General features: G+C 70.7%; 76 protein-coding genes. 11 read left to right on the top strand and 65 right to left on the bottom strand.

The window, feature by feature from the left end; all coding sequences use genetic code 11:
• Position 1: 1 nt before the first annotated feature.
• The 53 genes from Psi01_RS29580 to Psi01_RS29325 all read right to left on the bottom strand — a co-directional run bounded on the left by Psi01_RS29580 (position 2) and on the right by Psi01_RS29325 (position 31,438).
• A complete protein-coding gene (locus Psi01_RS29580) occupies positions 2-235 on the bottom strand; it encodes a hypothetical protein (protein ID WP_204067423.1) in 234 nt (77 codons plus the stop codon).
• Positions 236-277: 42 nt separating this feature from the next.
• The gene (locus Psi01_RS29575) at positions 278-457 is read right to left on the bottom strand and encodes a hypothetical protein (protein ID WP_204067422.1); all 180 of its coding nucleotides are present in this window, start codon (positions 455-457) and stop codon (positions 278-280) included.
• Positions 438-770: a hypothetical protein gene (locus Psi01_RS29570; protein WP_204067421.1), complete on the bottom strand. Its 333-nt coding sequence runs from the start codon at positions 768-770 to the stop codon at positions 438-440. Before Psi01_RS29570 ends, Psi01_RS29575 begins: the two co-directional genes overlap by 20 nt.
• On the bottom strand, positions 770-1,084 hold the full coding sequence (locus Psi01_RS29565) for a hypothetical protein (RefSeq protein WP_204067420.1): 315 nt from the start codon (positions 1,082-1,084) through the stop codon (positions 770-772). Before Psi01_RS29565 ends, Psi01_RS29570 begins: the two co-directional genes overlap by 1 nt.
• 60 nt (positions 1,085-1,144) lie before the next feature.
• Positions 1,145-1,915, bottom strand: a complete 771-nt coding sequence (locus Psi01_RS29560; RefSeq protein WP_204067419.1) for a helix-turn-helix domain-containing protein — start codon at positions 1,913-1,915, stop codon at positions 1,145-1,147.
• Complete coding sequence (locus tag Psi01_RS29555) at positions 1,912-2,187, bottom strand: hypothetical protein (protein WP_204067418.1); 276 nt, start codon at positions 2,185-2,187, stop codon at positions 1,912-1,914. The genes Psi01_RS29560 and Psi01_RS29555 overlap by 4 nt, the downstream gene beginning before the upstream one ends.
• A 120-nt stretch (positions 2,188-2,307) precedes the next feature.
• Positions 2,308-2,601 (bottom strand): hypothetical protein, encoded by a 294-nt coding sequence (locus tag Psi01_RS29550; protein WP_204067417.1) that lies wholly within the window; start codon positions 2,599-2,601, stop codon positions 2,308-2,310.
• 348 nt (positions 2,602-2,949) lie between these two features.
• Positions 2,950-3,276, bottom strand: coding sequence for a hypothetical protein (locus tag Psi01_RS29545; RefSeq protein WP_204067416.1), 327 nt, complete (start codon positions 3,274-3,276; stop codon positions 2,950-2,952).
• 335 nt (positions 3,277-3,611) lie between these two features.
• Positions 3,612-3,995: a hypothetical protein gene (locus tag Psi01_RS29540; RefSeq protein WP_204067415.1), complete on the bottom strand. Its 384-nt coding sequence runs from the start codon at positions 3,993-3,995 to the stop codon at positions 3,612-3,614.
• A 114-nt stretch (positions 3,996-4,109) separates the two neighbouring features.
• Positions 4,110-4,406, bottom strand: a complete 297-nt coding sequence (locus Psi01_RS29535) for a hypothetical protein (protein ID WP_204067414.1) — start codon at positions 4,404-4,406, stop codon at positions 4,110-4,112.
• Positions 4,396-4,965, bottom strand: a complete 570-nt coding sequence (locus Psi01_RS29530; protein WP_204067413.1) for a hypothetical protein — start codon at positions 4,963-4,965, stop codon at positions 4,396-4,398. The genes Psi01_RS29535 and Psi01_RS29530 overlap by 11 nt, the downstream gene beginning before the upstream one ends.
• Positions 4,966-5,024: 59 nt before the next feature.
• A complete protein-coding gene (locus Psi01_RS29525) occupies positions 5,025-5,381 on the bottom strand; it encodes an HIT family protein (RefSeq protein ID WP_239128127.1) in 357 nt (118 codons plus the stop codon).
• An 18-nt stretch (positions 5,382-5,399) separates the two neighbouring features.
• On the bottom strand, positions 5,400-6,398 hold the full coding sequence (locus Psi01_RS29520; RefSeq protein WP_204067412.1) for a phosphoadenosine phosphosulfate reductase domain-containing protein: 999 nt from the start codon (positions 6,396-6,398) through the stop codon (positions 5,400-5,402).
• Between the two features lie 88 nt (positions 6,399-6,486).
• Positions 6,487-6,810 carry a hypothetical protein gene (locus Psi01_RS29515; RefSeq protein WP_204067411.1) on the bottom strand — a complete coding sequence of 108 codons (324 nt, stop codon included), beginning with the start codon at positions 6,808-6,810 and terminating at the stop codon, positions 6,487-6,489.
• 119 nt (positions 6,811-6,929) lie between these two features.
• Positions 6,930-7,199: a hypothetical protein gene (locus Psi01_RS29510; RefSeq protein ID WP_204067410.1), complete on the bottom strand. Its 270-nt coding sequence runs from the start codon at positions 7,197-7,199 to the stop codon at positions 6,930-6,932.
• 86 nt (positions 7,200-7,285) lie between these two features.
• Positions 7,286-7,417, bottom strand: coding sequence for a hypothetical protein (locus tag Psi01_RS44195; RefSeq protein ID WP_275424609.1), 132 nt, complete (start codon positions 7,415-7,417; stop codon positions 7,286-7,288).
• 39 nt (positions 7,418-7,456) lie between these two features.
• Entirely contained in the window at positions 7,457-7,885 is a 429-nt protein-coding gene (locus tag Psi01_RS29505) for an SsgA family sporulation/cell division regulator (protein ID WP_204067409.1), read from the bottom strand.
• A gap of 136 nt (positions 7,886-8,021) precedes the next feature.
• Positions 8,022-8,447: a hypothetical protein gene (locus tag Psi01_RS29500; protein WP_204067408.1), complete on the bottom strand. Its 426-nt coding sequence runs from the start codon at positions 8,445-8,447 to the stop codon at positions 8,022-8,024.
• Positions 8,448-8,586: 139 nt separating this feature from the next.
• A complete protein-coding gene (locus Psi01_RS29495; RefSeq protein ID WP_204067407.1) occupies positions 8,587-8,763 on the bottom strand; it encodes a hypothetical protein in 177 nt (58 codons plus the stop codon).
• Positions 8,760-9,143, bottom strand: coding sequence for a hypothetical protein (locus tag Psi01_RS29490; RefSeq protein ID WP_204067406.1), 384 nt, complete (start codon positions 9,141-9,143; stop codon positions 8,760-8,762). Before Psi01_RS29490 ends, Psi01_RS29495 begins: the two co-directional genes overlap by 4 nt.
• Positions 9,144-9,210: 67 nt before the next feature.
• Positions 9,211-9,480, bottom strand: a complete 270-nt coding sequence (locus Psi01_RS29485) for a hypothetical protein (protein ID WP_204067405.1) — start codon at positions 9,478-9,480, stop codon at positions 9,211-9,213.
• Between the two features lie 128 nt (positions 9,481-9,608).
• Positions 9,609-9,839 (bottom strand): hypothetical protein, encoded by a 231-nt coding sequence (locus Psi01_RS29480; protein ID WP_204067404.1) that lies wholly within the window; start codon positions 9,837-9,839, stop codon positions 9,609-9,611.
• An 82-nt stretch (positions 9,840-9,921) separates the two neighbouring features.
• On the bottom strand, positions 9,922-10,332 hold the full coding sequence (locus Psi01_RS29475) for a hypothetical protein (protein ID WP_204067403.1): 411 nt from the start codon (positions 10,330-10,332) through the stop codon (positions 9,922-9,924).
• Between the two features lie 107 nt (positions 10,333-10,439).
• Positions 10,440-10,682 (bottom strand): hypothetical protein, encoded by a 243-nt coding sequence (locus tag Psi01_RS29470; protein WP_204067402.1) that lies wholly within the window; start codon positions 10,680-10,682, stop codon positions 10,440-10,442.
• Positions 10,683-10,720: 38 nt separating this feature from the next.
• Positions 10,721-11,002, bottom strand: coding sequence for a hypothetical protein (locus tag Psi01_RS29465; RefSeq protein ID WP_204067401.1), 282 nt, complete (start codon positions 11,000-11,002; stop codon positions 10,721-10,723).
• A gap of 155 nt (positions 11,003-11,157) precedes the next feature.
• Positions 11,158-12,627, bottom strand: coding sequence for a hypothetical protein (locus Psi01_RS29460; RefSeq protein ID WP_204067400.1), 1,470 nt, complete (start codon positions 12,625-12,627; stop codon positions 11,158-11,160).
• A gap of 380 nt (positions 12,628-13,007) precedes the next feature.
• The gene (locus tag Psi01_RS29455) at positions 13,008-13,646 is read right to left on the bottom strand and encodes a hypothetical protein (protein ID WP_204067399.1); all 639 of its coding nucleotides are present in this window, start codon (positions 13,644-13,646) and stop codon (positions 13,008-13,010) included.
• Positions 13,643-14,155: a hypothetical protein gene (locus tag Psi01_RS29450; RefSeq protein ID WP_204067398.1), complete on the bottom strand. Its 513-nt coding sequence runs from the start codon at positions 14,153-14,155 to the stop codon at positions 13,643-13,645. Before Psi01_RS29450 ends, Psi01_RS29455 begins: the two co-directional genes overlap by 4 nt.
• A 10-nt stretch (positions 14,156-14,165) precedes the next feature.
• Positions 14,166-15,920: a hypothetical protein gene (locus Psi01_RS29445; RefSeq protein ID WP_204067397.1), complete on the bottom strand. Its 1,755-nt coding sequence runs from the start codon at positions 15,918-15,920 to the stop codon at positions 14,166-14,168.
• An 84-nt stretch (positions 15,921-16,004) separates the two neighbouring features.
• Positions 16,005-16,178, bottom strand: a complete 174-nt coding sequence (locus Psi01_RS29440) for a hypothetical protein (protein WP_204067396.1) — start codon at positions 16,176-16,178, stop codon at positions 16,005-16,007.
• Positions 16,179-16,275: 97 nt separating this feature from the next.
• Complete coding sequence (locus Psi01_RS29435; protein ID WP_204067395.1) at positions 16,276-17,046, bottom strand: hypothetical protein; 771 nt, start codon at positions 17,044-17,046, stop codon at positions 16,276-16,278.
• A 90-nt stretch (positions 17,047-17,136) separates the two neighbouring features.
• Complete coding sequence (locus tag Psi01_RS29430; protein ID WP_204067394.1) at positions 17,137-17,496, bottom strand: hypothetical protein; 360 nt, start codon at positions 17,494-17,496, stop codon at positions 17,137-17,139.
• Positions 17,497-17,527: 31 nt separating this feature from the next.
• A complete protein-coding gene (locus Psi01_RS29425) occupies positions 17,528-18,019 on the bottom strand; it encodes a hypothetical protein (protein ID WP_204067393.1) in 492 nt (163 codons plus the stop codon).
• Positions 18,016-18,408 (bottom strand): DUF3307 domain-containing protein, encoded by a 393-nt coding sequence (locus Psi01_RS29420; protein WP_204067392.1) that lies wholly within the window; start codon positions 18,406-18,408, stop codon positions 18,016-18,018. Before Psi01_RS29420 ends, Psi01_RS29425 begins: the two co-directional genes overlap by 4 nt.
• A complete protein-coding gene (locus tag Psi01_RS29415; RefSeq protein ID WP_204067391.1) occupies positions 18,405-19,121 on the bottom strand; it encodes a hypothetical protein in 717 nt (238 codons plus the stop codon). Before Psi01_RS29415 ends, Psi01_RS29420 begins: the two co-directional genes overlap by 4 nt.
• A gap of 85 nt (positions 19,122-19,206) precedes the next feature.
• Positions 19,207-20,115 (bottom strand): hypothetical protein, encoded by a 909-nt coding sequence (locus Psi01_RS29410; RefSeq protein WP_204067390.1) that lies wholly within the window; start codon positions 20,113-20,115, stop codon positions 19,207-19,209.
• Positions 20,116-20,137: 22 nt separating this feature from the next.
• The gene (locus tag Psi01_RS29405) at positions 20,138-20,401 is read right to left on the bottom strand and encodes a hypothetical protein (protein ID WP_204067389.1); all 264 of its coding nucleotides are present in this window, start codon (positions 20,399-20,401) and stop codon (positions 20,138-20,140) included.
• 45 nt (positions 20,402-20,446) lie between these two features.
• Positions 20,447-21,025 (bottom strand): hypothetical protein, encoded by a 579-nt coding sequence (locus Psi01_RS29400; protein WP_204067388.1) that lies wholly within the window; start codon positions 21,023-21,025, stop codon positions 20,447-20,449.
• Positions 21,019-21,339 carry a hypothetical protein gene (locus Psi01_RS29395; RefSeq protein ID WP_204067387.1) on the bottom strand — a complete coding sequence of 107 codons (321 nt, stop codon included), beginning with the start codon at positions 21,337-21,339 and terminating at the stop codon, positions 21,019-21,021. Before Psi01_RS29395 ends, Psi01_RS29400 begins: the two co-directional genes overlap by 7 nt.
• Before the next feature lie 134 nt (positions 21,340-21,473).
• Positions 21,474-22,925, bottom strand: a complete 1,452-nt coding sequence (locus Psi01_RS29390; protein ID WP_204067386.1) for a hypothetical protein — start codon at positions 22,923-22,925, stop codon at positions 21,474-21,476.
• Positions 22,926-23,239: 314 nt separating this feature from the next.
• A complete protein-coding gene (locus Psi01_RS29385) occupies positions 23,240-23,791 on the bottom strand; it encodes a hypothetical protein (protein ID WP_204067385.1) in 552 nt (183 codons plus the stop codon).
• Positions 23,792-23,886: 95 nt separating this feature from the next.
• Complete coding sequence (locus Psi01_RS29380) at positions 23,887-24,186, bottom strand: hypothetical protein (protein WP_204067384.1); 300 nt, start codon at positions 24,184-24,186, stop codon at positions 23,887-23,889.
• Between the two features lie 29 nt (positions 24,187-24,215).
• On the bottom strand, positions 24,216-24,551 hold the full coding sequence (locus Psi01_RS29375) for a hypothetical protein (RefSeq protein ID WP_204067383.1): 336 nt from the start codon (positions 24,549-24,551) through the stop codon (positions 24,216-24,218).
• Positions 24,552-24,557: 6 nt separating this feature from the next.
• Positions 24,558-25,133, bottom strand: coding sequence for a DUF262 domain-containing protein (locus tag Psi01_RS29370; RefSeq protein WP_204067382.1), 576 nt, complete (start codon positions 25,131-25,133; stop codon positions 24,558-24,560).
• A 139-nt stretch (positions 25,134-25,272) separates the two neighbouring features.
• On the bottom strand, positions 25,273-25,563 hold the full coding sequence (locus tag Psi01_RS29365; RefSeq protein ID WP_204067381.1) for a hypothetical protein: 291 nt from the start codon (positions 25,561-25,563) through the stop codon (positions 25,273-25,275).
• A 36-nt stretch (positions 25,564-25,599) separates the two neighbouring features.
• Entirely contained in the window at positions 25,600-25,761 is a 162-nt protein-coding gene (locus tag Psi01_RS29360) for a hypothetical protein (RefSeq protein ID WP_204067380.1), read from the bottom strand.
• 83 nt (positions 25,762-25,844) lie between these two features.
• Entirely contained in the window at positions 25,845-26,381 is a 537-nt protein-coding gene (locus Psi01_RS29355) for a hypothetical protein (protein WP_204067379.1), read from the bottom strand.
• Positions 26,382-26,455: 74 nt separating this feature from the next.
• Entirely contained in the window at positions 26,456-27,337 is an 882-nt protein-coding gene (locus Psi01_RS29350; RefSeq protein WP_204067378.1) for a metal-dependent hydrolase, read from the bottom strand.
• A 137-nt stretch (positions 27,338-27,474) separates the two neighbouring features.
• Positions 27,475-28,914: a DUF2637 domain-containing protein gene (locus Psi01_RS44190; RefSeq protein ID WP_204067377.1), complete on the bottom strand. Its 1,440-nt coding sequence runs from the start codon at positions 28,912-28,914 to the stop codon at positions 27,475-27,477.
• Positions 28,915-28,930: 16 nt separating this feature from the next.
• Positions 28,931-29,173, bottom strand: coding sequence for a hypothetical protein (locus Psi01_RS29340; RefSeq protein WP_204067376.1), 243 nt, complete (start codon positions 29,171-29,173; stop codon positions 28,931-28,933).
• Between the two features lie 120 nt (positions 29,174-29,293).
• The gene (locus tag Psi01_RS29335) at positions 29,294-29,641 is read right to left on the bottom strand and encodes an HU family DNA-binding protein (RefSeq protein ID WP_204067375.1); all 348 of its coding nucleotides are present in this window, start codon (positions 29,639-29,641) and stop codon (positions 29,294-29,296) included.
• Positions 29,642-29,750: 109 nt separating this feature from the next.
• A complete protein-coding gene (locus Psi01_RS29330; protein WP_204067374.1) occupies positions 29,751-30,569 on the bottom strand; it encodes a hypothetical protein in 819 nt (272 codons plus the stop codon).
• A gap of 65 nt (positions 30,570-30,634) precedes the next feature.
• The gene (locus tag Psi01_RS29325; RefSeq protein WP_204067373.1) at positions 30,635-31,438 is read right to left on the bottom strand and encodes a hypothetical protein; all 804 of its coding nucleotides are present in this window, start codon (positions 31,436-31,438) and stop codon (positions 30,635-30,637) included.
• A 133-nt stretch (positions 31,439-31,571) separates the two neighbouring features.
• Between Psi01_RS29325 and Psi01_RS29320 the strand changes: the two genes are divergently transcribed.
• Positions 31,572-32,231 (top strand): hypothetical protein, encoded by a 660-nt coding sequence (locus Psi01_RS29320; RefSeq protein WP_204067372.1) that lies wholly within the window; start codon positions 31,572-31,574, stop codon positions 32,229-32,231.
• Positions 32,232-32,302: 71 nt separating this feature from the next.
• Here the strand turns inward: Psi01_RS29320 and Psi01_RS29315 are convergent, their stop codons facing one another.
• Complete coding sequence (locus Psi01_RS29315; protein ID WP_204067371.1) at positions 32,303-32,902, bottom strand: GNAT family N-acetyltransferase; 600 nt, start codon at positions 32,900-32,902, stop codon at positions 32,303-32,305.
• Positions 32,899-33,690, bottom strand: a complete 792-nt coding sequence (locus tag Psi01_RS29310) for a GntR family transcriptional regulator (RefSeq protein ID WP_204067370.1) — start codon at positions 33,688-33,690, stop codon at positions 32,899-32,901. Before Psi01_RS29310 ends, Psi01_RS29315 begins: the two co-directional genes overlap by 4 nt.
• Before the next feature lie 167 nt (positions 33,691-33,857).
• Here Psi01_RS29310 and Psi01_RS29305 point away from each other — a divergent pair, with 167 nt between their 5' ends.
• The 10 genes from Psi01_RS29305 to Psi01_RS29260 all read left to right on the top strand — a co-directional run bounded on the left by Psi01_RS29305 (position 33,858) and on the right by Psi01_RS29260 (position 43,493).
• Complete coding sequence (locus tag Psi01_RS29305) at positions 33,858-34,181, top strand: hypothetical protein (protein ID WP_204067369.1); 324 nt, start codon at positions 33,858-33,860, stop codon at positions 34,179-34,181.
• A complete protein-coding gene (locus tag Psi01_RS29300; RefSeq protein ID WP_204067368.1) occupies positions 34,174-34,581 on the top strand; it encodes a hypothetical protein in 408 nt (135 codons plus the stop codon). Before Psi01_RS29305 ends, Psi01_RS29300 begins: the two co-directional genes overlap by 8 nt.
• A gap of 26 nt (positions 34,582-34,607) precedes the next feature.
• On the top strand, positions 34,608-37,139 hold the full coding sequence (locus Psi01_RS29295) for a hypothetical protein (RefSeq protein ID WP_204067367.1): 2,532 nt from the start codon (positions 34,608-34,610) through the stop codon (positions 37,137-37,139).
• A 216-nt stretch (positions 37,140-37,355) separates the two neighbouring features.
• Entirely contained in the window at positions 37,356-38,585 is a 1,230-nt protein-coding gene (locus Psi01_RS29290) for a hypothetical protein (protein ID WP_204067366.1), read from the top strand.
• Positions 38,586-38,915: 330 nt separating this feature from the next.
• Positions 38,916-39,629: a hypothetical protein gene (locus tag Psi01_RS29285; protein WP_204067365.1), complete on the top strand. Its 714-nt coding sequence runs from the start codon at positions 38,916-38,918 to the stop codon at positions 39,627-39,629.
• A 14-nt stretch (positions 39,630-39,643) separates the two neighbouring features.
• Positions 39,644-40,411 carry a hypothetical protein gene (locus Psi01_RS29280; protein ID WP_204067364.1) on the top strand — a complete coding sequence of 256 codons (768 nt, stop codon included), beginning with the start codon at positions 39,644-39,646 and terminating at the stop codon, positions 40,409-40,411.
• A complete protein-coding gene (locus Psi01_RS29275) occupies positions 40,408-41,130 on the top strand; it encodes a hypothetical protein (protein WP_204067363.1) in 723 nt (240 codons plus the stop codon). The genes Psi01_RS29280 and Psi01_RS29275 overlap by 4 nt, the downstream gene beginning before the upstream one ends.
• A gap of 95 nt (positions 41,131-41,225) precedes the next feature.
• Positions 41,226-42,116 (top strand): P-loop NTPase family protein, encoded by an 891-nt coding sequence (locus tag Psi01_RS29270; protein WP_204067362.1) that lies wholly within the window; start codon positions 41,226-41,228, stop codon positions 42,114-42,116.
• Entirely contained in the window at positions 42,113-42,412 is a 300-nt protein-coding gene (locus tag Psi01_RS29265) for a hypothetical protein (RefSeq protein ID WP_204067361.1), read from the top strand. The genes Psi01_RS29270 and Psi01_RS29265 overlap by 4 nt, the downstream gene beginning before the upstream one ends.
• A gap of 484 nt (positions 42,413-42,896) precedes the next feature.
• The gene (locus Psi01_RS29260; RefSeq protein WP_204067360.1) at positions 42,897-43,493 is read left to right on the top strand and encodes a DUF6245 family protein; all 597 of its coding nucleotides are present in this window, start codon (positions 42,897-42,899) and stop codon (positions 43,491-43,493) included.
• A gap of 3 nt (positions 43,494-43,496) precedes the next feature.
• Here the strand turns inward: Psi01_RS29260 and Psi01_RS29255 are convergent, their stop codons facing one another.
• The 10 genes from Psi01_RS29255 to Psi01_RS29210 all read right to left on the bottom strand — a co-directional run.
• The gene (locus tag Psi01_RS29255; protein WP_204067359.1) at positions 43,497-43,850 is read right to left on the bottom strand and encodes a DUF6221 family protein; all 354 of its coding nucleotides are present in this window, start codon (positions 43,848-43,850) and stop codon (positions 43,497-43,499) included.
• Positions 43,847-45,190: a hypothetical protein gene (locus Psi01_RS29250; protein ID WP_204067358.1), complete on the bottom strand. Its 1,344-nt coding sequence runs from the start codon at positions 45,188-45,190 to the stop codon at positions 43,847-43,849. Before Psi01_RS29250 ends, Psi01_RS29255 begins: the two co-directional genes overlap by 4 nt.
• 38 nt (positions 45,191-45,228) lie before the next feature.
• Entirely contained in the window at positions 45,229-45,468 is a 240-nt protein-coding gene (locus tag Psi01_RS44185) for a type II toxin-antitoxin system RelE family toxin (RefSeq protein WP_204067357.1), read from the bottom strand.
• Positions 45,465-45,758, bottom strand: coding sequence for a type II toxin-antitoxin system Phd/YefM family antitoxin (locus Psi01_RS29240; RefSeq protein WP_204067356.1), 294 nt, complete (start codon positions 45,756-45,758; stop codon positions 45,465-45,467). Before Psi01_RS29240 ends, Psi01_RS44185 begins: the two co-directional genes overlap by 4 nt.
• Positions 45,759-45,836: 78 nt before the next feature.
• Complete coding sequence (locus Psi01_RS29235) at positions 45,837-46,577, bottom strand: hypothetical protein (protein WP_204067355.1); 741 nt, start codon at positions 46,575-46,577, stop codon at positions 45,837-45,839.
• Positions 46,578-46,637: 60 nt separating this feature from the next.
• On the bottom strand, positions 46,638-47,468 hold the full coding sequence (locus tag Psi01_RS29230; RefSeq protein WP_204067354.1) for a DUF6197 family protein: 831 nt from the start codon (positions 47,466-47,468) through the stop codon (positions 46,638-46,640).
• Between the two features lie 128 nt (positions 47,469-47,596).
• The gene (locus Psi01_RS29225) at positions 47,597-48,463 is read right to left on the bottom strand and encodes an ATP-binding protein (protein ID WP_204067353.1); all 867 of its coding nucleotides are present in this window, start codon (positions 48,461-48,463) and stop codon (positions 47,597-47,599) included.
• A complete protein-coding gene (locus Psi01_RS29220; protein WP_204067352.1) occupies positions 48,453-49,871 on the bottom strand; it encodes a DnaT-like ssDNA-binding domain-containing protein in 1,419 nt (472 codons plus the stop codon). Before Psi01_RS29220 ends, Psi01_RS29225 begins: the two co-directional genes overlap by 11 nt.
• A gap of 482 nt (positions 49,872-50,353) precedes the next feature.
• On the bottom strand, positions 50,354-50,782 hold the full coding sequence (locus tag Psi01_RS29215; RefSeq protein WP_204067351.1) for a hypothetical protein: 429 nt from the start codon (positions 50,780-50,782) through the stop codon (positions 50,354-50,356).
• A partial coding sequence (locus tag Psi01_RS29210; protein ID WP_204067350.1) for a hypothetical protein occupies positions 50,779-51,013 on the bottom strand: 235 nt, incomplete at its 5' end. The genes Psi01_RS29210 and Psi01_RS29215, both read right to left, overlap by 4 nt.

Here is a 51,013-nt window from a genome sequence, read left to right as displayed (position 1 = left end):
ATCACGCTGCTTTCGGGTTCTGTCCTGGCGGGACGGTGTAGGTGCTGCCGTCGGCGTAGTGCTCCACCCAGCCGAATGCGCCGCGCCGCGCCGGAAAGTGGGCGCCCCGGCGCCGTACGGTGCGCCCGCAGGTGGCGCAGGTACGGCCCGGGGCGACGTCGGCCGCGCAGGGGACCTGGGTGACGGTGATGGGGGTGTGGGTCTTCTGGTAGCGGGTGCGGTACATGGCGGCCATGCTGGCCAGGCGCGGGCGCTTACAGCACGCCCTAGGAGCGGTTCAGGCGGTCCGCACCAGCTGGGCGGACTTCTGGTAGGCCTCCCGCGTGACGACCTGCGGGGGCTGGCCGCAGGAGGGGCGGGTGCTGCCGGAGGCGGCGTGCCTCCAGCCCTTCTCCCCCCACGGGTAGACGGCCAGGCCGCACTGGTCGCACACGTGCTCACTGCGCCGGCGCGGCATCGTCGCCGTCCTCCTCTTCGCCGTCCTCCTCTTCGGGGGCGGCGTACAGCTCCAGCAGCTGCGACAGCCGCACCCAGGTGGAGACGCGGTCGCCGCTGGTGCCGCCGTGGACGAAGCCGTAGTCGAAGCGCAGGTAGCCGGTGTCGGGGTCGACGCGGTAGTGGGCTTCGATCAGCTGGCCGTGACCGGTGAAGTCGACCATCACGGCGTTGTCGATGTCGCGGGTGTCGCTTTCCCAGGTGGCATATCCCAGGGCGTCGCCGTAGGCGATGGCCCGGTCGATGCTGGTGCGGAGGTCACGTGCCTGCGGCATCAGGCTGCCGCCGATCCGCACGCCTTGCAGGAGTCGCAGTCGTCGCAGAAGTCGGTCTGGCCGGTGTCGTCGTCGGCTGCGATGCATTCGTCCCGGCTGCACACGGCGCGGTAGGTGTAGGTGGGATCTCCGCAGGACTGGCCGCACCAGGTGCGGCCGTCGCCGCCTTCCTCTACAACCTCATCGTCCTCATCGTCCAGGACGGCGTTGGGGTTGTCCGGGTTCTGGCACCAGTTCTGGTGGCCGGTGCCCTTCTCAGCTCCGCAGTCGGAGCAGCCGTACTTGCCGGGCTCGTATTCGGTGTACTCAGCCATGATCCGTTCTCTCCTATCGGTGCCGGGTCGCTCCCCCGACACCATTTATAGTACAGGTACTTAGCGAAGAAGCAAGTCGGATCGGCGAAGGTACGCAGCCCGCGCGGCGGCGGCGTCACGGGCCTGGCGCATATTGCAGACGTACCAGGCGGTGTGCAGGGAGCAACCGATGCGCTCCCCGATCTCCCTGTAGGTCAGCCCCCAGGACCGCATGCGCAGGATCGCCAGCTCTTTCTCTGCGGGCGTCAGGACCGGCGGCGCTTCTCCCCGCTCCGCCCGCTCCACGGCGATCTCATCGATGTCCAGTTCCCTTCGCCGGCAGGTGTGGCAGTACAGCCGCCCTCTGTCGCTGACGGTCACGTTGTGGCCGGCGTGCAGGACGTTGTATGCGGCCCGCGGGTCCGCCGGCTTCTTCGCCACCGGCTTCGGCGTGCAGGTCCGGCAGAGTCGGTGGCCGTCCCGCCTCACGACCACGTCGTGGCCGGCGTGCAGGGCGTCATATTTGGCCCGCCAGGCAGCGGCCTGCCGTTCAGCGATGGCCGCCAGGGTGGCTTCCTGGCACGCGCGGCACCGCCAGCCGCCGTTGTCGATGCGGATCAGGTTGTCCCCGATCAGGACATGCAGGCCGTTGCGGCACCGCTCCGGGATCGGCTTCGGCTTGTATTCACGGGCGGGGAGGTTTTCGTACGGGGCGGGTGGGCCTTCGGCGGGGCGGCCCCGGGCGACCCAGCGGGCGTAGCAGGTGACGCACCAGCCGTAGCCGCGGTTCTCCCCGGGCTGATCACAGCACTTACATATGATCTTTCGGCGTTTGGCGCGGTCGGCACTCATGCACCCTCCCGCTGGTTGCCCTCCTGGGTGAGCCGCTGAGCGGCAGCCCGGCCGGCGGGGGTCAGACAGGCGCCCAGGTAGGCGTCGTACACGGTGGTAGTGCGGCCGTAGATGCCGGTGTAGCGGGCGGGGCGCTCAGCGATGCCGATGTGGGCGTCGGCCAGGCCGCGGCGGATCAGGGCCCGTTCGGTGGCGCGGGTGGCCTCCCGGATGGTGCCGCACGGGGCGGCGCCGGTCAGGGCGCGGCGCATGGCGTCAGACAGGCGGTCCATGGTTCTCCTCCTGGGCGGGGCCACTGTCCCTGGCCCGGCCCGTCGTGCCGGTACGTAGCCCGTCAATACAGAATTGACGGCTGCCGCCCGGGCGGGTGCCCGGGGCGCGGGGTGCCGGGGTCAGTCGGTCAGCAGGTAGCGGGAGCGCCAGTCGGCGACGGCGGCCTGGATGTGGGGCATGCCGTCGATGTGGCGGTCGAGCTCCGGGTTGCGGGCGACCAGGGCGCCCAGGCACTTCTCCAGGATGTGCGGCGCGTCGGCGGCCATCCTGGTGATCATGTAGGTGTAGGCCCGGTCGAACGCGGCCTCCTGCGTCAGGCCGCGGCGCATGCCCTCCAGGGTCAGTTCGGCGATGACGCCGACGACGATCGTGGCGGCGTCTTCGGGGGCCTCAGCGGCGATGCGGGCGGTCATGATCTTCTCTCCTCTCCTGCGGGGGTCGCTCTCCCCCACACCTCAGAATGTACAGGTACTTAGCAGAGATGTCGAGTGGGTGCGGGATCCCGCACGCCGTTTCACGACCAGGATCGCACGGGCTGCCACCCGGCCGACCGCGGCGCCGGCCCGGGTGCGCACACGGGCGTGAACGCTGCTGCGCACGGGCGTGAACGGCCATCACCGCTGGTCGAAGGCGTGCACGCGCCGCACGGGGCGGCGTGCGCTCCCCCGTGCGGTGCGTGCGTGCACGCCCGTGCACGAAGCGGGCGCGCACACGTGAACGCCCCCGCCCGCACGGTGCGGGCGGGGGCGTTCACGGGCGCCTCAGGCGGCGTCGGCGGCGAACGGCGGGAACCGGTAGGCCGGGCCGTCGATGGGCCGGGAGCGGTCACCCCGCGACCAGGCGGCCCAGGCGTACGGCGTGGCCAGCCGGACCTCAAAGCCGCCCTGCGGGTAGGCGGCGGGGTTTTCGAAGTAGCGCAGCCAGGCGGCGTCGCGGGCGTCCTCAGGGCTGGCGAAGCCGCCCTGGCCGAGGCGCAGGACCAGTCCGGCGCCATGGTCGGCGTAGATGTGCAGCACGTAGAAGGACCCGGCCGGGGCGGGGTGGGCGGCGGTCCAGGCGGCCAGGGCGGTGTCGGTGCTGCGGGTCATGATTCCTCCTGATCTCCGGGGCGGGTCGCTCTCCCGCTCACACCTCCAATGTACAGGTACTTAGCGAACGGGTCGAGGGGTTGCCGGGAAACGCTCCGGCCCGGCCCGCCCCCGGGCCGGACCTTGCGTCGCTTGGGTCGCTTCAGTCGCGGGCCGCGGCAACAGCCGCCCGCCGCGCCGCACCACGGGTGCGCCGGCGGCGGATGCCGCGGGCGTGGCGCCCGGCGGCGTTGCTGGTGCGCAGGCCCGTCAGGCGGGCGCCTGCGGTGCCAGCGGGGCGTTTGCGGGCCATCGCACAGGCCTCCAATCATGATGCGACGGGGCGGCGCGCCCCGTCAGGCCGACAGCTCCAGCAGCGGCTTGACGATCTGGACGAAGGCGCGGTGGCCGTCGTGCTCCGCCATCGCCACTTCGTTGCCGATGTGCTGGCTGGAGACGGGGATGCTGTACTCCATCAGGTGCTTCATCGACACATCCAGGGCAGCGCGGGCGGCCTGGATCAGGCTCATCCCGTTGGTCTGGCAGTCCTTGACGCGGTGCCAGGGCGCGGCGGCGCCGTCGAAACGGATGACATGGCGCATCCAGGAGTGCACGGTGTGGCCCTGGTCGTCACCCAGGTGCTCCACCAGCGCGGTGCGGGCGTCGCGCTGGTGGTCGAAGGCGCAGGCCATGTGGAAGATCAAAGTCTGGTGCAGGTCGGCGGTGCCGGTGATGGCCATCGGAGTTCCTCCTGGGGTTTCGGGTCGCTCTCCCGACACCGAACAATGTACAGGTACTTAGCGATGGTGTCGAGGTGGGCCGCAGGAACACCGCTCTCCCGCCGGTGACGATGTCTAAGATTCCCGTTTCATCCGCTCCAGGATCTCCGCGATCTCCACATCCACCACGGCGTACCGCGCCTCCAGCTCCGCAGCGCTCAGCCCGTCGTCACGGCGCATCGCCCGCCAGAGACGCCAGCCCTGGAGGTAGTCCTCCACTGTGGCGTAGGCGTACCGGTGCGGGCAGTCCGGCCGTATCGCCAACTCCTCCACGCTGTACGGCCGCGCGCTGTCGGTGTGCGCCGGATCCCACCCCCACGGCACCCGGCAGCGCGGACCGTGCAGCCGGCACCCCGGCCCGCTACTCCTCATCGTCGACCACCACTTCCACCTCCACCACGTCGCCGTCGTCGCCGCCGGTCAGCTCCGCGTGCAGGCGTTCGGCCAGCTCCGCGATCGTGGCGTGCTGGATGTGGATGGGGCCGCCGTCGGCGCCGGTCACCTCCACCCGCTCCCGGGCCCAGCCGCGGTCGCGGAAGCGCCGCCCCAGGATCTCCAGCCCCACCCGGCCGTCCGGCGGGGCATAGCGCACCTTCTCCTCCACCGTCCCGTCCGGCCGGTGGATCGTCGTGCGCTCCAGCTCAAACCCGCCCAACGCGGCCTTCATCACGCTGCCCGCGGCCACCCGCACTTCCACCTCATCGCGTGCGCGCGTGATGTCCTGACGAAACTGACGTTTCCACGCGGGGGCACCGGGTTGTTCGGCTTCGCGCAGCCATCGGTACAGAGTGCCTTCAGGGATTCCGGCGGCCCCGGCGGCGCCTTCGTAGGTCGCGCCGGCGCGGACTGCATCGATGATCCGCTTATGGGTTTCGGGCGTGAGTTTGCCGCGTCGGCCGCCGCGGGATCGGGGTTGGGGTGTGGTGGTCATGGTGGGCACACGGTAGATGCCCCGGGCCGGTTAGGTCGCGGGGCATCTGTGAGGGGGTGTCAGGGGTTGTGCTGCTGCTGCTGGGGTGTCCAGGGCAGGGGGAGGCCGTCGTCGGGGTGGCGGGGGAGGAGGTGGAGGTGGAGGTGGGTGATGGTCTGGGTGGCTGCGGCGCCTTTGGAGGTGATGATGTTGGCGGCGTCCAGGTGGGCCGCCAGCTGGGCGGCGTGGGCCATGGTGGCGGCGGAGACGGCGGGGTTTTCGCCGACGTCGGCGACGTGGGTGGTCGGGATGATGAGGGTGTGGCCGGGGGTGACCGGGTTCAGGGGGCGGATGGCGATGGCGTCGGGCCAGGTGTGCAGGACGTCGGCGGGGGCGGTGCCGTCGACGATGGAGCAGAACACGCACGGGGTTGGCATGTGGTGGTCCTTCGGGGGTCAGGCCGTGGCGGCGGCTGGCTGGCAGGAGGGGGTGTAGCCGTCCGGCAGGAAGGTGCGGATGGAGGTCTTGTGCTTGAACAGGTGGCCGATGCGGTCCTCCAGGTGGCCGATGCGGTCGATCAGGTCGGGGCGCAGTCGGCCGGCCAGGGTCAGGTCGGCCTTGGAGCCCAGGACGCAGGTGGAGCAGGAGAAGCGGGACATGCCGGCGTCGTAGGTCCAGGCGTAGGGGATGTTCTGTGCGCGGTGCAGGGCCCACACCTGGTCGATCGACCAGTCGTGGATGATGCGCCAGGTCCACACGTCGCGCTTGGTTTTGTTGGAGGCGACCCGGTTGTGTTCGAAGGCGGGCTTGCGGGCGCGGGCGGTGGACTCATCGGCGCGTTCGCCGTTGATGTCCAGGATCCGCATTTTGCGGCCCAGGCTGGCGTCCTTGACCAGTTCGGTGAACAGCCGGTGCTTGGGCGCCCGCTTCTGCTCTGAAGTGCAGTGCCGGTTGGCGGCGTCGGGAAACTTGCCGTACTGCTCAATCTGGGCCAGCAGGTCGCCCTGGAGGCGGGAGCGGACGACGAAGGGGATGCCGTAGCGGTCGGCGTGCTGGCGGGCCAGGTCGGCGGCGCCGGGGCGGTCGCCGTACAGCTCCACCAGGGTGGCGCCGAACATCGCCTGGTAGTGGTCGGCATGCTGGGCGTCCAGGGCGGCGGTGCCGGGCCATTCGATCGCGCCCAGGTCGTTGTGAAGGAAGATGCCGCGGCCCAGGACGCCGGCGGCGGTGGCGATCTGGATGAAGTGGTGGGCGGCGGCGCCGGAGTCCTTGCCGCCGCTGGTGTTGAGCACCCAGGCGTCGTAGTAGTGCAGGTTCGGCCAGTGCTGGTCGCTGGCGGGGACGGTGGCGGCGACCAAGCGGCGGATGCCGTTGTCGTAGCGGTGGGTGGCCGGGCGCAGGGGCAGGGCCGGGCCGGTGGCGGTGAGGGTGATGGTGGTACGGCGGGGCAGCATCTGGGTCTCCTGACCGATCGATTGTTCGGGTACTTAGCAGGTGGGGGTGGGGTGGCCCGGACCATCCGGTCCGGGCCGCCGTCGGGGGTCAGGGGGTCCAGGTGTGGCCGTTCATCAGGACGGGGGTGCGGCCGGTGTTCTTCAGGTAGCCCGCAGCTTCATCTTCGGTGACGTAGTCCCAGCCTTCGGCGGCGCGGACCTCAGCGGAGACGTGGGAGTGTCCGGCGGTGCAGCGCCAGCCGTAGTCGGTGGTGTAGGAGTCGGCGCCGCAGGCCGTGGCGATCATCCCGCCGTCTTCGTCGTAGCCGCAGTCGACCAGCCAGTGGCAGGGGGTGACCTGGATGCCCTGGGAGCAGGCGCGGACGGCGGTGACGGTGGCGTGGCGGTCCTGGCAGTGGCCGCAGATGATCATTGATTTCTCCTGTCTGTGGGTCGCTCTCCCAACACACTCAAATGTACAGGTACTTAGCGACTGTGTCGAGGAATGCGAACGGCCCGAACCAGCTGGTCCGGGCCGTCGGGGGTGCAGTGTCAGGCGGAGGTGACGAAGAACTTCCAGTCCTCCCCTGCCGCGATGTGGTGCTCCCGGCCGCGGTTGCGCACCACCAGGGTGCGGGGCTGGCCGCGGTGCAGGCGGCCGAACTCATCGCGGCGACCGGGGCGGCCGGGCGTGGTGGCGACGAAGGCGCCCTGGCAGACGGCGATGCGGTTGCCGCCGGCGCCGATCAGCGCGGTGATGGTGTCGCCGTCGGTCAACTGCGTGATGGTCTTGACGGTCTCGCCGGGCTGGATGCCGCTCATGGTCATCTCCTGTCTGTGGGTCGCTCTCCCAACACCCCCTAATGTACAGGTACTTAGCGAAAGGGTCGAGGTGGAGGCTGGTCGGGTCACCTGAGTACGGCAGCCGTGACCACCAGGCCGACGATGCACATCCCGACTCCGACCATGTTGCCGCGGACCAGGTCCCACAGCAGAACCACGATGATCACTGTGATGGCGAAGCGGCGGAACCCAAGCATGGAAACCTCCCAGGTAGGGGGTGGGTGGTACCGCGGCGCTCAGGCGCCGCGGGTGAGCAGCGCCGCCAGGGCGCCGTCGATGTCGACGTGTTCGTTTCCGGAGGGCACCAGCTCCAGCGTCGCGTCGACGATGGCCTGGAGCTGGCAGCGGTCGGCGTGAAAGTCCATCCAGCGCCCGTCACCGTCGCGCACGCGAAGCAGCACGCGGCCGGCCTGGCCACTGGGGCCGATCTGGACCTGGTCGCAGCCGACCAGCGCGGTGCCGCCGGCCAGGACGGCGCACACCAGGTCGCGGGCGATGTACACGCACCCCCGGGCCTGGAGGTGGGTGTCCAGCAGGGTGATGCGCAGGTCATGGGGGCGGTCGCGCAGGTAGGTGACGATGGCGGGCTGGAAGTCGCCGCCGTCGTCGGAGTACAGGCGCAGGCCGTTGACGATCTCTGGGATGGAGTGCGTGGTGGTGGTCATGACGGGTGGGTCCCTCCTGGGGGCGGGTCGCTCTCCCGCCCCTGGCGCGGTCGGGGGGTGGGGCCCGCATCCAGGTGGCCGGGCCCCGGCGGATTCAGGTGTTGGTCCAGACGGGCTCATCAGACCCCAAGAGATCTCAGAGCCGGGCGTGGTTCTCCTTCAGCCAGCCGTCGCAGACGTCGCCGATCGTGACCAGGTCATGGGGGTACTCGCTCGCGATGCGGGCGACGATCTTGCAGAGCTGGTAGGGCGTGTATGCCTGGATGCGGGTGGATGAGACAGCGTGCATGCGGCCTGTGCTGATGGACTTGTGCAGGGCGATGGCCACGATGCGGATCCGGAAGGTGACGTCGCTGCAATCCGAGCGGCCCAGGGAGTGGAGCACCCGGGCGTATCGGGGCGTGTCGTACTGGCCCAGGATCGTGTAGCCCTCGCGGTCCCGCATGACGTAGTCGCGGGTCCGGGTTCCGACACCGATGGCCGTGGCGATCTCACGGGCGGTCATTGTCTCGGCCGTCGCGACGGTGGCGGTGAGCATCTGGCCTTCGGTGGTGCCGGTCATGGCGTGTCCCTTCTGCTTTCTGGGGGCGGGTCGCTCTCCCGTCCACACTTTTAATGTACAGGTACTTAGCGATAGTGTCGATAGGAGAAACGGAAGACGGCCCAGGCGCACGCCTGGGCCGTTTCGTGTGGGGCGGGGGTCAGTTCGCCGTCAGGGTACCGGCGGGGCCGGGGTCGATGAGCAGGCGGTAGGCGCGCTGCGCCAGCTCCCGCTGCCTGGCGGACATGTGCTCTTGCGGGTCGTAGCCCATGATGAACTCCCCCGCGGTCTTGGCCAGGCATTCCAGTTCGTCGTCGCTGAACAGGTCGCGGATCATCGGGCGTCCCCGGTCACCCCGACGGTGCGGCGGGCGGCGGCGGCAGCGTTCCACCAGCCTCCGGGGTAGGCGCGCATCTGTGCGGTCAGGTCGCCGCTGGTGTCGAAGCCGGGCAGCTGCATGATCAGGGCGGCGTACTGCTGGGCGGCGTCGGTGGTCGTGAACGGCTCCCCGGTGGTGAGGTCGATGCCGGTGCCGGCGTGCCTGACGGTCCAGCCCTGGTTGCCGTTGTGCAGGGTCGCGTGGGTCAGGATCAGGGTGCCGTCGCCGGTCAGGATCATCTCCTGGCGGGCGCTGGCCCGTACGGCGGTGAAGTCGCCGTAGTCGCCTCCCAGGGCCAGGTGGGCGCGGACGTGATCGGTGGTGGCAAAGCGGGCCATGGTCGTCTCTCCTGGGTGGGCCTGGGGGCCGGTGTCGCTCTCACCGGCCCCCAGGGGTCTGGTGGTGTCAGCGGCTGCGGTGGGCGGCCAGGGCGGCGCCGGTGATGGCCTGCACGGCGGTTTCGGTGTTGGTCTCCTGCTCCGCCCAAGCCTCGAACGCGGCGTCGACCTCCGGGTGCCGCTCGCACAGCACGTCGATGATCGCGGCGCGGACGATGCTCTTCTCCGCGCTGCGCTCGCCGTCGGCGTCCAGGGCGATCAGGGCCTGGCACAGCAGCGGGGTGCGCTGGGCCTTGGTGAGGTCGGTCATCTGCTGCCTGGCGGTGCTGGCGTTCATGATCTCTCCTGTTCGGGTCGCTCTCCCAACACCCTCCAATGTACAGGTACTTAGCAGATATGTCGAGCTGAACAGGGGAAACGCGATCGGCCCGGCCCTAAGGCGGGCCGGGCCGGCCGGGGGCAGGATCAGAGCCAGGAAGAGCTGAGCTTCGCGGCAGGCGCCCACCGCGGGTCACGCGGGCGGTAGTCCCCGTGCCCGCGCATGTCCCACAGGACGAAGACCTCGTCCGTGTCGGCGTTGATGGCCTGAACCGTGCCCCAGATGTCGCTCAACTCGATGTGGTGCACGCTATCGCCGGGCGTGAAGTCGATCGCAGCGCTTGCCTGCGCGGACTGCTGAGTGGTCCTGGGAGTCATTCCCCATCTCCTTGACTGGAAGGCCGGCCTGGGCCGGTGGAAGGCGGAGCCCGGCCCCCGGGGCGGGGGCCGGGCGCGGGGACTACAGGCGGCGCCAGTCCCGGTCGGTGATCTGCTCCACCCGGCGGTCGGGGTGGAAGTCGGTGTGCCAGTAGGTCAGCAGCATCCGCACGGCCTGGGCGCGGCTGGTGGCGTCGATGGGCAGGTAGTAGCCGACGCCGCCGCGGAACAGGAAGCCCTCCCGGTCGCGGTAGGCGACCACGGCCCAGCCGTTGCGGACGCGGGTGATGCCGCCGATGACGCGGTCGGCCATGCGGCGGCAGCCGTAGAAGCGGGCGGTGATCTCCGGCACGGTGACCAGGTAGACCGTCGGCAGGCCGTGGCCGGGGTCGATGGGGCTCAGGGTGGCCGGGTGGGTCTCCCTCCACTGCCTGCCGGGCTTGTCGACGTTGCTGATGGTGATCGACGCGGCAGCGGCGGCGGTGGTGGCCATGGGGTGTTCCTCCTGATGGTGGGGCGGGGTCGCTCTCCCCGCCGAACACCTCCAAATGTACAGGTACTTAGCGAACGTGTCGAGGGTTTCCGGGTATTTTGCGGCGATCAGTCGTCTTCGAAGTATTGCGTGAGGCTGATCGCGGCAATGTAGCCCTCCGGGTCCAGCCAGGCCGTGTCGTCGGCCTCCCGGACCTCATACAGCACGACGGGGCCCTGGTCGTCGCCGTATTCGAAGCGGCCGACGACGACGAAGCGGCCGGTCAGCTCCGCAGGGTCGCCGCCGTCAGCGTGGTAGGCGTCCAGCGCGGCCTGTGCCTTGCTGCGCTCCGGCGGGTAGTCGGTGGTCATGTCTGCCTTCCTGGGCGGGGCGTGATCGTCGGGCGGGGTCAGTCGGCCAGGCAGGCCGGGTAGGCCTGTCCGGTCCGGCAGGTGTCGTAGCTGGCCTTGCGGACCTTCGTCTTGGTCCGGCCGCCGTCGCCGTCGGCGATGATCAGGTAGTAGCGCTGGTCGCACCGCAGCGGCTGGAGACCGGTGCAGTAGCGGCCGGAGGTCTTGGCGGCTACGGTTGCGCCGCTGTCGCTGCTGGGGGTGGTGCGCGGGCCGCAGGCGGTCAGGCTGGCGGTCAGGGCCAGGGCGACGGTGACGGTGGCGGCGGTGCGGACGTTCATGGTTCTCTCCTGGTCTCCGGGGCCGGGTCGCTCTCCCTGCCCACACCCATAAATGTACAGGTACTTAGCGATGGAGTCGAGGGGATTCCATGGTTTGACGTGCAAAAACGCCCCGGCCCGGACGGGGAGAGTCCGGGCCGGGGCGCGGTTGCCGGCTAGTCGTCGCCGGTACCGTCGTCGGCGTCGGCGAAGGCCTCCAGCGCGCCGACGTCGACCGGCCCGCAGGCCTGCGCCGCCCGCTTGCGATCCCCCTTCACGAAGATCAGCAGATCCTGGTGGGTACGGCCCAGCAGCCGCGACTTGACGAACTGGGGGCCGACCCGGCGGGCCAGGGACCCGATGACGGTCATGATGAACGCGGTGGACTGCAAGGTGAGCCCGGCAGCCTCCGCGGCGCGGATGGTGATGCCGCGCAGGTCGACCAGGCGACCGGTGCGCGGGTGGCGCACGTCCCCGACCACGATGGCGGCGAAGCGGTCGGGCCGCAGCGCCGCGGCGGCCCCGGCGATGATGCGACCGTAGGCGTCGATGAACTCCTGCTCCCCCATGGTCGACAGGTCGGCCGGGTCGTCGCTGTAGCGCTCCAGCCACAGGTACGGCGGACAGGTGAACAGCAGATCGGCCGACTCCGGCTCCAACGTCGTGACCCAGTCGATGCTGTCGCCGACGTTCCAGTCCGGGACGGAGGCGATGACGTCGCGGGCGGCCATCTCCTTGGCCTGGGCGCGGTTGGCGTCGACCTGGTCGGCCGACAGGTCGTTGCCGTGGTAGCGGCGGCCCAGGGCGGCGGCCACGACGCCGCGCACGGACCCGCCGGCGAAGGGGTCGATGACGGAGGCGCCGGGGGGTGAGAACCAGCGGTAGACCAGCTCACACACCACCGGGTCGAAGATGGAGGTCATCTGGTCGTAGGCGTTGATGCCGGAGCCTTCGGTGTTGAAGGTTTTGGCGGTGCGGCCGATCTCTGAGCGGATGCCCAGCTCCAGCCAGGCCCGTTTGCGCTGCCGCCACCAGCCGGTGCGGGCGTCCAGGACGGTGAAGGGCGCCACCAGGAACCGCTCCGCCAGGGCGACCGGGGGGCCGCTCTCATCGCGGTCGCCCGCCTCCCAGTCGTCGTCGAAGTCGGAGTCGGGCGAAGAGGTGTCGGCGCGGCGGTCTAGATCGGCGATGATGTCGGCCAGGTCGGTGGCGGTGAAGCCGGTCAGCTCCAGCAGGTCGGGGTGGTCGGAGGCCAGGTCTCCCAGGACGTCGGCCAGCAGGTGGTCGACCCAGCCGCCCCGTTCGGTCAGCTTGTTGTCGGCGATGATGTAGGCGTCGGCGTCGGCGTCGGAGGCCGACGACCAGCCGCGCAGGATCGGCACCCGCCAGCGGCCGTCGTCGCCGCGGATGAGGCCGTCGGGCAGGCGGGCGCCGTCGGCGTGCAGCTGGCGCAGCGCGCTCAGGCGGCCGTGCCCGAAGACCAGGCGGCCGGTGCGTTCATCCAGTGCCCCGGCCAGCGTGCAGCCGAACTGCTGGATGGCCGCGCGGATCCCCGCCAGTTCGTGATCTTTAGGGTTGCGCAGGGCGAAGGGGACGTCGTCCAGCGGCAGGTATTCGATGCGGCGCATCGCCGGTTCGGTGCTCACGCCGCCGCACGGTAGGGATCACTGGGCGCTTAGGTCGCGCCCTAGGAGCTGCTCTTGACTCTGATGGTGCGGATCGCCGGGTGGTTGCACACCGGACATTCGCACCGAGTGAAGCGCTTACCGTCCACCACTGGGTACAGGGCCACGCGGCCCAGGCAGGTGTCATGGTCACCGCGTCGGCACGGGTTGCTGATGTGCGCCGGCAGGGGTTCCACCGTTGGGTCCGGGTCCCAGTGGTGCCTGGATTTCTTCGCCACCCTCACACCATCCCACGTTCGTACTCGGGTACGAAACGCGACCCCGGTTGTTGATCGAATATTAACCGGGGTGTATACGGGACCGGCGGGGGCGGGCCCACCGGTTTGCCCCGTCAGGGGAGGTTATGCCCCCCGGCGGACCTGTCGAACAATAGCGCCGACGGCCTGGCGGTAGCGGGGCCGCCACTGTTTCCAGTCGGCCGACAGCCGAAATGCGCCGCGATCATCGTAGGGGTGGTAGCTGACCACAGCGTCCCCCGTGTGGAAGACCGCCACACCCTGGAGGTCGGGACCAGGCAGCGTGCCCAGCAGCGGAGCGGTGATCTCTAGGCCCGGCCGCTGGAAACGCGGCAGGCTGGGATCGGCCAGCAAGGTGTCGGCGCCGTTGCACAACGTCAGCACCAGGTGGCCCGGGTAGCCGCCCGCCTGGGCGGGTGTGTCGTTGCTGAACGCCATCACCGCCTCCTGCGGCCAGTCCGGCTCTGCGCCCTGGCGGCCGAAGAACGACGACGCCTGGGTTCGCAGGTCCTGCATCCCGCCGACGATCGCGGCATGGGCGACGGGGTTGGCCACCATCGCCTGCACCGGCCGCGGCCGAAGCCACAGCCCGAAGGCGCGCCCGGCCTGCTGGGCGATCCGGCAGGCGGCGATGCCGACGTGGTCGGGCCGGTAGCCCGGCCCGGCCTGGCTGCGGGCGCGCAGGTAGGCCCAGGTGCGGGTGACGACCTCCAGCGCGGTCGCCTCCGGCCCGGCCGCGCTCACCAGGCCTCCTTACCCGGCGTGGCCTGGAAGCGCAGCGGCCAGCCCAGCTCCACGGCGATGTTGCGCAGCTGCATCTCCTCCTCAGGGCGCAGCGGGCGCTGGCTGTGAACCACTACGGCGGGCGTGACCAGGCGCGTGCCCATCTCCCGCAGCAGGGCCCGCAGCGCCATCGCGGTGGCGTAGGCCGCATCCAGCGGCACCGTCCCGGCCTCATGGGTGGAGGTGATGGTGTGCGTGCGGGTCCGGGTGATGGGGATGTCGACCAGGTGGGTGGTGGCGGCCACCCGCCAGCCGTCGCCTTCGCGCTGCGCCATGATGGCGGTGCAGATCGGCCGGGGCGCCTTGCGCAGCACGATCAGGGCGGTCGCGCTGGCCAGCGCCATGAACACCGCGCCCATCATCGGGCCGGTGAAGAGGGTGATGTCACCGGCGGCCAGGTAGGCGGTCGCGTGCACGGCCGCGGTGGCGGCCAGCCCGATCAGGCCGGCGCGGGTCTCAACGTATTGCACGATGGTCTCCTTACGGCAGGGCGGGCTGGCGGCGTTGCAGCTCCGCCAGGAAGTCGGATGTGCAGCCGATCAGAGCCCGGTCGGGCAGCTCCGTCAGTGCCCGGCCGCAACCGGAGGTGTCGGCCGGGGCAGGCTTGCCCGGTTGTGGCGGCGCCGGGGCGCCGCTGGGGCTCAGATCGACCACGTCGGGCCGCACGGTGGCGGTGGCGGAGAAGTCGACGTACAGCACGGTCAGGCCGCGCCGCTGGCCGAAGATGCGCCAGCGGTCCCCCGACAGCGGGGTGATCTCCACCAGCTTGCCGCCGTTGGGCACGAACGTCGGCCGGGCCGCGGCCACGTGCTCCTGGGCGCTGTCGATGAGGCGGGTGACGTTGACCGTCAGCGGGTCGCCGTCGGCCAGCAGGTGCACATCCAGGGCGTTCAGGCGGCCGTCGGTGACCTCATCGGCCCGGGTCAGGGCGTAGCCGACCACGGTCTCTGACCGGCTGGCGTTGGGCGCCAGCGGGGTGACGTAGTACAGGCGGCCATCGGCGGTGGACTTCAGCAGGAACTCTGAGGCGTTGCCCATCGACGTCTCATCGGTGGCCGGTTCGAAGCCGAAGCCGGAGCTGTCCATGAACCGGCGGCCGGCGGCCCATTCGGTGGCCTGGCGCTGGGCGCTGACCAGCGACAGCGGGTAGACCGGGCCGGGCAGCTGCCCAGCGGTGACCGTGGGCTGGTAGGTGATGGCCGGAGCGCCGGAGGCGGAGCCGCGCAGGATCAGCACGCCGGCGGCGGTGCGCACGCTGCGCACCTCAAAGGGCACCTGCCGCTGCACCGGGATGACGATGACGGGCCGGCGCTCAGGAACCGGCGGCAGCTTCCCGGCGGCGTCCGGGGGCGCTTCGCAGTACCCCCAGATGTCGCCGTCGTCGTAGACCAGGTGCCGGTACTTCTCGGCGATCAGGTTGCGCAGGTCGTTGTCGCGTTCGCCGTCGAAGGCCCGGCCGAAGCGATAGCCGTCGCGGTAGGTGCACACCTGCGCCTTGGTGCCGGCGCCGTCCCAGACGGCCACGCCGTACACCGGTTGGATCCGGCCGGAGCCGTTCAGCACGGCGCTCCAGGTGCCCTGGCCCGGGTCGGGGCCGTGCAGGTAGGTCAGGGTGGGGTCCCACACGTCGACGCGCTGCAACGGGCTGGCGGAGGTGGTCATGGCGGCCAATGCGCCCGACAGGGACGCGGTGCGCGGCTCCCAGCCCAGATGCGGGGCGGCGGCGTCGGTGTCGATGCAGGTGCGCATGTCGCCGGGGTGACCGATCAGGTCACAGCGGCCCGTGCCCGGCTGCGCACCGTCGGTCAGGTGCCGGGCGGAGGCCGGGGCGGCCTTGGGCAGATGCCAGGTGGTGGCGCTGTTGTAGTAGCGGCCGTGGTCCTTGTCGCTGTCCCACAGGCCGCTGGCCACCGGGACGGCGAAGACCAATAGCGCCATGACCGCGCACAGCACGACGCCAGCGGCGGCCTTGACCTGACCGTCGACTTCGGCGGCCAGGCAGACCCCGGCCTGGATGATCAGCCAAAGACCGATGCCGAACCAGGCCATCGGGGTGAAGGCCGCCGGGTTGGCGCCGTCCGGGAAGAACTGGGTGGTGAAGAACAGCCGGTAGGCCTGGTCGAACTCCCCGATGCCGGGGGCGATCAACCGCAGGATCGCCCACAGGGCGAACAGCAGGCCGGGGATCAGTAGCCACAGGGCCAGGGAGGTCCCGACGAATTGCCGACGTGTCACAGGTGGTCAACCTTCTTTCGGATGGGAGTGAAAACGCGCGCACCCCCGCGCGTGCCAGACGCGCGGGGGTGCGGCAGGGAAGGGTCAGCGGTCGTGGCGGACCGAATCGGAGATGAACCAGCCGTCCCGGTTGCGGCGGGGCCCGCGGAAGGCCGCACGCGGCAGTCGGCGGTCGCGGCCCCGGATGCGGCGCGGCGCCTCATCGCAGTCGAACTCCTCAGGCCGGGTGTGGACGCGGGCGGTGACGGTGCTGGCCATGGTCATCTCCTTGGGTGGCCGGGGTCGCTCTCCCCGACAAATCGAAAGTACAGGTACTTAGTTAACGTTGTGGTGCGGCGCGCCGGGCGGACGCCGGTCAGCGGACGGAGCGCGGCTGCTGGCCGGGCGGGACGAAGAAGAAGCTGCGGTCGGCGTAGAACTCCAGCCAGCCGAACTGGCCGTTGCCGTTGGGGGGATGCGGGCGCGGCCCGGCCGGCAGGTAGCGGCGGCAGGTGCAGCACAGGCCCCGGTCGTCGCGCTGGAGGTCCGGGCAGCGCACCTCCAGCACGTGGATGGGGCGGCGGCGCTGCTGGGCGGCGCTGCGGCGGGGGCGCCAGGCGGTGGTGTCGCTGCGGGTGGCCAGGCGGCTGATGTGCACCCAGTGTCCCCGGCCGCGGCTGCTGCGGCCGTCGTAGAGGTCGCCGGGGTAGATCTCCGCCTGCTGGCCGGTGGAGTCGATGCGGACGATAACGACCGGCTGGCCGTCGAAGTCGACCTGGTCGCCCTTGTCGAAGGCGGTGGGGGCGGGGGTCGGGCACTGGTGGCTGTCGGGAGCGGAGGTGGTCATCCGCTCCACGACGGCGTCGGCGTTGCATTCGGTGGTCAGGGAGACCATCCAGACGCAGCGGCAGGCGAAGGTGCGCACCCGGATGGTGAAGCCGTCGGCGGCCAGCTTGTCGGCGTGCTCCGCGGCCACGGTGGCGGCTTCGCGGGTGCGGAAGCTGGTGCGGGCGTGCAGCGCTTCGCGGATGCGTTCGCCGTCGACGGTGGCGCTGCGGTAGACGGTGGTGGCGTGGAAGTCGCTGCGGGCGATGCCCAGGCCGCGCAGGGCGGTGACGATCCGGGATGCGGCGGTGCCGATACTCATTGATCTCTCCTGTTCGGGTGCCGACCTCGCTCTGACCGACACCCACATTATGTACAGGTACTTAGCATCAGCGCAAGGGGTTCGGCGAGATCAGAATGGAGAAGGGCGGTTCCTGGAGGCCTGCGCCGCGCGCCGCCCAACGTAGCGGCCGTGCTTGAGAGCACTGGTGTTGCCGACCGGCGCACCCCGCTTGCCCGGCTGGAAGGTGCCCGCCCACACCACCACAGCCATCGTGTCCCAGACCCGCACCGGCCGGACCGCCCGCTGCGTGCTCTTGTCCGGCAGCGCGTCGGGAAACCCGGTGACCCGGCGGCGGCGGTACCAGGAGGTGATCTGGTTGGCGTCGATGTGACGCATCCCCATCGGGATCTCCGCCATGGTGCTCAGCGTGGTCAGCAGCGCCGCCAGGTCGTGAGCATTGGCCCGCCGCATCTCCGCCGGCAGCGTCACGAACTCCCACGGCGGCGGCAGGCGCCGCTCATCACCGGTAGGCGTTCCAGGTGCGGTGTGCGATGCGGGCTTTTCGTGCGTGCTCAATCGTCTTGCTCGTTCCAGAGGAGTCGTTCAGGCACCAGGCCAGGAACAGATCGACAGGGTAATCGGGGTGGGCGGGGATGTCCGGGTTGCGGCGATGTCCGGCCGACGGGCAGTAGGTAGGGGCTTTCCCCCGATTACCGCGGTTGACCCGCCGGTGCTCCGGCCGGCAGGAGGGCGCGCACTCCTCCCACCGCGCGGGCACGGTCTCTTCGACCAGCCGGACGGTGCGCTGGGCGGCCGGCTCCAGGTGGTCGGCGATCCAGCCGGCCACGATGCGGTCGACACCCTGATCGGCCGCGCCGTGCCGGACGATCAGCGTGTCGCCGGGCTGGCAACGGGCCAGCTGATCATCCAGCGCATCGGTGATGGTCTCCCGCCAGCCTGGTTTGGTCGGCCAGCGGGTCGATCCGGAGGTGGCGATGCGGCGGGCCCTCATCCCAGCCACACCAGGGCTGCCAGGTTGATGACCAGGTGCATCGTGTTGTCGACGACGAACAGCAGAGCGGTCGCCAGGCCCGCCGGGGCCTGGCGCGAAAACCCCTGGTTGGCCGACGCCTCTGCCCAGGGAGTGCGGAAAGCGCGGGGCGCCATCAGATTCTTGGCCCAGATCACGTACTTCGCCGCCCGGTAGTGATCCAGCACGATGTGCGTGCCGCCGATCACCAGCAGGGCCCCCACCGATCGGGTGATCAGCAGGAACGGCAGCGTGTAGGTCACGCCGTGGATGATGGCCGGCCACCACCGTCGGACCTTCTCCGTGGCCATCCAGTGCGACTGGAGCACGTAGTCGCCGACCAGGTGCGCGATGATCGATTCGGCTATCACCGGACGACACCGCCCCGGGCGAAACGCGGCCGTCCGCGGCCGATGAGGTGCTGGATGGTCAGCCACGCGGCCCGGGCGGGGGTGTGGCCCATGACGGCGTCGTAGGCGTCCCGGGCGAAGGTCGCATCCCCCATCGCGGTGTGCAGCGCATAGGCGCCGACATCCAGGCCCAGGCGGGCGGCCAGGTCGTGCACGCGCCAGCCGGCCGGAGCGCGCAGCCGCCCGGCCATGAGGTTTTCGGCGCACACCAGCCGGTAGTGCCAGGGCGCCTCACTGGTGATGTGGCGGTTCCGGATCAGCAGGTCGGCCAGGCCCAGGTCCTCGAAGGAGGGCACGCAGCCGACCAGCACGGGCCGGGCCGGGTCCCAGGCGGGGATATCGGCATCGGGGGCGAACCAGACACTGATCCGATTGGCCATCTGGGCGGCGGAGACCACGGGGGCGTCGCCGCCGACCAGCTGCGGGTGGCGGTCGTAGAAGTGGCCGACCTCCAGCGCCCGCCGGATTTCAGGGTCCAGGTCATCGGCCAGCGGGTCGAACGGCAGGTCGTCCAGGTCCAGGAACATCTGCTCCCGCTCTTCGATCCCGTTGGGGTAGCGATAGATGTGGGCGTACTCCCAGATGATCCGGCCGCCCTCCAGATACGGGCGGGTCAGGCCGGTGGTTTCGGTGTCGGTGAAGACCAGCGGCGGGCTGGCGGGCATGCGGCGCATCGGCGCCCCTTCGGCTCAAGGGGTGGACAAGGGGTGATGGTGGCGCGGGCGGGGCGGTAGCGTCGCGCCCTGCCCGCGCGGCAGCTCAGATCAGGCCGCGCCACCAGCTGCTGGGCAGGCTGCCCAGTTCGGCGGCCACCGGCCGGGTCCGCGCGAAGCGGGCCAGCAGCATGCCCGCGGTCACCTCCGCCGGGTAGCCCAGGGTCAGGGCGACCACGGCCGGCGCGCACTCCTCCAGCTGTTCGAACCCGTCCTCTCCCAGGAAGGTGGCCGGGCTGAGGTCACGGACGGCGTTGATGGCGTCGGCCTGCTCTTGTGCCCAGGCCGGCGGCAGCACGTCGGCGTAGTCGGCGATCAGCGCATCCAGGTCGCACAGGGCGTGGTAGGGGCGGGTGGTGGCGGCGAAGGCGTAGGTGCGGCGGCGGCGGGAGCAGACCTGCACGGTGACGCCGCGCTGCGCCGCGTCCCGGAGGTAGGTCGCCACGTCGTTGCGGTGGATGTTGAAGTAGGCATACGGCTTCCAGCCCTTGAGCACCGCCGTGCGGGACCAGTCGTCGGGGTCGACGCCGGTGCTGACGGGGGCCACGGGCAACATCTCCCAGCCGCGGCTCAGGCCCTGGGCGTGCAGCGGGTTCCAGTAGGTGATCGGGCTGGGGCTGTGGCGTGGCATGGCCGGGCCGCGCCACTGCCACACCATCGCACCGTTCCAGAACGCGGCGTAGTCGACCTGGCCGGGGCCGCCGAAGGCTTCGTCGGGGGCGGGCCGCAGGTAGACGCCGTGCAGCAGCGCATCGCCGCTGCGGGCCAGCCAGGGCCAGCGGATGCGGCGGCGGCGGGCCAGGGGCAGCACGTCGGTCGGTACGGCGGTGGCGTCGTAGGCGCGCACCCACTGGCCGGGGGTCAGGCGGGTGCGGGTGCCGCGGCAGTCGGTGCAGCGCTGGTCGGTGCCGGGCGTGATGCCGGAGCCGATGCAGGCATAGCAGGTGGTGAACATGGGTCGTCCTCCCCGGGGCGGGTCAGGTGGCGGGTGTGGTCCAGGGGTAGGCCTCCGGGGTGGGGTCGGGCGGGCCCGGGGTGATGCGGGTGGCCGCGCCGCGGCGCCGCTGGGACCAGGCGTACAGCCGTGCGGTGAAGCGCAGCCGGTAGGTGCGGTAGCTGTAGAGGGTCGGGGTGTAGTTGCGCGGGCCGGCCAGGTGGGCGGGGTTGGTGACCTGCCCGATGGGCGGGGTCACGCAGATGAGGGCCGGGCCGGGGCGGCGGGCCACGATCACGGTGTACATGCACAGGTCCTCTGGTCGAAGAAGGGCGGGGGTGGCGCGTGCGGGCTATCGCAGCTGCGCGTAGATGGCCATCTGGACGGCCAGGACGGCGACGGCCACCAGTTCGGCGATGGCCACGACCGTCAGTGCGACGGTGACCGGACCGATGACCCAGTAGGCCACGGTGGCGGCCACTGCGGGCCCGGCGAAGGTCAGCAGGTCGACGGCGAACTGGAGTCGCTTGCGCGAGCGGCGGCGGTGGTCGTCGGCGTGGTTGCGTTCCCAGCCGAAGACGGGAAGCTGCTGGCCGGCCAGGTCGCGCAGGCGCGGGCACAGCTGTTGGCGGACGTGCCGGCCGATGGCGCTGATCATGTGATCGTTGGCCAGGTAGGTCCAGCCCAACGCCATGGAAGCGACGGGCAGCAGCAGCGCCAGGGCTGCGTTGCGGCCGGCGAAGGCCCCGGCGGCCACCGTGGCGGCCGAACCCAGCATGAAGTAGATCAGGTTGTCGCGGACCCCGATCCGCGCCACCTGCTCTGTCTTGAGCCGGTCGTATTCGGCCAGCAGGACCTGTACGGCCGCTTGCCGTTCGGTCAGCAGGACCTGCGCATCCTTGCGTCTGGTGAACAGGCCCATGGTCACCACTGCCCGAAGGTGCAGACCGGGCCGCAGTTGCACACGGGGGCGTGGGCGCGGATCTCTTCGCAGCGGCGGGCGTCTTCGCGCCGCTGCCGCTGGGCGTGCGACAGGCGGGGGGTGGCGCCGTCGTGCAGCTGGTCGCAGCGCGGGCACTCATCGCGCGGCTTGCGCCGGCCGAACGGCAGGGGCGGGTGGTTGTGGTCAACCAGGCCGTCGGCGGAGCGTTCGGCGCGCCGCTCATCGCAGCGCGGGCACGCCCCGGGCGCCTCCAGCGGGCTGAAGGGGCGCAGGTCGTGGTTGTGGGGTGTCGTGGTGGTCATGGTCGTCTCCTGTGGCCGTCGCTCATCGGCTACTCTCAATGTACAGGTACTTAGCATTCAGGGCAAGGTGGGCGGGCCGGGAAAGGCGTCGGCCGCCCCGCACGGTGCGGAGCGGCCGGCCGGACAGGGGCGGGTCAGCCCAGTGGCAGGAACCGCATCGGGTGGCCCTGCTCCTGCTCCTTGTAGGCCTCCTGGACGGTGATGGGCCGGGCGTAGATGTCGACGATGCGGGTGTCGGTGATGCCCGCCCGGATGAGCAGGTCGGAGGCCATGAAAATCAGGTGCCCCACGGCGGCCTGCGCGCTGTACTCGCCGGCGCGGGTGGCGACCTGGCCCTGGATCCGCACCCGGGCCGCGCCCTGACGTCCCGCAGAGCATCCGGCGGCGAAGGCGGCAGACATCAGCGGCGGCAGGCCCGGGTGACGGCGCCAGGTGCTGCCGTCGGCCTGCTCCACCTCCAGCCACACCTCCCAGGCCACGACCGCCTCAGCGTCGTCGCCGTCCATCAGGGCCGGGTCCGGGGCGGCCGTCAGGGCGGCGGCGCGGTCGGCCTGTTCCCGGGAGCGGGTGGCTTCGTAGGTGTGCCGGTCCATCCCGGCCCGCTCCAGCGCCGCATACCAGGCGTTGGCGTGGTTGCACAGCGTCGGGCCGATCTCGCGGTGGACCGTGAAGCCCCAGTCCACCAGGGAGGCGGGCCACGCGGTGCCGGCCCGCTCCGCGACCTGGCTCACGATGGCGCGGACCTGCGCCTCTGATGCGGCGTAGACGACGAACATGGCCGGGCCGTTGCCGCTCTTGCCGTGGCAGATGGTCCAACGGTGGCAATCGGAGAGCTGGTCCTGGGTGACCATGCCGCGGGTCTTGGCTGTGGCGTCGCAGCGGCGGCAGACGGTGGTGCGCGCCCACGGCGACCACGGTTCGAGCGTGCGGGAGGGGTGGGTGTGGCGGCCGGTGGCGCCGCACAGGGTCTGCTGGTGCCCGTCCGCGGGGGCGGGGATGTGCGGGTCGATGATGTGCCGCACGTCCGCGCTGCTGCTTGTCAGCGCCCATGTGACGACCTCAGGGGCGTCGCCCTGGACGTCGTGATCGTTAGCGTTTTCGCTGGTCACGTGGGTCGTTTCGGTGCAGGTGTCGTTCGCGGACGCGGCGGTCTGCTCATCGGCGTGGTAGTAGCCCTCTTCGGTGGCGCTGGTCTGGCAGTCGGTGCAGACGGGCAGGCCGCCGGTGTCCGCGCGGCGCTCACTGTCGTCGTTGATACCGACGCCGCACAGGGTGCCGTGGGGGTAGTCGGCGTGCACGATGCATGCCGTGCCGGTGAACCTCTCCACGTAGCGAATGATCTTCGGCGCGTATTCGCGATAGATCTCCGGGCCCTCCACCAGGCCGCGCTTGGTGGCCGACGTCTCGCATCCCTCACAGGTCGGCAGGCCGTAGTACATGTCGCGCATGTGGGGCAGGATGCCCGCGCACTTCGACATGACGTTGCGGCCGCAGAGGGTCTTGCCGGGCTTGTCGGGGTTGATGACGTGCTTTGTGGTCGCACTGAAGGTGCGGCAGTACTCCCGGGTGCCAGCGGTGGCGGTCATGTCGTTCTCCTGTCGTCGGGTTCGCTCTCCCCTACACCAATCAATGTACAGGTACTTAGCGAACGATACAAGGCTATCGTGCAAAGATGCATCGGCTTACCGGCGGATTCGGGCAGAAGGAGGAGTGGGCGGGCCACCCGAAGACGGCCGGCGGCGTTCGGAAACGTTCGGCCCTCTTGCCGGCCACCGGGCCGGCCGCAGAGCATGGACGCATCGCAGAGCGACAGCCTTCATGCGATGGGTGCTGAACGACCAAGCAGGGTACCGGGGCCCGCTGTTGCAGCGGCGGGCCCCACTTCATCTCCGACCGGCGGTCAGCGGGCGTGGGCGGCCTTCTTGAAGCAGCGGCTGCACAGCGCGCTCCCCAGCTGCTCCACGGCCTCATCCTTGCCCAGGCCCGACAGCTCCGGGTGCCAGCCCATGTCGGTGAAGTCGCTGCGGTGCAGGGCGCCACAGAGCCGGCTGTCGTGGATCTTGGCGTTCTTCGTGGACATCAGCTTGAAGAACCGGCTCCAGGGGGCGGCGTGGTAGGGCGCCTCCACCCGGGCCATCTCCGCCTCCAGGCGCGCAGCCTCCGCGGTCCCGGTGTCGTAGTCGGCCATGGCCTTGCGGACGGCCTTGCCGTACAGGCCGCCCATCACGGTGTAGTCGCCGGCGTCGACCAGCAGGGAGCGGACCTCGGTGATGACGTCGGCGTCGTCGCGGCCCCAGGTGAAGCAGTTGCGGCTGGTGTAGCGGCGCCTGTCGCCGGCGGCGCTGTGCAGGGTGTCGATGGCGCGGGCGGCCTGGTGCAGGTTGCGCGCCATCTCCGTGTCCAGTGCGGCCAGCGTCTCGTCGATCTCGCGGGGGTTGATCGCGGTGGTCATCGTGCTCTCTCCTGTCTGCCGGGTCGCTCTCCCAACACCTCAAAATGTACAGGTACTTAGCGATGGTGTCGAGGTAGGCGGCGGGAAATCCCCGGTCAGACCGTGGTGGCGCTGCCGTGCGCTCTCTCCTTCAGCTCTATGTCGATGGAGGTGTCACCGGTGCGGTCGTCGACGTCGACGACCAGGCGGGGCGCAGCCAGGATGGTGGCCATCGGCCAGTGGGAGCCGAGCGGGAGCGGGATGCCGTCGGCGTCGACCGCGGTCCAGGACCAGGCACCGGCGCGTCGGGCGGAGAGCGGGGCGCGAAGCGGCCGAAGGGCCACCCCGCAGCGGTCACTCAGGCCCATGGCGCGCAGCCGCTCCCACAGGCGTACGGAGACCGGACGACGGGCCATGGCGTTCAACCTCCCGAAGGGATACAGGGTCAGGCGATGAACCGGGTCAGCACGCCGGGGACGGCGGTGCTGATCCCGTACTTGGTCTTGATCTCAGGCTGCGACAGGTAGGTGGCCAGGGTGTCGGCCTGGCGTTCGGTGTAGGGGCCGTAGATGTCAATCGGCCGGTAGCCGGGCTCCGGGCCGATCGCCTCCAGGTACTCCTCTTCGCTCATCTGCCCGGCCTCATAGCGTTCGGTCAGGTCCTCCCAGGCCCGCCGGTCGGCGCCCAGGATGTCCAGGCCGTGTTCGGCGACCTCCCGGGTGACGTAGACGACCCAGGGGCTGGCCTCCAGCCGTAGCGGCGGCGGGGGCATCGGGGTCATGGCGCCCTACTCCCCTGCCGCGATGCGGGCGGCGTTGTCCAGGTCGTCATCGGACTGGACGGTGCCGTAGCCGTTGACCCGCAGGTAGATCTCCGCCTCCTCCTGGATGGTGGGGACGCTGGCCTCAGCGACGGGCAGGATGACCCGGTGGCCGAAGTAGCGGCGGCCGACCAGCGTCAGGTCGCTGATCGTGACGTAGGGGCCGTCGTCGGTCTCCCGGGTGCCCTCAACGAAGTCCGGCTGCCACCAGGAGGCGGGCACGGCCAGCTCTCCGGCGTACCAGGCGGCGAAGGTGCGCAGCCGCTGCTGGCCGTCGATGACGACGTAGTAGGGGTCATCCGGGCCGCACTTCGCCCAGTCGCGGCGGTTGATGATGATGGCGGGGATCGGGATGCCCGCCAGGCCGCTGGCGATCAACTGGACCTGCTGGTCACGCGTCCAGACCGCGCCGCGCTGGTAGGGCGCGTGCGGGGGGTCCCAGGCCAGGTCGCCGGCGTTGTGCATGTGGATCAAGCTTTCGGCGGACCGGGCGGTCTGCTGGAGACTCATGTGCTCGATCGGTGCGGTGGTCTGGTGCGTCATGGGGGTCATCCTCCTGGTTTGGGGCCGGTTCGCTCTACCGTCCCCACACATCGCAGTGTACAGGTACTTAGCATTCTGGCAAGGGTTGGACGCGAAACGGCGCCGCCCGGTCATCCGGGCGGCGCCGTCGGCCAGGCGGTCAGGAGTGGCCGGGCCGGGACTCCACGCACCGCCAGTAGGGGCAGGTGCATCCCACGGGCCCGGCCGCGCGGATCTCCGCTGCGTCGGTGTCGTGGATCTGGCGTGCCCGCTGCTTGGTCTCGGCCGGGAAGTCTCCGGACTCCACCATCTCCAGGGCCGCGTCCAGCGCGGCCAGGCGGCCGGCGCGTTCGGCGGCTGCCGCGTCGTGGCCGGCGGCGGCCATCTCGCGGGCGATCTCCCCGCGCTGGAACGCGGCGACGCGGTCGCGGTGGTTGTAGTAGCGGCCCATGGCCTGCTCCTTGCGTTCGCGCGTGCGGGACGGGGGTCAGTTCCGCATCGTGGGGCTGGCCAGGCGGGCGGTGTCGGCGCGGTCGCCGGTCAGCGTCGACCAAGTCGGCACGTCGGTGGCGTTGCCGTCGATGATGCGCTGCGCGGAGGTGTTGTGGGTCAGGTGGCAGGTGTAGGAGCCGTTGGCGCACTTGCACATGATCTTCTCCTGATGGTCGGCGGGGGTCGCTCTCCCCCGCGTCGGGGTGGGCCCGCCCGGACGGCGGGCCCGATGGCGATCGGTCAGTCCAGCGGGGTGATGGTCCAGCAGTAGAGGCCGGCTATGGCCACGGTGACGGTCTGGTCGCCGATCCACCACGTCTCCGGGCTGTCGGGGTCGGTCTCCTGTCGGCCGGGGGCGTGGACGTCGGTGCTGACGATCAGGCAGTTGGAGCCGTCGCGCGGCGTTTCGATCACGGTCCCGGCCGCGGCGAAGTCGGGGGCGGTGTGGGTGCCGACCCAGGTGTTGCCGGCAGTGTGGCGGGTCAGGCAGATGCGGGCGCCGCGGGCGGGGTAGGCGGCCAGGTCGTGCATCGCCGTCCAGGCGTCGATCTGGACCTGTTCGGCGTCGGTCCGGGTGCGGTGGCCCATGGAGTATCCGGCCGGCCCCCAGGACGCCCACTTGCTCCCCTTGGGGATGTCGCCGCTGCTGCACCAGTAGGTGCCACCGAAGGGCTGGCCGTCGGCCAGCAGCAGGTAGTCCTCTCCGGGGGTGTTGACCCCGCCCAAGGCGGTGTAACCGGGGTGCTCCGGCTGGCGGGTGATGGTCGCGCTGGCCATGGTCGTCTCCTGCCGCGGGGGGCGGGTCGCTCTCCCGCCCTCTACCTCAAATTGTACAGGTACTTAGCGTTCGGTCAAGGGGTGCGCAGGGCTTTCGCGATGATTCCGCTCTCCCATGCCAGCAGCAGGACGGTGGCCGTCAGCAGGATCGGCACGATCACCCGGCGTTCCACGATGCCGTTGGTGGCGATGAGCTGGGGTCCGCGGTTGGCCTGGGAGAAGGGCCAGCCCCAGGGGCACCCACCCTTGGTGATCATGTCGCCTGCGACGTGCACGACGGCGCCGGCCACGATCAGGTACGGCAGGGCGGAGACGTCGATGCCCTCATGCAGGACCCACCAGGCGATGGGCAGGGGCAGCGCGTCGTCGACCCAGCCCTTGATGCGCAGGGTGCGGATGGCGGCGGCCATGGTCAGCACCAGCAGCACGGCCACGCCGCCCATGCCGACCTGGGTGGGCCACAGCAGCGCGGCGACGACGAAGACCAGCGCGGCGGCCACCATGAACGCCGCGGCGGCCGGGCCGCCCCAGGCGCTCTTGTAGGCCCGCTTGGGGGTTCGGCCGCGGCCCCGCGTGGCCGGGGTGAAGATCCAGGCCAGCAGGCCGGATCCGGCCAGGGTTGCGGTGATGCTGAGCCCGGCCAGCAGCATCAGCGGGTTGCGGGTGTGCAGGGCGAAGACGGCGAAGGTGGCGGCCGACAGGATGGCGATGCCGATGCCGGAGTGGGTGCCGTTGCGGTGGCCGCCGGACAGGCGGTTGACGATCCAGGCCAGCAGGCCGGTGACGGGGCCGAAGGTCTTGGCCATGGTGGCGTCGGGGTGGTCGATGTCGGGCAGGACCGCGGCCCCGGCGCAGACGATCGCGCCGACGGCCAGGGGTGCGGCCGGCAGGTCCAGGACGACGCCGGCGGCCACGCCGACGGCTAGTCCGCTGTACATGTGGTTGCGGCCCATCATGGCGGGGCCCTCCTGATGACTGGCGGCCGGGTCGCTCTCCCGGCCGGGGACGGGGTGGTGGGGCCCGGCGCGGGCCCCACCCGTCCACCGTACATGTACTTAGCGTTTTGTCTACCCGGGTGTGCGGGCGTGCGGGTTCACGCTCCGGCGTTCACGGTGGCGCGGTCGCCGTTGACTCCCGCGGCGTGCACGTCGCCGACCAGGTCTTCCACCGTGTCGGGCACGACCGTGTGCACGGTGTGCACGCCGGTGTCGGCGTGGGGGTTCACGGTGTCGCCGGCGGGCGCGTGCACGCCGCCGTCGGCCTGGTCGTGCACGGCGTGTTCGGCGTCCCAGCGTGCGTGGAACATGGGCATCCACTTGCTGACGGTCGTGCGGTCCTTGGTCAGGGTGACCCGTTCACGCAGGTGGCGGACCTCCGGCGTCTCCCCGGTTTCGGTGCGGTGGGCGACGTAGGCCTCCCACGCCAGCTGTCCTTCGGGGCTGGCGAACAGGTTGGCCCACGTGCGCTCTCCCACGCCGTCGGGGCGGCCGGGCGGCGGGGCGGCGGGCGTGTGCACGGCCGCGACGGCGTGACCGTTCACGGGCGCGGCCGGTGCGGGCGTGGGCGTCTTGGCGGGGGCCTTCACGGGTGGCGGCGTGACGTTCACGGCCGGGGCTGGCACGGGCACAGCGGCGGGCGCCGGCTCCAAGGCCGGGGCGGGCGGGCCGGCGGAGGCGGTGACAGCGGTGGCGGCCACCAGGTCGGCCGACAGAATGCCGCGGGAGACCACTTCGGCGGTACGGCGCATCGCGCCGGTGGGGTTGAGGTTGTAGGTGCGGATCGCCCACAGCTCATCGGCGGTGGCCACGCGCCGCCAGCGCCAGCGGGCCAGCCACAGGCCCTGGGTGCGGGCCTGGTGGCGCAGCCGCATGATGGCCAGCATCCGTGCCTGCTCCCGGCCCACCAGTTCCTCCACGCGCTTGATGCGGGTGGTGCGGCGGCGGATCCACATGCGGGCGGTCATGATCGGGCGCAGCCACATGTCCCAGGGGATGGGCTCCATGTAGGTGTCGTGCTCCAGGTCGTAGGCCTTGGCCACGGCCTTGCGGCCCACCTCAATCGCAATGATCCACAGGATGGGCATCATGGCGTGGGCGACCTGGCCCAGGATCTGCTGGAACAGATCGTTCTCCGCGGCCGTGGCGGCCTGCGCGGTGGCCGCCGCCGTACCGGGCTTGATCACTCCGGCGCCGAAGAAGTTCAGCACGACGGTGACGGCCGACAGGCCCCACACGGCGTAGCGCAGGCCCGCCACCGGCAGGCCGCGCAGGATCAGCCGCAGGTCGGCGGCGGAGAACGCCAAGATGGAGGCGTCGATACCGGTGGGCACGATCCAGGCTAGGCCGCCGAAGTAGGGCATCATCGCGCGGTTCATGCCGTCGAAGGAGCCGATGAAGCCCAGGACGCCGACAAACAGCACCAGCAGCACGATCGGGGTGTCGATCAGGTACAGGGCCAGGTTCGCGCTGGTCGCCTTGCCGGGCTTGGCGTCCGGCGGAGGGGCGGCCGGGGCGGATTCGGTGGTGGTGCTCATCATGATCTCTTTCCGCTTATCCGGCGACCGGCAGTACGGCGGCCTCAGCCCGGACCTGGTCGCCGTACAGGCGCACGGCCAGCCGTACGGCTGAGTCACTCAGCCCCAGGCGCCGGGCCACTTCGGCGGCCGACAGGTTGTCCAGCAGGTGCATGCGGGCCATCTCAATATCGCGCTCACGCGCCAGCGCCCGGTTCTCCGCCAGATTCGTCTTGATCTTGTCGTTGGCGCGGCGGGCGCGTTCCTCATCACCAATCACATGCGGCACCGTAGTGCGTAACGTGTTGCGGGGTGCGCAGGTGCAGGCAGTGCGGCGTGTCGCCGGACATGGAGCGGCCCGGCGCCCGCGGTGCGGGGGCCGGGCCGTCGCGCAGATGGGTCAGGCGGTGACGGGGCGATCCGCCTGCCGGGCGGCGGCGGCGAACTCCTGCGCGGGTCTGAACCAGGGCGTGTACCCGCCCCCCGGGTAGTAGACGAAGCCGCCCCGGTCGTCGACGACGTGCCGGCCGCTGGCGTCGCGGACCAGGACCCGGGCCTGGCTGCTGGCGCCGAAGGTGCCGAACCCCTCCAGGTGAACGGCCCCGCCGGCGGCGGAGCCATCGGCGACCGCGGCCGTGACCGCCTCCCTGATCACCTCAAGGATGACGTTGACGGCGTCGCAGACGGCGTCCCGGCTCCAGCCGGTGCGGGCCGCGACGTTGTCGATGATCTGTTCGGTCTGTTGCATGGCGCTCTCCTTCGTCGGTCAGGGCGGGTCGCTCTCCCGTCCCACACTTCTAACGTACAGGTACTTAGCTTTGATGTCGACGGGGAAAACGGGAAACGCCCCCCCGGGGCTACCGGGCGGGAGCCACCCAGGCGGCGGCCAGCCGCATCCAGTCGGGCGGGTGGCTGCCGACGACAACGTGCGTCAGGATGCGGATCATCTTGGCCTTCAGCGGCCGGGCCCGGCCGGACCGGATCTCCGTGGCCCAGTACCGGACGGCGGCCGGGCGGCCCAGCTGCTGCTGCGCGGTCAGGTCGCAGGCGATCTCAATTGCCCAGAAGGTCGCCACGTACAGCAGGTAGGCCGTCGTCAGCGCCACGGTCAGGGAGTCCGTGGCCGGGGCGACGATGAAGCCGATCAGCGGCCCGACGACGGGGGCGGCAATGCCCGCGGCCCACAGGGCCGTCCACCGGCCGCCGGTGACGTGGGCCACTTCGTGCCCCATGGCGTAGATCATGATGTTGGGGTCGGGGATGGCGTGGCGGCACATCATGACCGTGAAGCGCTCACCGGCGACGCCGACGGCGGCGGGGCCCCGGCACAGCGCATCGTGGCCGTCGGCGGTGCAGGTGAGCCGCAAGACCACCTCCGCACCCGGGTGACGGGCCTGGATCTTCTGGCAGGCGGCCTGCCACCACGACGGATCCGGCTCTTGCGGTTCCAGATGCGTCAGCTGGGTCAGCTTCCGTGCGGACGTACGCGCCCCAGGGAGCCGGTGGGCGATCCACTTCGACCATGCCAGGCTGCCGGCGATGACGGCGGCGATGGTGGCGGTCGGCCAGGGGGAGGCCAGGGCGTACACGCCCGCGACGGTCATGACGATGAACGCCACCAGGGGCGGGGGCGGGGGCACGGCGATGGCCACCCGCTGCGAAATGCGGATCTTCATGGTTCTCCGGGATAGGAAAGGCCCGGCGTCGCAGGATACGACAGGCCGGGCCGGGGCGGTGTGGTTCAGCGGGCGCCGACCACGCGGGCGGCCAGCAGCCGCAGGCTGTCGGGCGGGTGGGTGCCCTCCGTCAGCAGGAACAGGGTGGCGTTGATGCGTTGCCGAAGCGGCTGGTCGCGCTGGGCGCGCTGCATGCCGGCCCAGTGGCGGGTGGCGGCCGGGCGGCCCAGCTGCCGCTGCGCAGTCAGGTCGCAGGCGATCTCGATTGCCCAGAAGGTCGCGATGTACAGCAGGTAGGCCACGTAGAAGACCGCGCCGATGGCCTGCCAGCCCAAAACAGCGGCGGTGGCGAAGCCGATCAGCGGCCCGGCTGCGGAGAAGAGCGCGCCCGCGGTCAGCGTGGCCACCCACCGGCCGCCGGTCAGGTGTGCCACCTCATGGGCCAGGGTGTAGGCCACATCCGCGGCGCTGGCCCGGCCGCAGGTGATGACCGCGATGCGGTCGCCGCCGGCCCAGGTGCTGGCGGTGCCCTGGCACCAGGCGTCATGGCTCTCACCGGTGCAGGTCTGGCGGAAGTCGATGATCGCGCTGGGGTGGCGGGCGTGCAGGGCGGCCCGCACGGTCGGCCAGTTCACGGCCGCGGGGGTGTCCTGCTCCGACCGCAAGGCCAGGTCGGTGATGTGGTGGTGGTCGCGGCGGGCGGCGGGCAGCCGGTGGGCGATCCAGGCCGACCAGGCCAGGCTGGCGGCGGTGGCCGCCACAAGGGCCAGAAGGGGCCAGGGCATCTGGTGGGCGGCCACTCCCAGCGCAGCGGTGACCAGGACGGTGGTCAGGGACGGCGGTGGGGGAAGCAGGTCAGCGATGGTCATGGGTTCTCCCGGTGGTGTTCGCTCACAACCAATGTACGGGTACTTAGCAGACTAGACAAGTTGGGCCCTGGAAAATCTAGACACGTTCGCTAAGTACACGTACATTGCTGGTGAGCGATGACAGGAGAGGACCATGACCGACAACGACCGTCCCAGCGTCGATATCGGCGCGGAGCTACGCGCGATCCACGACATGATCGACGCGGCGCTGTACGACGAACACGCCAACCGGCAGATCGCCCTGGAGCAGGCACAGGCTGCCATCGGAGATCTGCACCTGCGGGCCTTCGGAGAGGACCTGGCCGGCGATGAGCAGGCCTATGAGGTGCGGCCGTCGATGAGTGGCATCTACTCCGGGCACGGCGGCTTCCTCGCCGAGAAGACCCCGGGCCGCGGCAAGTCCGTCCCCGTCGCCATCGCCTTGGCCCAGCCCCGGCTGGGTGATCTGGCCGACGGCACCCGGGTCGTCCTGCACGGCATGGTGGTCAAGACGGTGGAGCGTGACGACGTCGACGGCATCCACCTGACGGTCACCCTGCTGCACAGCGACGCGATGGTGACCGCCATCGTGCCGCCGATCCTGTACCCCTCCGCCTGCCTGCTGCTGGTCGACGGCCAGCGCCTGGCCGTGCACGGCCGCGTCGACAGCCGCGAAGGCCCCCTGGGGCTGCGGGTGGACAAGCTGGAGCGGGTACCCGTTTCGATCTTCAACAGGCTGCGTTGCGACGTCATCGACGACGCTCAGGTCCCCGGCGTCGTTACCGATGGCCCCCCAGACCCCGGTGGTCGATGAAGGTGACGCGCAACGCCCAGCGGCCCCCGGGAGACTTCTCCCGGGGGCCGCTGTTTTGCGTTCGGCGCAGGTCACGCCAGGCGGATCTGGCGGTGCACGTCCCGCTGTTCGGTGGCGGCGCGGCGCATCAGGGTGCCGGACTTGCGCGGCAGGCCGGTGCGCGGGTCGTCCATGGTCACCGTGGTGATGTAGTCGAAGCCGTGCAGGACGTACCAGGCCTGCAAGGGGCGGGCCCGGCGGGCGACGTTGATCCACAGCCAGTCGCGGGAGGCGCGGGCGGTGCGGTCGGTCGCCCAGTCCAGGATCAGCGTTGAGATGCCGGTCCCGGCCAGGTCCCGGGCCACCGCCATCCGGTGCAGGATCAGCGCTTCGGTCACCGGCATATCGGGCTGGGCCAGGCCGGCGGCGATGAACTCCATGTCGGGGCGGGAGTCCAGGACGAAGGTGGCCACGTCGCGCTTCATCTGGCGGTCGTGGACGATCCAGCAGGTGCCGGCGTCGATGTCCAGCAGGATGCGCTCATCGGGGAAGCCGTCGGGTGGCCAGGCGTCGTAGCCGCGGCCGTGCATCCAGCGGGCGGATGCGGCCAGCAGGTCGGCGACGGTGCGCAGGTCGGCGCGGCTGGCGGGGCGCACGCTGTAGCGGGTCGGCGCGGGGGTTTTGCCTGTCATGCGTCGACTTCCCAGACGAACTGGGTGCCGTTGCCGCCGACGTAGACGCTGTGGCGCACCAGCAGGCACTGATCGTCGGGGGTGAAGTAGGTGCGGCGGACCATCTCCAGCACCGGGGTGCCCGGGTCCAGTTGCAGCCGGTCGGCCTCCTCATCGGAGGGCATGCGGGAGCGGACGGTGTCGGCGAAGTGGCTTTGGTCGTGGCCCATCTCCGAGAAGATCGGGAAGATACCCGGCTGGATGTCGGCCGGAGCCATGATCGGGGTGTTCTTGACCAGGTCGTAGGGGTAGTAGGTGGCCGCCAGCTCCGTGGGGTCGCCGTTGATGTAGCGCACGCGGTCGCGGCAGGCCACCAGCTGGCCGTCGCTCACTCCCAGGATGCTGCCGACGCTCTCCCCCATGATCAGCTTGTCGGGGTCCAGGGTGCGCACGGTGATGGTCTGGAAGGCGCTGTGGCCGGCGTCGCTGACGGCGGCCACCCACGGATCGACGGTGCGGGTGGTGGTGACCTTGCGGCTGTCCCGCTTGGACATGTACCAGGTCATCTCACTGGCCGCCGGCACAAAGTAGCCCTCCCTGGGGCGGGCCACGACGTACCCCTTGCCGATCAGGTACTTGTAGGCCTGCCGGACGGTCGGCTTGGTCACGTCGTAGGCCTTCGCCAGGTCGTTTTCCGTCGGCAGCTGCTGGCCCGGACGCACCTGACCACTCGTGATGGTCTGCCGGATGGCTTCGGCGATCACGAGGTAGCGGGGGCGTGCGCCCCGCGGGGGTGGGTTGGTGGTCACAAGGGGCCCTTCCAGATGGGTGGATACGCAGTAGCACGTCAGTGATTGGTGTATACCAGCTTCTCAAGCGTCTTGACATCTGCGCAAGAGGTCGTTCTAATTCTTGGTATATATAAGCCTTACCAAGACGGCGAGGGTCGCCGCCGAACGACACGGAGGTGAAGCGGATGACGGTTGTGTGGATCATCTGCGGCGCAGTCATCCTGGCCGGGGTCATCGGCGCGGTGCCGGATGAGGCGCTGACGCTGACGGCCTATCTCTACGACGTCACCACCGCGGCCGGCGCCCGGGAGGTGGCCGCCGCCATCCTGGGCGTGATCGGGGTGTGCCTGCTGTATGCGGGCTCCGGTCTGACCCGCGGCGTCGTCCTGGGTGCCGCGGCCGTCGCGCTCTATGCCAACAAGCTGGTCATCCGGGTCGACGCAGGCGTGCAGCGCCTGGAGGTCACCCGGCTGCGGCAGCCCGTCCTGGAGAGGGGCGCAGATGCCTGAGACGAAGGAGAGCCAGGCCACCGTCACGCTGGAGGAGCTGAAGGCGGCCACCGACCTCAACTCCATGGCCAAGGCCATCACGGAGTTCGAATCGAACACCACCGCTGAGACCCGCCTACACCTGGACAAGATCAAAGAGTTCATCATGGCCTGCGCCGACGTCCTGGACCTGGCCGAATGGAAGGTCCGCCAGGACATCCGATGGGCGCTGATCCGTGACCCCGAAGGTGAAAAGCAGACCAAGAACATCACCCGGCACCTGCGCAACAGCGTCGGCTACCTGGAGGTCGCCGCCCGCCGGGTGGATGCCACCTGGAGGGCCTTCCGCGCCCGCCTGCGCTACCTGGCTTCCAAGGAACAGACCAACCGCAAGGGCCGCAAGCCGTACCAGGCCAAGTAACACCCGCAATGTGAGAGGAGGAGACCATGGGTGCACGACGCGCCGCCAGCGGCGTCAAGGACATGACCGTCAAGGTGACATCCGCCAGCGATGAGCAGCGGGCCCGCATCATCGGCGGGATCGGCCCCTGGCTGATCTGGCTGGTCGCCCTGCCCTTCGCCGCCCTGATCTTCTCCCTGCTGCACCTGGGCGTGCCCAACCCGGCCATGGTCATCATCAGCCTGTGGGCCGGCACCGCGGTCATCACCTGGACGGTGTGGAAGTTCACCGGCTCCCGCAGCGGCATCGGCCGCGGCCACCACATCATCAACACCGTCGGCTGCCTGTCCTGGGTGAACTTGGTGGTGATGTTCGGCCCCCTGGCCTTCCAGGGCGGACTGATCGTCATGTACCTGGTCGGCGGACTGGTCGGCTGCATCGTCTGGAAGGTGCGCTACAGCCGCCACACCGACCGCCTGGACGACGTCCTGGAGAGCCCCAAGGGCAAGAAGCGCCACCGCCGGAAGCTCATCGACGGCGGGTACATGGTGCGGGCCGCCGCCGACCGGGTGCCCGCCATCCGCCGCGGTGCCGCCGCCCTGGCCGGGCCCTTCCCGGTCGTCGCCACCCCGTGGGAGGCGCCGCGGGAGCTGACCTCCGGCCAGCAGGCCCTGACGGCCGGCCCGGTCACCACCGATCAGGAAGCCCAGGATGAGGCCGACGCGCAGGAAGCCTGGCGGCGTCTCCAGCTGCACTGGAGGGAGTTCACCCGCGTCAAGTACCCCACCCTCAACGGCGCCAGGTTGGTGCCGCTGGACATCAAGCCCTACCGGATCCGCACCAAGGTCAACCTAGTGCGCGGCGTGCAGGTGCCCGGCGACGTCGAAGGCGCCCGGGAACTGCTGGCTTCCCAGACCGGCATGCCCCCCTCCTCCATCCAGCCCCGGCCCAACAAGCTGCACGGCGGACAGGCCTTCATCGACTTCGTGCTGATCGACTCCCTGAAGGAGTCGCTGCCCTGGCCCGGCCCCACCCACATCGGCCAGTCCATCGCCGCGGCGCCTACCGCGTTCGGCCTGTACGAAGACCGGGTGCTGGCCCAGGTGTACGAAGCGGCGATCACCACCGCGGAGCTGGCCAAGCGGGTGGGCATGACGGAGAAGAACCTGTCGCACACGCTCATCGAGGGGATGACCGGTTCGGGCAAGTCCAACTACGCGCGCATCACCGTCACCGACGGCGCCACCCGGCTGGACCTGGTCGACTTGGTGATCGACACGGTGAAGAAGTTCCAGACGATGGGCCCGATCGCCGGCGCCTTCGACTGGTTCGCCTGGCAGAAGGCCGAAGCCCAGGCGCTGATCCGGTTCCTGCTGGACCTGATCGCGGAGATGGCCGCCTACCTGGGCGCGCACGGCTACGACAACTGGCAGGAAGGCTGCGGCCTGCCGCTGGTGCGGGTCACCATCGAAGAGGGCGGGATCATCGCCAATGAGCTGGACAAGCTGGACGACGTCATGAACTCCGCCCGGTCGGCGGGCGTGGTCATGCGGGTGGCTTTCCAGCGGGCGCACCACGGCCTGGCCGACACCAACGTGCGCGCCGCGTTCGGCTCCAGCCTCATCCACGGCGTCAAGACCCTGGACGACACCTTCGCCATGGACGAAGAGCTACTGGCCGCCGGGTGCGACCCGTCGATCTGGAAGGACAAGCAGCCCGGCATGGCCTACTACTCCGCGCCGGGCCTGTCCATCGAGCGGATGGTGATGGCATCACGGTCGTTCAAGTTCGACCCGGTGATGGGCGCCGCCATCGTCGATGAGTACGCGCCGATGCGGGAGCAGTGGATCCGGGAGAACTGCCCCGACTGGTTCAAGATCCTGGCCAAGGTCGACCGCAACGGCGTCTACGCCAAGCGCACCACCGGCGCAGCCGTACGCAAGGAGGTCCTGGAGATCCAGCGGGCCAAGGCCTCCGGCGCCCGCAACCAGGGATCGATCATCGACATGGGCGGCGCGGGCCGCCACCGCGCCACGGCCGATGTGGCCACCGACGACTACCAGGTGGAGGTCATCGGCACCGAACCCGCGCAGCCGCCAGTGGCCGACCAGGTCGATGAGGCGCCGGCCGCGCCGATCAACGCCGAAGAGGCGATCGAGCGGCCGACCTTCGATGAGCTGGAGAACGAACTGGACGATGACCTGGCCGAAGCCGCCCGCCAGGACCTGGCGGACGGGATCGACGCCCGGGCCCACCTGGAGGAGATGGACCCGGAGGAGGAGTTCGCCTACCCGCCGCGGGAGCCGGGCAGCAAGCTGGCCAAGGAGGAGGCGCTGGAGGCCACCCGCCGCTACCTGGCCGGTAAGGGTGCCTACTTCAAGTTCCGGCCGCGCGACGTCTACGACGACCTGTGCGGGGAGCAGGGCATCACCGGCCTGTCCGCCTCTTGGGTGCGGGTGACGGCGCTGCCGACCCTGGTGGCCCAGGGCGCCCTGCACCACGACAAGGCCGAAGGCGTCTACACGGTCGAAGAGAAGATCAACGATATTGCGTTCGGCCCCGTGATGGTCGGGGTGTGAGACCCATGCAGCCGCCCCCGCCGTCTACGCACCGTGACCGTCACGGGGCGTGGAAGCGGGCGGGGGCGGGCTGTTTAACAGAACCGGCATAACCGCCCCCTATGCGCGGGCGCGAGAGGCCCTAAACAGGCTGTTAAACAGCCTCTTAACAGCCCCCGGCGTCATGTCCGTTTAACAGCAAATCCGACTACTGACAGTGACGAAATGGAGATCGTGATGCGCACCAAGAAGGCCCCCAAGCCCCCCGGGTTCTACGCAGCGTTGTTCGTCCTGGTGTTCTGTGCGGTGGTCAGCGTGGGCCAGAACCTCTACCACGCCTTCGCCATCGCCAGCCAGGTGACGCTGCCGGGGCTGCTGGCCTTCGGCGTGGGCATCTCCCCCGTCCTGGTCGCCGCAGGCCAGAGCCACGTCATGGCCGTGGTGCGGATGAGCCGGTTCAAGCTGGCAGTCGGGTACGCGTGCTTTTCCATGGCCATGGTGATGTCGCTCCAGATCAACCATGAGGTCGTCGACCCGTTCTTCGGGACGCTGACCCCGTTCGGACTGTTCGACATCGACGTGGCGTGGATGCCGGGCATCTTTCTGGACGTGTGCGCCCTGCTGGCGCTGGACACCATCGTCTCCCTGTACCGCACCCACCACGTCGCTGAGGTCGCACAGCCCGCCCGCGGTGCGCACGCCGCCCCGGCCGTGACGGTCCCGCCCGCGGCTCACGCCGCCCCCGCCGCGCCCGCACCCGTGCCCGTGCTCCCGGCCGCCGCAGCGCCCACGCGTGAAGGCGCCGACGCCTGCACGCCCACCCCCGATCAGTCCGGCGTGAACGCCCCCACGCCCGCCCCGTTCACGCCGGGCGTGAACCCTCACGCGGAGCGTGCGCGTGAGACCCTCACGCCCCCCGCACGCGACGTTCACGCTGACGCCGCCGTGCACGTTCACGCCGATGCCGGCGTGAACGCCGGTGAGACCCTCACGCCCACCCCGGCCGCCGACCGCGTGCACACCCCCGACAGCGGCACGCGTGAGGCCGGCCCTGCCGCGCCGCCGGCGCCGTCCCGGCCCCGGACGCGCACCACCAGCACGGGGGGCACGACCAAGAAGCGCACCGCGAAAACCGCTAAGTCCACGTCCACCGCGGAGGCCTCAGCCCCGGCGTTCGACTGGGACGGCTGCACCGACGATGAGCTGGTCGCCCACATCGCCGACCAGCTGATCGGCGTGGCCCCGCCGGAGGTGTCGGCCCGCAAAGTCCGCATGGCGAACCTGCCCATGGGCACCCCCCAGGCGACGGAGATCTTCCGCCGCTGGCGGGCCGTGATGGTCGCCCGCGGACACCTGCCCGCGGCCGACGCCGAAGGCGTGCACGCGGCCCCCGACGGCGGGCGTGCACCCCTCACCGATGAGGCGGGTGCACCCCTCACGCGCACCGGTTCGGACGACCCGCGGTGAGGCCCGGCGTGCACGCTGCATCGGCCCTCACGCGTGAGGGGTGCGTGAACCGTTGCGTGAGCCCCGCGCGGGGGGTTCACGCAACGGCACCCCGGGCCGCACGCGTGAGGGCCGATGCAGCGTGCACGCCCCCACTGCTATCCCCTCACGCCCGGCGCCCGGCGCCGGCTCACGCGGGCCGCCACAGCCGCCCGCACCGGTGTGCACGCACCCGTGTGCACACCCCCTCAAGCGGGTTCACGGGTGAGGGTGGGTCGGCCCTCCCCGTGAACCCCCGCAGCTTCGCGCACGCCCCGTGCGCGCACCCGTCATTCACACCTGGAGGCGACCATGCACGACGATGACGCGGCCCGCCGGCACTCCCCCCTGCCCGGCCTGAGGCCGGGAGAGAACATCACCTACCCGGTACGGGAGCCCACCGGCCAGATGCCGGAGGACGACGCGGTGGAGGCCACCCGCCGCTACCTGGCCGGCAAGGGCAAGGGCTTCACCTTCCGGCCGCGGGAGGTCTACGACGACCTGTTCCGGATCACCGGCCGCACGGCGGCGTGGGTGCGCAGCCTGGCGCTGCCCGCCCTGGCCGGTCAGGGCGGATTGAGCTACGACCAGTTCAACGGCACCTACACCGTCACCGGCACGATCGACTCTCTGCCCCGGGCCGTCATCGTCGATCTCAAGGACACCGGCGACGGCCAGACGGTCGCCATCGTCCCGCCCTGGGCGCTGCCGGAGCCGGCCGACACCGACCCGGAGGTCTCCATCGGCCTCACCCCTCTGACCACCAGCGACGTCAACGAAGTCCTGCGCTGGGCCACCCAGATCACCAGCGACATCGGCGACCCGGACGCCGTCATCACCAACGCTGAGCCGATCATCGCCTGGCTGAAGGACGGCGCCGAACGGGGCGACCTGCCGACCCGGCTCATGGCTGCCAAGCGCACCTACACCAACGACAGCAACAGCAACCGGGAGCCCGACGACGACCCGACGGCGTTCCTGATGCGCGCCGCCGCCTACTACACCGTGCTGCACGACACGCTCTGAAGGAGACCCCGACGATGACGATTACCCCCGGCCCGGCCCGCCAGTTCACCGATGAGGGCTTCCACCTGTGGGACTACACCGAATTCGGCGTCATCCCCCGCGTGCTGGCCCAGTCCATGCCGCCGACGTGGCAACGCCGGATGGAAGCACTGCTGGAAGAGCTGAACGACGCCTACCTCCACCTGCCCCAGCCCGCGGGCTACCACGTGCGGACCGGCACCTGGATCGACGTCAGCGACGCCAGCGCCGACCAGCTGGCCGCCGCCGGCGTCACCCGCTCCACCCCGTACGCCGACTGCGACCACGTCGGCCGCTGCCCCTGCGATGAGGTGCCCTACCTCTACACCGGGCCCGACGGCCGCCAGATGAACGACGACGAAGAGATCTTCATCCCGGGGCCGAACCCGCTGCCCTCCCCCAACAAGGGCCGCACCCACGTGCCGCCCTACGACGGCGGCCCCTACCTCACCCCGCTGACCACGCTGGCGACCTTCGGCGGCGACTACGCCGACGGCACCCGGGTCACCGTCGCCGCCCTGGCCTTCATCGTGTACCCCGGGCCGGGACTTGCCCGGCTGATGCTGACCGGCCCGCACTGCGACATCATCGGCGTGCGCACGGAGCACGCCGTGCTGCCGGAGACTCCGCTGCCCAGCCTGGACGACACCCGGATCGGAGCACCGGTAATCGTTGAGGCCGTGGTGCAGCACGACGACACCGGCCTGTTCCTTCTCGCCGACTCCATCACCATCCAGCCCCCCGAAGGAGACGCCGCCGCATGAGAACCGACAGGCTGGCCCCGCCCGTGCGCTACCCGGGCAGGCACCCCTGGCCGGACCCGGTACGGCCCAACCACGCCGTCAACATCGGCACCGTCATCTACGGCGGCGCCGTCGGCACCACCGCCACCCTGCCCGCCCGCGGCAACGTCCTGATCATTGGCCGGGTCGGCAAGACCAACCTGGCGCGGGTGCTGGCCGCGGAGTTCGCCGACCGGCCCAACAGCGCGGTCATCGCCGCCGGGATACGCGGCGGCATGCACTTTCGCGACGTGAACGGCGTCGACCTGGTCGACCTGCCGCCGGAATCACACGCAGAGATGCTGGCCGCCTTGGACTCCCTGAAGGAGACCCTGCGTCAACGCATCGACCACGACGACCGCGGCCACCTGGCTGTCATTCTGGACGGGGTCGACCTGCGTCTTCAGCAGGCCGCCGAAGCGGTCGCCGACATGGCACTGCTGGCCCGCACTGTCGACGCCCAGCTCATCCTGACCGCCCCGCCGCTGATGGCCACCACCTCCAGATGGCGGCACCTGACCATGACCGTCGACCACCTCGTGTCGATCGACCCCCGCGACCTGGCCCTGGCCTACCGGCCGGTCTGGCACACCCAGCCGATCCCCTCAGGGCCGCTGCCGGCCGACCCCAGCCTGGCCGTCGTCGCGACCGGCAAGACCGTGCAACCCGTGCAGATCTACCACCACCCGATCCCCGACTGAGTGCGTTCCCCGGCCTCTCCCCTAGCCAAATCACTAAGTACCCGTACAATATGGGTGAGGGCCGGGGAGAGCGACCCCGGCCAGAAGGAGACCCCATGCCCACCACCGAAACCCCCGCCCCGGTCGCCATCGGCCACGTCCTGGCCGGCCCCCGCACCGGCAGCCGGGCCACCTTGGGCGCCGACAACATCTTCATCACCGGCGCACGCGGCAAGACCAACCTGGCGCGGGTGCTGGCCGCGGAGTTCACCCGCCGCCCGGCCACCCGGGTCATCGTCGCCACCCCCCAGCCGTTCCGGACCGAATACGGGAACCTGCTGAGCGACGCGCAGTTCATCCCGCTAGGCCTCAGCCGCACCCCGGACGGCCTGGGTGAGATCCTGAGGACGTTCATCGACCGCGCCAACGCCCTGACGCGCCAGCACCTGCTGGGAACGCCGCTGGACCCGGAGTGGACCCGCCTGGTCGTCATCATCGACGTCCCCGCCCTGCACTCCCCGCCGATCCAGGTCATGCTCACCTCCCTGGCCGCCATGGCCAGCAGCGTCGACGCCCAGATCGTCATGCTGATGTCCCCGCGCCAGATGAACGCCTACGGCCCCGTGGCGACCGCCCTGATCGACAATTTCCCGCACCGGGTCATCACCCAGCCGCACCGGCTGTACCCCGAAGACCTGGCCGGCCTGATCCTGGGGCTGCTGGGCAGCAGCCGGGACCAGATGCCGACGTGGCTGCCGGACCTTCCCGGCCTGGCGCTGGCCTTCAACCGGGCTCAGCCGGCCCCGGAGATGATCCAGGTGTCGTTGGGGCCCGTCATGTTCGCCCCGCAGCAGGAGGAGGAGGGCGATGCAGCCATCGACGTCGCCACCGTGGTGGAGGCAGCCGGGCCGGGCGGCGCGGGTGCGGGTGCTGTACCTGGACGAAGAGACGGTGCGCCTGGTCTGCTGCACCGCCTGCTCACCGCGGTGCGGAACGGGAGACGATGACGATGGCGCAGCTGGCCCTTCCCCCGGGCACCGGGGAGCCGGCCTGGGCGCTGACGGTCGATGAGGCCGCCGGAGCGTTCAAGGCGGCCCATCAGCCCCTGTCCGGCAGGAGTGCGCTGGCGGCGCTGATCGCGGCCGGGCGGATGCCCCTCAAGGGCCGGATGCCGGCGCTGCCGGTCACCGATCAGGACCTGACCGCGCTGCTGGCCCAGGTCGAAGCTGAGCTGCTGGCGCAGCAGTCCGCTGCCCGTCGCGTGCGGCCGTCGGGCCGGCGGAACACCAGGAGGACCAAATGATCAACGCGGGAATCATCGTTAGCGACGGCAGCACGGTGGTGCTGTCGGGTGTGGCCGTCGGGCCGAACGCCACGGTCATCGTCGACGGCGACCAAGAGGACAGCGACAGCGAGTAGCCCCGCCCTGTGACGCCCGTCCCGCACACCGCGGGGCGGGCGTTTTCATGCGAACACATGATCCAATCTACTTTGTAAGGCACCGATCTTGAGATGGGCTTGACCCGCCTGGCCCGCCCGGTGCGCGAAAGCAGCGCGGCTACACCCCATCGCCGACGTCTGACCTGCGGTTTTGCACGGTGGGGGGAGCCGGTATGGCGGGAGCCGTACCGGGTTTCCCCTGGGGGTGTGCGATGCGGCGATCTTTACCATGTAGATCACCACGGGAGGGTCGGCACCCAGACCCGCCGTCGACGGGATCCCATCACCGGCTTTCCATCGGCGGGATTGCATCCGGGCGGCCGGGGACGGCCGGTAGGGTCCCGGGCATGCCCGCTGAGCACTCCGACGACGCCCCTGCGCTCACTCCTGAGGCGGTCGCCGCGGCCCTGGCCGCGCTGGGCTCCTACGCCTACGTGCCGACCTCCCAGGACCTGGCCCGCGATGCCGCCACAGTGGGCGGTGAGCACGTGCTGGCGGCGCTGCTGGCCAACGCGCTGTACGGCGCGGCCGTGGCCACCGCGATGGCCGCGGAGACCCGCATGGTGCAGCGCGGCGCCACCGCGGAACAGGTGACGCTGGCCCGCCGGCAGGTGATGAAGGCGGCCGGCGCGGTCGGGCCGGGGGTGGTGACGGTGCTGCACTGGCAGATGGCGCAGGTGGCCGGGCCGCTGTATGGCTGGTCGCAGCACAAGACGCTGGGACCGCTGGGGGAGGCGATGGCGCAGGCGGCCTCAGCGCTGGTGCTGCTGCTGGAGGTGACGACCGCCACCGGTGATGATGATGCGCGCCTGGCCGATCTGAACGACCAGGTGCGTCAGGCGCTCAGGCGTCTGGAGGATTCCCACTCCCGGTTGCGGGAGCTGCTGGCCTCCGGTGACGGTCTGGCGCGCGTGGCGGAAGCCTGGAGGGGCGACCAGGGGTAGGGGTCAGGGCCGCCAGGAGGGCTGGTAGTCGGGGTGGTCGTCGAAGCGTTCGGCGCGGTCTTCCAGCACGGCCAGCAGAGCGGCGGCCTGCCCGTGGCAGGCGGCGACGTCCTCTTGCGCGGCGGCGCGGCGGGCGGGATCGGCGTCGGGGTCTCCTGCCAGGCTGCGGAGCATCTGGAGGGCGTGGGCGTGGCTTTCCACCGCGGCGGTGTAGCGGGCGATCAGTTTCCGGTCGGCGGCGACGTCTTTGTGGATGCGGTCGGCCGTGTAGCGGGTGCCGGCGGCTGATTCGTCGTCGGCCGTGGTGCGGTCTTCGTCCAGCCGGGCGTTCAGAAACCCGATCAGGTCATCCATCATGTGGGGGCATCTCCGGTCGGCGATGGTTCGGCTCCGGCGGCGGGCTTGAGCGGGAAGCCTTGCCGCCAGCGTCGCCAGGAGGTCAGCAGGCTTTTCCGCCAGGAGGCGTTGCGCAGGGCGGAGGAGTTCAGCCATTCGGCGGCCTGGTCGCTGTCGGGGTCGATGCCTTCGCGGGCGAACTGGAGCGCGGTCCAGGCCAGCCTGTCGGCGATGCCCAGCAGCGGGTTGGTTGACGACCGCAGGCGGGGTTCGCTGATCTGTTCGATGTGCACGCTGCGGGTGAGGAGTTTGTTGGTCAGGCGGGTCAGGGTTTTCTTGTGCAGGACGCCGCGGGTCACGGCGCGGGGGCGGCTGCTGCGGACGGTGGTGCGGCTGGTGATGACGTCGGCGGCGCTGGTGCTGTCGATGATCAGGTGGATCTCCTGGCCGGACTCATAGGTGGCCAGGCCCTGGCAGACGGCTTCCAGTTCGGCCGATACGGCGTTGGTGCGGGGCGCGGTGTACCAGCCGAACCAGGCCGCACCGTCGCCGCGGACGGCGGCCCAGGCGCCGATCCTGTGAGTGCCGCCTAGGCCGCTGTCGGTGGAGGCGTCGGTGGCGATGCAGGCGGAGTCGCCGTCCAGGCCGGCCAGGTGCAGGGTGTAGGGGCCGTGGGTGCTGTCGAAGGGGATCCACTGCATGTCCCCGGTACGGCGGTCCCGGGTCCATGGCTTTTCAGGCTGGTGACCGGGGTGGCCGGGAGCCTGCCAGGCGGTGCGCAGGCTGGCATTGCTGGTGCAGGTGCGCAGAGCGTCGGAGGCCAGCCAGCGTTGGGCGGCGGGGTCGTCGACGGCGATGCCGTGCTTGGCGAAACGGAGCGCGGTCCAGGCCAGGCGGGCGGCTAGACCTCTCAGCGCGACGGCGTCGTGGTCGGGGGAAGTGCTGGTGTGGTCGATGAGGTACAGGTCGATCGGCCGTCGCCGCAGTTGGTAGGCCAGGGCCTTCACGGTGGCCGGGTGCAGCGTCTTGTTGGATGGGGGGAGGCCTTGGGCCAGGCGGGTGGCCGCGGAGATGGCGGCGGTGGAGGTGGTGGCCAGGCGGACGCTTTGGTGAGCGGGCACGCTCTTCAACGCCCAGTGCATGGCTTCCAGGATGGCGGCGGTGGGGTCGGTGCGGGGCGCGGTGTACCAGCCGTAGCGGGCGCCGCCGTCGCCGGCGACGGCGGCCCACACGCCCAGGCCGTCTCCGGTCAGGGCGGTGACGGCGATGAGGTGGGGGTCGCCGTTCATGTCGGGGAAGAGCGCGCGGTAGGGGCGGGTGTGGGTGTGGGTGGGCACCAGGCTGTCGGGGGGTGAGGTCACCGGGCCGACGGCGGGAAAGGGTGCGGGTTCGGTGGCGTTCATGTGTTGGGCTGGATGATCCATACGGATACGTGGTCGGGGCCGTGGGTGTAGACGATCCGGTAGGTGTCGGTGGTGATCTCCATGGCGCTGGGGATGCTGCCGTAGGGGCGGGCGCCGATCGGTTCGGGGTCGGCGATGAGGTCCAGGATGGTGTCGGTGATGGTGCGCCGCAGGACGGGGGCGGTGGCGGCCAGGGTGTCGATGGCGGCCGGGGAGAGCACCAGGCGGCGTTTCACCGACCGGGGGACGGGGTGAGGCCGACGGCGGCGTACACGTCAGCCGGGTCGTCGAAGGTGGCTACGGGCAGGGTGCCGGCGTCGGTGTCGGCGATCATCTTGGCGACGGTGGCCTCTTCGCGGGCGCGGCGCAGGGCGACCAGATCGCGGTAGTCCTCTTCGGAGATGATGACGGCGCGTTCGTGGGTGCTGCGGCTGATGACGGTGGGGGTGTGGCGGTGCACGGCGCGGGCGATGAGGGTGCCCAGCTGCTTGCGGGCGTCGGCCACGCCCATGGGTTCGCTGCTCATGTCTTCACCGTACCCGCGAGATGTACATGATGTACATCTTTCCGGGGGTGCCCGGCGGGGATCAGCCGGTGTCCGGGCTCATGGTGGATTCGCGTCACCGGCGGTAGGTGCGGCACGGGGCTGGCGCAGCCAGGCGCGATAGCGCCGGGCCAGGGTCGCGCGGACGGCGGGGCGTGATACGGCCGGGCCGGTCAGCCAGTCCCAGGCGGCCGGGCTGCGCGGGTCGACGTCGTCCAGCAGGAAGCGCAGGATGCTCCAGGCCAGCTGGTCGGCGACGCCCACCAGGCCGGGCGGGGAGGTGTGCTTGGCGGGGCCGGGGGTGACGTCGATGTCCACGCTGCGGCGGCTCATCTGGTCTTTCAGCCGGGCCAGGGAGTCCAGGTGCAGCGCGCCCCGGGTGGTGGCGGTCAGCGGGAGGCCGTCGGCCAGGCCGCGGGCGATGTGGGCGGCCTCGGCGGCGTCGGTCAGCAGCAGGGTGGGGCCGCCGTCGCAGGTGGCCAGGCCCTGGGCCATGGCCTCCAGTTCGGCTGACAGGGTGTTGGTGGCCTCTGCGCGGTACCAGCCGAACCAGGCGCGGCCGTCGGAGTGCACCACGGCCCAGATGGCCAGGGTGGCGGTGATGTCCAGGGAGGCGTCGGTGGCGACGGCTGCCGGCTGGCGGAAGGGGTGGGGCAGGGTGAGGGCGTGGGGGATGCTGGCGTCGGTGATGGTGCGCCAGGCGGGCGTGGGCTGGTGCGCGATGGGGACGCGCTGGGGTGGTTGGCCGCGCCAGGTGGGGGTGATGCCGGCCAGGGTGGCCGGACTGGGAGTGTCGGTCATGGCCCTCTTCGTCGTTCACGCGGGTGGGGCGCGGCCCCGGCCGGGGCCGCGCCGTACGGCTCAGGCGGTGGCGGGTACGGCCCAGATGCGGATGACGGCGCCGGGGGTGCGCAGGGCGTCGCGTTCGCCGGGCTGGCCGATGAAGACCTTGGCGGCGCGCCGGTACTCCACCACGCGGGCGTCGTCGCGCCAGACGCGGGCGTCGGTGAGGGCGTCTTCGGTGGAGCGCAGCAGCTTCGACAGGTCCGGGGCGCTGGCCGGGCGCCACCACAGCAGCCGTGACCAGGCTGGCCCCGTGGGCCACCAGATCTTGCCCTCCAGCCACCAGCGGGGGCGGCTGAGGGGCTTGTCGCCCATCGTGAAGATCATCTCTACGGCCAGGGGGCCGTCGACGGGCCCGGGGAAGGGTCGGCCGCGCCGGTTGCGGTTGGCGATCTCCACCATGGCGGCGGCCTTGACGTTGTCGCGCCACGGCTTGACCGCCGCCGACGATTCGATCATCTTGCCCTTGCCGATGGGGCGTTTGCTGCCCTGCGGGGCGGGGTTGCCGTGCACGTGGATGGTGATGAGCGGTTCGGTAGCGGTCGGGTCGGCCGTCTCCGTCAGGGTGATGGCGTCGGCGGCCTGGTGCAGAACGGCCAGCACCTGGTCGGGCCGGTGGCCTTCCTGCCAGTCGGCCAGGTCGGCGGGGTGGGTGTAGCCCAGCTGGCGGGTCAGCCACCACAGCACCGCTTCTGCCCGGTCGTAGCCGGTGGGGCCACCTCCGGCGGCGGCGCGGATGGCGGCGATGACGCAGGCGTCGGAGTCGTGCGCCAGCAGCTGGGCGGCTTCGTGCAAGATGGCGTCGCCGCGCGGGAAGAGGGTGGTGGTGTAGGCGGGAGTCATGGTCATGGCCGTCTCCTGATCTCGGTTCGCTCTACCGGGGGTGCCGGCGCGGATACGGCCCGGAGCCGTGTCCTGCCGATGGTACGGGTACTTAGTGACGGGGTCGAGGGAAGGCGCAGGCCTGTGTCGGGTACTTAGTAGCGGGGCGTCGCCGGTCGGCCGCCCCAGGTCTTGGGCAGCACGAAGGGGCGGCGGTCTTCTCCCTCCACCCAGATGGGGGTGGCCTGCTGGACCAGGCGGGACATGATGCGCGGGCCGTACATGATGCCCAGCTGGTCGGGGTTGAGATTGGTGGTGATCAGCAGGCGCTTGTCGCGCCGCAGGAAGGCGGAGATCAGGGAGCCGATCTCCGTGGCTGCGAATTCGGTGACCGGCTTGCTGACGTCGCGGCCGGCGCCCAGGTCGTCCACCAGCAGGGCGTCGGCGTCTTCGGCCATCTGGCGGACCCTGTAGGCGGGCAGGCCGCCGCCGTCGGGGCGCAGCGCGGTCAGGTAGCGGGCTTCGCTGACGGCGTGCACGCGCATCCCCTGGTGGGCGAAGTGGCCCAGGGCGGCGAAGGCCACGTGGGTCTTGCCGCGGCCGACGTCGCCGTTGAGGACCAGGGTGCGGGCGGTCGGGTTGGCGGCCCAGGCCCGTACCTCCTGGGCGCCCTGTTCGGCCGTCAGCGTCTCCAGGGTCGCATCCCGGTAGTCGCCGTCGGGCCAGTCCTCCACCAGGCGCTGCCAGATGGTCAGGTTGTTGCGGCGGCGCAGGGCGTCGACGTCGGCGGCGACGTCGGCGGGCCCGTAGTCGTCGACGGCGGTCAGGTGCCCGCCGCGGGCGATGATCTCCGCCAGCCGGGTCCGCATCGCCTCCAGGGCGATGCCGTCGCGGTCGCGGCGCAGGATCTCCCCGAACAGGATGTGGCCGCTGGTGAGCGGTTCCTGCACCTCATCGGGGTCGCGGTGGACGGGCAGGTAGCCGGGTTCGGTTTCGACGGCCGGGGTCAGCTCAGGCTGCATCGCGACCACCGCCGCTGATGGCCGCCCACTGGGCCATGAAGGTGGCCTTGCGGCCGTCGGCGCTGTCGTCGCCGTCGGCTACCGGAGCGGGCGGCGGGGTGTGCGGTGGGCCGTCGTCGCCGGGCGCGGCCGGGGCGGGCACCGGTCCGGCCGCCGGGGCGTCGGGTGCGGTGCTCTGGCCTGCCCAGGCGGCCCAGGACGCAGCCGATGAGCCGTCGGCCCAGCCGTCGCCGGTGTAGGTCTGGCGTCCGGCGCCGGGGCCGACGGGCTCACCCAGCAGGGCCCGCTGGAACTGGTCGCGGAAGGGCACCGGGCGGGCGCAGGCGCGCAGCGCCTCCTGCACGCGCTGGGCGGCCAGCGGCAGCGGCTCCAGCGTCAGCGATGCAGAGACCGCAGCGCGTACCAGGCGCTCCAGGTCGTCGCGGGACTGGTCCAGGATCGGGCCCTTGCGCTCCCACATCGCCCACCACCAGCCGGTGATCCTCCCGACGGCGGCTTCGGCCTCAGGGTCGGCCAGCGGGGCCGCGCCGGGCCGGGTACGGCGCCGGGCGGCATCGGCCAGATCCTTGCGCACCCAGTTGCGGAAGGTGCCGTCCCAGCCGCGGGCGGTGCGCCGCTTGGTGCCCTGCACCTCGCACCAGTAGCGGCGGAAGTCGGCCACGGTGGTGTCGATCACCGGGTCGGTCAGGCCCTGGTCGCGGGCCCAGGCGCGCAGGCCGTCGTCAGGAACCCAGTCGGCGGGCAGCTGGAAGGACCGGTCGCGGCTGGGCTTGGCCGGGACGTCGACGACGGGCGGCTGGCCGGCCGTCGCTTGAGCGTCGCTCTGATCGGGCTTGACGTCGTCGGCTGGGTCGGCTATTCGCGCGGGCGCCTGCGCGGCACTATCCCCACGAAGTGGGGATAGTGCTTCTCTGCTCTTGGTTTTCTGAGACGCGTGATTTTCCAGACCTGGATCGTCCAGGCTTGGAAAATCGCATGTTGGTCCTGAGCTGCGCATTCCTTGATCGCCAGCCAGGATGCGATTTTCGCATGTTGGCTGCGACCTGCGGTTTCCTTCGGCGTCGTAGGGCGCTTCGGTGATGATGAGCAGGCCTTCGGGCATGTCGGTCACTTCGTAGACCGATTCGGCCAGCGTGCCGTCGGCGTTGCGGATGCGGCGCCGTACCAGGTACCCGTACTGCTCCAGGCGCTTGAGGGAGGCGGAGATCAGGGAGATACCCGCGTCCATGCCTTCGGAGATCTGCTCCACGGTCAGGCCGAAGCCGTCCTCATGGCTCCAGATGTGCCCGAAGATCCCCATGTCTTGCGGCTTGAGGCGCGGGTCACGGAATACGGCGTTGTGGACCGTCATGAAGTGCTTGCCCAGGACGTCGGCTGCGCGTGCTCCGTGGCGGATCGTGTTGCTCACGCGATCACCGCCGGGCGGGCGCTGTGGGCGCTAAGTCCACGTCCAGCTGAAGCGCTAAGTACAGCGCGCGAGGATGCGGTTACAGCCTGGTCGGATTTGGCGGCGACAGCGGGGTTTTCTGCATGATCAGCAGGCCCGATTTGCGTGTCGTGTGTTGCCGCGAGGACGTCTGCGGGTACGCTAGTACCCAGCATCGTCGGATCACTCATGTGGGTTCCAATCACTGATGAGTTCCGGTGGTGTGGCGCTTCGGCAGGGGGGCCAACCCTTCGGAGCACCGGCGGCGGCAGTTCGCTCCCACTGGGCGGGAACCCAGTGCGAACGTGCCGCCGTCGCTATTTCTATGGAGTTATCGTGCGTTCCCAGACGGTTTCCCGAACGGTGCAGCGCGAGGACACCGTATCGCGAATCTGTGGTCCGTGGGGCGTGACGCGCCGGATTGCCCGCTGCGAAAACCCCTGCATAGCAAGGGGTTCCGGTGCTCACACCCGCTCCTTCGGGGGCTCCGCCGGGTACTTCTTCAAGATCGTTTCGGCGGCGGTGATCGCCTGAGCGTGGTCGCTTTGACTGGCTTTGGGCAACGTGCGGGCCTTGCCCGCGGCGAAGTCCACCAGGTGCGGCCGGTAGCGCAGTTTGCGCCAGTTCTCCCCGGCGAAGCGCTGGCACTGGGAGGCCTCCGCCAGCCAGCGCGCCGCCTCATCCAGCTCTTCATCCGTCGGCACGGGTGCCGGAACCACCAGGTATCCGGCGGATGCCAGGATGGCGTCACGGGCCTGGAGCGCGGCCCGCAGAGCCGCCTCCACCCGCTGGTCCAGCGACTCACCCCGCGTGGTGGCGTCGATGAAGACGATGTCGAAGGACTCCAGGGCCGCGGCCATGCCCGCTTCCAGAATCTCATCGGTGCTGTTCACGCCTCACCGCCGTCTTCGCCGCGGTCGTCGATGACGGCCAGGCGGCCGGCGGTGGCGTCCCAGCCCACGCACAGCTCCGGGCCGCCACTGTCGGCGGGGATGTAGCCGAAGGTCAGGCGGCGCAGCATGCGGGCCAGCGCCTGCACCGCCTCCTCCTTGGTCGCGCCCGATCCGATGGGGGCGTTGATGTCGGCGTCGGGGTCGTCATCGTCCAGGTCGTCGGGGCACTGG

Source organism: Paraplanobispora siamensis, from assembly GCF_016863175.1.
In the GTDB taxonomy this organism is placed as follows: Bacteria; Actinomycetota; Actinomycetes; order Streptosporangiales; family Streptosporangiaceae; genus Planobispora; species Planobispora siamensis.
Note: the sequence above shows the minus strand (reverse complement) of the source record. Positions and strands in the feature narration are given on the sequence as shown.

Coding starts and splice junctions, on each gene's coding strand:
- Psi01_RS29580 (WP_204067423.1), bottom strand. CDS start 235: ATGGCCGCCATGTACCGCACCCGCTACCAGAAGACCCACACCCCCATC.
- Psi01_RS29575 (WP_204067422.1), bottom strand. CDS start 457: ATGCCGCGCCGGCGCAGTGAGCACGTGTGCGACCAGTGCGGCCTGGCC.
- Psi01_RS29570 (WP_204067421.1), bottom strand. CDS start 770: ATGCCGCAGGCACGTGACCTCCGCACCAGCATCGACCGGGCCATCGCC.
- Psi01_RS29565 (WP_204067420.1), bottom strand. CDS start 1,084: ATGGCTGAGTACACCGAATACGAGCCCGGCAAGTACGGCTGCTCCGAC.
- Psi01_RS29560 (WP_204067419.1), bottom strand. CDS start 1,915: ATGAGTGCCGACCGCGCCAAACGCCGAAAGATCATATGTAAGTGCTGT.
- Psi01_RS29555 (WP_204067418.1), bottom strand. CDS start 2,187: ATGGACCGCCTGTCTGACGCCATGCGCCGCGCCCTGACCGGCGCCGCC.
- Psi01_RS29550 (WP_204067417.1), bottom strand. CDS start 2,601: ATGACCGCCCGCATCGCCGCTGAGGCCCCCGAAGACGCCGCCACGATC.
- Psi01_RS29545 (WP_204067416.1), bottom strand. CDS start 3,276: ATGACCCGCAGCACCGACACCGCCCTGGCCGCCTGGACCGCCGCCCAC.
- Psi01_RS29540 (WP_204067415.1), bottom strand. CDS start 3,995: ATGGCCATCACCGGCACCGCCGACCTGCACCAGACTTTGATCTTCCAC.
- Psi01_RS29535 (WP_204067414.1), bottom strand. CDS start 4,406: ATGAGGAGTAGCGGGCCGGGGTGCCGGCTGCACGGTCCGCGCTGCCGG.
- Psi01_RS29530 (WP_204067413.1), bottom strand. CDS start 4,965: ATGACCACCACACCCCAACCCCGATCCCGCGGCGGCCGACGCGGCAAA.
- Psi01_RS29525 (WP_239128127.1), bottom strand. CDS start 5,381: ATGCCAACCCCGTGCGTGTTCTGCTCCATCGTCGACGGCACCGCCCCC.
- Psi01_RS29520 (WP_204067412.1), bottom strand. CDS start 6,398: ATGCTGCCCCGCCGTACCACCATCACCCTCACCGCCACCGGCCCGGCC.
- Psi01_RS29515 (WP_204067411.1), bottom strand. CDS start 6,810: ATGATCATCTGCGGCCACTGCCAGGACCGCCACGCCACCGTCACCGCC.
- Psi01_RS29510 (WP_204067410.1), bottom strand. CDS start 7,199: ATGAGCGGCATCCAGCCCGGCGAGACCGTCAAGACCATCACGCAGTTG.
- Psi01_RS44195 (WP_275424609.1), bottom strand. CDS start 7,417: ATGCTTGGGTTCCGCCGCTTCGCCATCACAGTGATCATCGTGGTTCTG.
- Psi01_RS29505 (WP_204067409.1), bottom strand. CDS start 7,885: ATGACCACCACCACGCACTCCATCCCAGAGATCGTCAACGGCCTGCGC.
- Psi01_RS29500 (WP_204067408.1), bottom strand. CDS start 8,447: ATGACCGGCACCACCGAAGGCCAGATGCTCACCGCCACCGTCGCGACG.
- Psi01_RS29495 (WP_204067407.1), bottom strand. CDS start 8,763: ATGATCCGCGACCTGTTCAGCGACGACGAACTGGAATGCCTGGCCAAG.
- Psi01_RS29490 (WP_204067406.1), bottom strand. CDS start 9,143: ATGGCCCGCTTTGCCACCACCGATCACGTCCGCGCCCACCTGGCCCTG.
- Psi01_RS29485 (WP_204067405.1), bottom strand. CDS start 9,480: ATGAACGCCAGCACCGCCAGGCAGCAGATGACCGACCTCACCAAGGCC.
- Psi01_RS29480 (WP_204067404.1), bottom strand. CDS start 9,839: ATGACTCCCAGGACCACTCAGCAGTCCGCGCAGGCAAGCGCTGCGATC.
- Psi01_RS29475 (WP_204067403.1), bottom strand. CDS start 10,332: ATGGCCACCACCGCCGCCGCTGCCGCGTCGATCACCATCAGCAACGTC.
- Psi01_RS29470 (WP_204067402.1), bottom strand. CDS start 10,682: ATGACCACCGACTACCCGCCGGAGCGCAGCAAGGCACAGGCCGCGCTG.
- Psi01_RS29465 (WP_204067401.1), bottom strand. CDS start 11,002: ATGAACGTCCGCACCGCCGCCACCGTCACCGTCGCCCTGGCCCTGACC.
- Psi01_RS29440 (WP_204067396.1), bottom strand. CDS start 16,178: ATGGCCAGCACCGTCACCGCCCGCGTCCACACCCGGCCTGAGGAGTTC.
- Psi01_RS29435 (WP_204067395.1), bottom strand. CDS start 17,046: ATGAGTATCGGCACCGCCGCATCCCGGATCGTCACCGCCCTGCGCGGC.
- Psi01_RS29425 (WP_204067393.1), bottom strand. CDS start 18,019: ATGAGGGCCCGCCGCATCGCCACCTCCGGATCGACCCGCTGGCCGACC.
- Psi01_RS29415 (WP_204067391.1), bottom strand. CDS start 19,121: ATGCGCCGCATGCCCGCCAGCCCGCCGCTGGTCTTCACCGACACCGAA.
- Psi01_RS29410 (WP_204067390.1), bottom strand. CDS start 20,115: ATGTTCACCACCTGCTATGCCTGCATCGGCTCCGGCATCACGCCCGGC.
- Psi01_RS29405 (WP_204067389.1), bottom strand. CDS start 20,401: ATGTACACCGTGATCGTGGCCCGCCGCCCCGGCCCGGCCCTCATCTGC.
- Psi01_RS29395 (WP_204067387.1), bottom strand. CDS start 21,339: ATGACCACCACGACACCCCACAACCACGACCTGCGCCCCTTCAGCCCG.
- Psi01_RS29390 (WP_204067386.1), bottom strand. CDS start 22,925: ATGACCGCCACCGCTGGCACCCGGGAGTACTGCCGCACCTTCAGTGCG.
- Psi01_RS29385 (WP_204067385.1), bottom strand. CDS start 23,791: ATGACCACCGCGATCAACCCCCGCGAGATCGACGAGACGCTGGCCGCA.
- Psi01_RS29380 (WP_204067384.1), bottom strand. CDS start 24,186: ATGGCCCGTCGTCCGGTCTCCGTACGCCTGTGGGAGCGGCTGCGCGCC.
- Psi01_RS29375 (WP_204067383.1), bottom strand. CDS start 24,551: ATGACCCCGATGCCCCCGCCGCCGCTACGGCTGGAGGCCAGCCCCTGG.
- Psi01_RS29370 (WP_204067382.1), bottom strand. CDS start 25,133: ATGACGCACCAGACCACCGCACCGATCGAGCACATGAGTCTCCAGCAG.
- Psi01_RS29365 (WP_204067381.1), bottom strand. CDS start 25,563: ATGGGCCGCTACTACAACCACCGCGACCGCGTCGCCGCGTTCCAGCGC.
- Psi01_RS29360 (WP_204067380.1), bottom strand. CDS start 25,761: ATGTGCAAGTGCGCCAACGGCTCCTACACCTGCCACCTGACCCACAAC.
- Psi01_RS29355 (WP_204067379.1), bottom strand. CDS start 26,381: ATGGCCAGCGCGACCATCACCCGCCAGCCGGAGCACCCCGGTTACACC.
- Psi01_RS29350 (WP_204067378.1), bottom strand. CDS start 27,337: ATGATGGGCCGCAACCACATGTACAGCGGACTAGCCGTCGGCGTGGCC.
- Psi01_RS44190 (WP_204067377.1), bottom strand. CDS start 28,914: ATGAGCACCACCACCGAATCCGCCCCGGCCGCCCCTCCGCCGGACGCC.
- Psi01_RS29335 (WP_204067375.1), bottom strand. CDS start 29,641: ATGCAACAGACCGAACAGATCATCGACAACGTCGCGGCCCGCACCGGC.
- Psi01_RS29330 (WP_204067374.1), bottom strand. CDS start 30,569: ATGAAGATCCGCATTTCGCAGCGGGTGGCCATCGCCGTGCCCCCGCCC.
- Psi01_RS29325 (WP_204067373.1), bottom strand. CDS start 31,438: ATGACCATCGCTGACCTGCTTCCCCCACCGCCGTCCCTGACCACCGTC.
- Psi01_RS29320 (WP_204067372.1), top strand. CDS start 31,572: ATGACCGACAACGACCGTCCCAGCGTCGATATCGGCGCGGAGCTACGC.
- Psi01_RS29315 (WP_204067371.1), bottom strand. CDS start 32,902: ATGACAGGCAAAACCCCCGCGCCGACCCGCTACAGCGTGCGCCCCGCC.
- Psi01_RS29305 (WP_204067369.1), top strand. CDS start 33,858: ATGACGGTTGTGTGGATCATCTGCGGCGCAGTCATCCTGGCCGGGGTC.
- Psi01_RS29300 (WP_204067368.1), top strand. CDS start 34,174: ATGCCTGAGACGAAGGAGAGCCAGGCCACCGTCACGCTGGAGGAGCTG.
- Psi01_RS29295 (WP_204067367.1), top strand. CDS start 34,608: ATGGGTGCACGACGCGCCGCCAGCGGCGTCAAGGACATGACCGTCAAG.
- Psi01_RS29290 (WP_204067366.1), top strand. CDS start 37,356: ATGCGCACCAAGAAGGCCCCCAAGCCCCCCGGGTTCTACGCAGCGTTG.
- Psi01_RS29285 (WP_204067365.1), top strand. CDS start 38,916: ATGCACGACGATGACGCGGCCCGCCGGCACTCCCCCCTGCCCGGCCTG.
- Psi01_RS29280 (WP_204067364.1), top strand. CDS start 39,644: ATGACGATTACCCCCGGCCCGGCCCGCCAGTTCACCGATGAGGGCTTC.
- Psi01_RS29275 (WP_204067363.1), top strand. CDS start 40,408: ATGAGAACCGACAGGCTGGCCCCGCCCGTGCGCTACCCGGGCAGGCAC.
- Psi01_RS29270 (WP_204067362.1), top strand. CDS start 41,226: ATGCCCACCACCGAAACCCCCGCCCCGGTCGCCATCGGCCACGTCCTG.
- Psi01_RS29265 (WP_204067361.1), top strand. CDS start 42,113: ATGACGATGGCGCAGCTGGCCCTTCCCCCGGGCACCGGGGAGCCGGCC.
- Psi01_RS29260 (WP_204067360.1), top strand. CDS start 42,897: ATGCCCGCTGAGCACTCCGACGACGCCCCTGCGCTCACTCCTGAGGCG.
- Psi01_RS29255 (WP_204067359.1), bottom strand. CDS start 43,850: ATGATGGATGACCTGATCGGGTTTCTGAACGCCCGGCTGGACGAAGAC.
- Psi01_RS29240 (WP_204067356.1), bottom strand. CDS start 45,758: ATGAGCAGCGAACCCATGGGCGTGGCCGACGCCCGCAAGCAGCTGGGC.
- Psi01_RS29235 (WP_204067355.1), bottom strand. CDS start 46,577: ATGACCGACACTCCCAGTCCGGCCACCCTGGCCGGCATCACCCCCACC.
- Psi01_RS29230 (WP_204067354.1), bottom strand. CDS start 47,468: ATGACCATGACTCCCGCCTACACCACCACCCTCTTCCCGCGCGGCGAC.
- Psi01_RS29225 (WP_204067353.1), bottom strand. CDS start 48,463: ATGCAGCCTGAGCTGACCCCGGCCGTCGAAACCGAACCCGGCTACCTG.